The organism is Acidovorax sp. FW305-C-20-28 (assembly GCF_058783375.1).
The window spans coordinates 110,861-167,663 of sequence record NZ_JBYSYM010000010.1 but is presented as its reverse complement, the minus strand read 5'-3'; the positions used below and the strand labels follow the sequence as shown (position 1 = coordinate 167,663).

General features: G+C 66.8%; 50 protein-coding genes and 1 tRNA gene (2 of these 51 cut by a window edge). 22 read left to right on the top strand and 29 right to left on the bottom strand.

The features are described 5' to 3' along the window. Window positions 1-1,490, top strand: the 3' portion of a protein-coding gene (locus AC3WOH_RS13990; RefSeq protein ID WP_492229913.1) for a response regulator. Its footprint begins 337 nt before the window's first position; 1,490 of the gene's 1,827 nt are visible here — the last part of the coding sequence; its start codon lies beyond the left edge, outside the window; its stop codon occupies window positions 1,488-1,490. An 11-nt stretch (window positions 1,491-1,501) separates the two neighbouring features. Here AC3WOH_RS13990 and AC3WOH_RS13985 read toward each other — a convergent pair whose 3' ends face one another. The 7 genes from AC3WOH_RS13985 to AC3WOH_RS13955 are packed head-to-tail and all read right to left on the bottom strand — an operon-like array spanning window position 1,502 to window position 9,056. Further along, window positions 1,502-2,347, bottom strand: coding sequence for an aldolase/citrate lyase family protein (locus tag AC3WOH_RS13985; protein WP_492229912.1), 846 nt, complete (start codon window positions 2,345-2,347; stop codon window positions 1,502-1,504). 10 nt (window positions 2,348-2,357) lie between these two features. Beyond that, the gene (gene hpaH, locus AC3WOH_RS13980; protein ID WP_492229911.1) at window positions 2,358-3,173 is read right to left on the bottom strand and encodes a 2-oxo-hept-4-ene-1,7-dioate hydratase; all 816 of its coding nucleotides are present in this window, start codon (window positions 3,171-3,173) and stop codon (window positions 2,358-2,360) included. Window positions 3,174-3,183: 10 nt separating this feature from the next. Then, window positions 3,184-4,182: a Bug family tripartite tricarboxylate transporter substrate binding protein gene (locus AC3WOH_RS13975; RefSeq protein ID WP_492229910.1), complete on the bottom strand. Its 999-nt coding sequence runs from the start codon at window positions 4,180-4,182 to the stop codon at window positions 3,184-3,186. Window positions 4,183-4,208: 26 nt separating this feature from the next. Further along, on the bottom strand, window positions 4,209-5,153 hold the full coding sequence (locus AC3WOH_RS13970; RefSeq protein ID WP_492229909.1) for a fumarylacetoacetate hydrolase family protein: 945 nt from the start codon (window positions 5,151-5,153) through the stop codon (window positions 4,209-4,211). After that, window positions 5,150-6,049 (bottom strand): DODA-type extradiol aromatic ring-opening family dioxygenase, encoded by a 900-nt coding sequence (locus tag AC3WOH_RS13965; RefSeq protein ID WP_492229908.1) that lies wholly within the window; start codon window positions 6,047-6,049, stop codon window positions 5,150-5,152. The genes AC3WOH_RS13970 and AC3WOH_RS13965 overlap by 4 nt, the downstream gene beginning before the upstream one ends. A gap of 25 nt (window positions 6,050-6,074) precedes the next feature. Then, complete coding sequence (locus AC3WOH_RS13960; protein ID WP_492229907.1) at window positions 6,075-7,550, bottom strand: aldehyde dehydrogenase family protein; 1,476 nt, start codon at window positions 7,548-7,550, stop codon at window positions 6,075-6,077. Between the two features lie 27 nt (window positions 7,551-7,577). Further along, the gene (locus AC3WOH_RS13955) at window positions 7,578-9,056 is read right to left on the bottom strand and encodes an FAD-binding oxidoreductase (RefSeq protein ID WP_492229906.1); all 1,479 of its coding nucleotides are present in this window, start codon (window positions 9,054-9,056) and stop codon (window positions 7,578-7,580) included. A 138-nt stretch (window positions 9,057-9,194) separates the two neighbouring features. Between AC3WOH_RS13955 and AC3WOH_RS13950 the strand changes: the two genes are divergently transcribed. Continuing rightward, complete coding sequence (locus AC3WOH_RS13950; RefSeq protein WP_492229905.1) at window positions 9,195-10,100, top strand: LysR family transcriptional regulator; 906 nt, start codon at window positions 9,195-9,197, stop codon at window positions 10,098-10,100. Here the strand turns inward: AC3WOH_RS13950 and nudB are convergent. From nudB to serA, 15 genes are all read right to left on the bottom strand, one after another. Then, window positions 10,075-10,560 carry a dihydroneopterin triphosphate diphosphatase gene (gene nudB / locus AC3WOH_RS13945; RefSeq protein WP_492229904.1) on the bottom strand — a complete coding sequence of 162 codons (486 nt, stop codon included), beginning with the start codon at window positions 10,558-10,560 and terminating at the stop codon, window positions 10,075-10,077. The genes AC3WOH_RS13950 and nudB overlap by 26 nt on opposite strands. Further along, entirely contained in the window at window positions 10,557-13,232 is a 2,676-nt protein-coding gene (locus AC3WOH_RS13940; protein ID WP_492229903.1) for a chemotaxis protein CheW, read from the bottom strand. The genes nudB and AC3WOH_RS13940 overlap by 4 nt, the downstream gene beginning before the upstream one ends. 139 nt (window positions 13,233-13,371) lie before the next feature. Continuing rightward, entirely contained in the window at window positions 13,372-14,181 is an 810-nt protein-coding gene (locus tag AC3WOH_RS13935; RefSeq protein ID WP_492229902.1) for a curli production assembly/transport component CsgG, read from the bottom strand. Window positions 14,182-14,307: 126 nt separating this feature from the next. Beyond that, window positions 14,308-16,131, bottom strand: coding sequence for an aspartate--tRNA ligase (aspS, locus tag AC3WOH_RS13930; protein WP_492229901.1), 1,824 nt, complete (start codon window positions 16,129-16,131; stop codon window positions 14,308-14,310). A 46-nt stretch (window positions 16,132-16,177) separates the two neighbouring features. Continuing rightward, window positions 16,178-16,798: a DUF502 domain-containing protein gene (locus AC3WOH_RS13925; protein WP_184860021.1), complete on the bottom strand. Its 621-nt coding sequence runs from the start codon at window positions 16,796-16,798 to the stop codon at window positions 16,178-16,180. Window positions 16,799-16,806: 8 nt separating this feature from the next. Then, complete coding sequence (locus AC3WOH_RS13920; protein ID WP_492229900.1) at window positions 16,807-17,151, bottom strand: FmdB family zinc ribbon protein; 345 nt, start codon at window positions 17,149-17,151, stop codon at window positions 16,807-16,809. A 108-nt stretch (window positions 17,152-17,259) separates the two neighbouring features. Continuing rightward, window positions 17,260-18,705 (bottom strand): high affinity choline transporter 1, encoded by a 1,446-nt coding sequence (locus AC3WOH_RS13915; RefSeq protein WP_492229899.1) that lies wholly within the window; start codon window positions 18,703-18,705, stop codon window positions 17,260-17,262. A gap of 45 nt (window positions 18,706-18,750) precedes the next feature. Continuing rightward, window positions 18,751-20,334 (bottom strand): ubiquinone biosynthesis regulatory protein kinase UbiB, encoded by a 1,584-nt coding sequence (ubiB, locus tag AC3WOH_RS13910; protein ID WP_492229898.1) that lies wholly within the window; start codon window positions 20,332-20,334, stop codon window positions 18,751-18,753. Continuing rightward, window positions 20,331-20,936: a ubiquinone biosynthesis accessory factor UbiJ gene (locus tag AC3WOH_RS13905; RefSeq protein WP_492229897.1), complete on the bottom strand. Its 606-nt coding sequence runs from the start codon at window positions 20,934-20,936 to the stop codon at window positions 20,331-20,333. The genes ubiB and AC3WOH_RS13905 overlap by 4 nt, the downstream gene beginning before the upstream one ends. 78 nt (window positions 20,937-21,014) lie before the next feature. Further along, window positions 21,015-22,067: a Tim44 domain-containing protein gene (locus AC3WOH_RS13900; protein WP_492229896.1), complete on the bottom strand. Its 1,053-nt coding sequence runs from the start codon at window positions 22,065-22,067 to the stop codon at window positions 21,015-21,017. Window positions 22,068-22,103: 36 nt separating this feature from the next. After that, complete coding sequence (gene ubiE / locus AC3WOH_RS13895) at window positions 22,104-22,835, bottom strand: bifunctional demethylmenaquinone methyltransferase/2-methoxy-6-polyprenyl-1,4-benzoquinol methylase UbiE (RefSeq protein WP_492229895.1); 732 nt, start codon at window positions 22,833-22,835, stop codon at window positions 22,104-22,106. 214 nt (window positions 22,836-23,049) lie between these two features. Continuing rightward, the gene (locus tag AC3WOH_RS13890; RefSeq protein ID WP_492229894.1) at window positions 23,050-23,472 is read right to left on the bottom strand and encodes a gamma-butyrobetaine hydroxylase family protein; all 423 of its coding nucleotides are present in this window, start codon (window positions 23,470-23,472) and stop codon (window positions 23,050-23,052) included. A 71-nt stretch (window positions 23,473-23,543) separates the two neighbouring features. Further along, entirely contained in the window at window positions 23,544-23,984 is a 441-nt protein-coding gene (locus AC3WOH_RS13885) for an HIT family protein (RefSeq protein ID WP_492229893.1), read from the bottom strand. Next, window positions 23,981-27,895, bottom strand: a complete 3,915-nt coding sequence (locus AC3WOH_RS13880) for a DUF3683 domain-containing protein (RefSeq protein ID WP_492229892.1) — start codon at window positions 27,893-27,895, stop codon at window positions 23,981-23,983. The genes AC3WOH_RS13885 and AC3WOH_RS13880 overlap by 4 nt, the downstream gene beginning before the upstream one ends. Before the next feature lie 109 nt (window positions 27,896-28,004). Next, window positions 28,005-29,234, bottom strand: coding sequence for a phosphoglycerate dehydrogenase (gene serA, locus AC3WOH_RS13875; protein WP_492229891.1), 1,230 nt, complete (start codon window positions 29,232-29,234; stop codon window positions 28,005-28,007). Between the two features lie 298 nt (window positions 29,235-29,532). Between serA and ugpB the strand changes: the two genes are divergently transcribed. The 6 genes from ugpB (at window position 29,533) to AC3WOH_RS13845 (ending at window position 37,152) form a co-directional block, all read left to right on the top strand. Beyond that, window positions 29,533-30,843: a sn-glycerol-3-phosphate ABC transporter substrate-binding protein UgpB gene (gene ugpB / locus AC3WOH_RS13870; protein ID WP_492229890.1), complete on the top strand. Its 1,311-nt coding sequence runs from the start codon at window positions 29,533-29,535 to the stop codon at window positions 30,841-30,843. A gap of 123 nt (window positions 30,844-30,966) precedes the next feature. Then, window positions 30,967-31,848 carry a sn-glycerol-3-phosphate ABC transporter permease UgpA gene (gene ugpA, locus AC3WOH_RS13865; RefSeq protein WP_492229889.1) on the top strand — a complete coding sequence of 294 codons (882 nt, stop codon included), beginning with the start codon at window positions 30,967-30,969 and terminating at the stop codon, window positions 31,846-31,848. Between the two features lies 1 nt (window position 31,849). Continuing rightward, a complete protein-coding gene (gene ugpE, locus AC3WOH_RS13860) occupies window positions 31,850-32,701 on the top strand; it encodes a sn-glycerol-3-phosphate ABC transporter permease UgpE (RefSeq protein ID WP_184859862.1) in 852 nt (283 codons plus the stop codon). Between the two features lie 71 nt (window positions 32,702-32,772). Further along, window positions 32,773-33,783, top strand: a complete 1,011-nt coding sequence (locus tag AC3WOH_RS13855) for a sn-glycerol-3-phosphate import ATP-binding protein UgpC (RefSeq protein ID WP_492229888.1) — start codon at window positions 32,773-32,775, stop codon at window positions 33,781-33,783. Further along, complete coding sequence (ugpQ, locus tag AC3WOH_RS13850; protein ID WP_492229887.1) at window positions 33,780-34,532, top strand: glycerophosphodiester phosphodiesterase; 753 nt, start codon at window positions 33,780-33,782, stop codon at window positions 34,530-34,532. The genes AC3WOH_RS13855 and ugpQ overlap by 4 nt, the downstream gene beginning before the upstream one ends. Window positions 34,533-34,644: 112 nt before the next feature. Beyond that, window positions 34,645-37,152 (top strand): DUF3772 domain-containing protein, encoded by a 2,508-nt coding sequence (locus AC3WOH_RS13845; protein ID WP_492229943.1) that lies wholly within the window; start codon window positions 34,645-34,647, stop codon window positions 37,150-37,152. Window positions 37,153-37,154: 2 nt separating this feature from the next. On the opposite strand, the gene AC3WOH_RS13840 is transcribed toward AC3WOH_RS13845, so the two are convergent. After that, window positions 37,155-37,433, bottom strand: a complete 279-nt coding sequence (locus tag AC3WOH_RS13840) for a hypothetical protein (RefSeq protein WP_492229886.1) — start codon at window positions 37,431-37,433, stop codon at window positions 37,155-37,157. Window positions 37,434-37,504: 71 nt separating this feature from the next. Between AC3WOH_RS13840 and hemA the strand changes: the two genes are divergently transcribed. From hemA to paeA, 6 genes are all read left to right on the top strand, one after another. Further along, window positions 37,505-38,806, top strand: coding sequence for a glutamyl-tRNA reductase (gene hemA / locus AC3WOH_RS13835; RefSeq protein WP_492229885.1), 1,302 nt, complete (start codon window positions 37,505-37,507; stop codon window positions 38,804-38,806). Between the two features lie 86 nt (window positions 38,807-38,892). Beyond that, window positions 38,893-39,981: a peptide chain release factor 1 gene (gene prfA / locus AC3WOH_RS13830; RefSeq protein ID WP_492229884.1), complete on the top strand. Its 1,089-nt coding sequence runs from the start codon at window positions 38,893-38,895 to the stop codon at window positions 39,979-39,981. Between the two features lie 17 nt (window positions 39,982-39,998). Continuing rightward, entirely contained in the window at window positions 39,999-40,853 is an 855-nt protein-coding gene (gene prmC, locus AC3WOH_RS13825) for a peptide chain release factor N(5)-glutamine methyltransferase (protein WP_492229883.1), read from the top strand. Window positions 40,854-40,905: 52 nt separating this feature from the next. Next, window positions 40,906-41,229 carry a Grx4 family monothiol glutaredoxin gene (gene grxD / locus AC3WOH_RS13820; RefSeq protein ID WP_184859848.1) on the top strand — a complete coding sequence of 108 codons (324 nt, stop codon included), beginning with the start codon at window positions 40,906-40,908 and terminating at the stop codon, window positions 41,227-41,229. 154 nt (window positions 41,230-41,383) lie between these two features. Continuing rightward, window positions 41,384-42,391 (top strand): AAA family ATPase, encoded by a 1,008-nt coding sequence (locus AC3WOH_RS13815; protein ID WP_492229882.1) that lies wholly within the window; start codon window positions 41,384-41,386, stop codon window positions 42,389-42,391. Between the two features lie 69 nt (window positions 42,392-42,460). Beyond that, entirely contained in the window at window positions 42,461-43,792 is a 1,332-nt protein-coding gene (gene paeA / locus AC3WOH_RS13810; RefSeq protein ID WP_492229881.1) for a polyamine export protein PaeA, read from the top strand. Here paeA and AC3WOH_RS13805 read toward each other — a convergent pair. Together AC3WOH_RS13805 and AC3WOH_RS13800 are read right to left on the bottom strand one after the other, a co-directional pair. Then, the gene (locus AC3WOH_RS13805; RefSeq protein WP_492229880.1) at window positions 43,789-44,469 is read right to left on the bottom strand and encodes a lytic transglycosylase domain-containing protein; all 681 of its coding nucleotides are present in this window, start codon (window positions 44,467-44,469) and stop codon (window positions 43,789-43,791) included. The two genes, paeA and AC3WOH_RS13805, sit on opposite strands and share 4 nt — an antisense overlap. Next, entirely contained in the window at window positions 44,466-46,208 is a 1,743-nt protein-coding gene (locus AC3WOH_RS13800) for a proline--tRNA ligase (RefSeq protein WP_492229879.1), read from the bottom strand. The genes AC3WOH_RS13805 and AC3WOH_RS13800 overlap by 4 nt, the downstream gene beginning before the upstream one ends. Window positions 46,209-46,298: 90 nt before the next feature. On the opposite strand from AC3WOH_RS13800, the gene AC3WOH_RS13795 reads away from it, so the two are divergent. Next, window positions 46,299-47,003, top strand: coding sequence for an RNA pyrophosphohydrolase (locus AC3WOH_RS13795; RefSeq protein WP_492229878.1), 705 nt, complete (start codon window positions 46,299-46,301; stop codon window positions 47,001-47,003). An 80-nt stretch (window positions 47,004-47,083) separates the two neighbouring features. Here the strand turns inward: AC3WOH_RS13795 and proB are convergent, their stop codons facing one another. From proB to rplU, 4 genes are all read right to left on the bottom strand, one after another. Then, window positions 47,084-48,226: a glutamate 5-kinase gene (proB, locus tag AC3WOH_RS13790; RefSeq protein WP_492229877.1), complete on the bottom strand. Its 1,143-nt coding sequence runs from the start codon at window positions 48,224-48,226 to the stop codon at window positions 47,084-47,086. Between the two features lie 102 nt (window positions 48,227-48,328). Beyond that, the gene (gene cgtA / locus AC3WOH_RS13785; RefSeq protein ID WP_492229876.1) at window positions 48,329-49,399 is read right to left on the bottom strand and encodes an Obg family GTPase CgtA; all 1,071 of its coding nucleotides are present in this window, start codon (window positions 49,397-49,399) and stop codon (window positions 48,329-48,331) included. A gap of 181 nt (window positions 49,400-49,580) precedes the next feature. Next, window positions 49,581-49,838 (bottom strand): 50S ribosomal protein L27, encoded by a 258-nt coding sequence (gene rpmA, locus AC3WOH_RS13780; protein WP_184859832.1) that lies wholly within the window; start codon window positions 49,836-49,838, stop codon window positions 49,581-49,583. A 15-nt stretch (window positions 49,839-49,853) separates the two neighbouring features. Continuing rightward, complete coding sequence (gene rplU / locus AC3WOH_RS13775; RefSeq protein ID WP_024814187.1) at window positions 49,854-50,165, bottom strand: 50S ribosomal protein L21; 312 nt, start codon at window positions 50,163-50,165, stop codon at window positions 49,854-49,856. Between the two features lie 226 nt (window positions 50,166-50,391). Here rplU and AC3WOH_RS13770 point away from each other — a divergent pair, with 226 nt between their 5' ends. The 7 genes from AC3WOH_RS13770 to zapD all read left to right on the top strand — a co-directional run. Continuing rightward, the gene (locus AC3WOH_RS13770) at window positions 50,392-51,321 is read left to right on the top strand and encodes a polyprenyl synthetase family protein (RefSeq protein WP_492229942.1); all 930 of its coding nucleotides are present in this window, start codon (window positions 50,392-50,394) and stop codon (window positions 51,319-51,321) included. Window positions 51,322-51,370: 49 nt separating this feature from the next. Beyond that, window positions 51,371-51,447, top strand: a tRNA-Pro gene (locus tag AC3WOH_RS13765). Window positions 51,448-51,586: 139 nt separating this feature from the next. Next, window positions 51,587-53,326, top strand: coding sequence for a type IV-A pilus assembly ATPase PilB (gene pilB / locus AC3WOH_RS13760; RefSeq protein ID WP_492229875.1), 1,740 nt, complete (start codon window positions 51,587-51,589; stop codon window positions 53,324-53,326). Between the two features lie 28 nt (window positions 53,327-53,354). Next, complete coding sequence (locus AC3WOH_RS13755; protein ID WP_492229874.1) at window positions 53,355-54,575, top strand: type II secretion system F family protein; 1,221 nt, start codon at window positions 53,355-53,357, stop codon at window positions 54,573-54,575. Further along, window positions 54,575-55,486 carry a prepilin peptidase gene (locus AC3WOH_RS13750; RefSeq protein ID WP_492229873.1) on the top strand — a complete coding sequence of 304 codons (912 nt, stop codon included), beginning with the start codon at window positions 54,575-54,577 and terminating at the stop codon, window positions 55,484-55,486. Before AC3WOH_RS13755 ends, AC3WOH_RS13750 begins: the two co-directional genes overlap by 1 nt. Before the next feature lie 2 nt (window positions 55,487-55,488). Then, window positions 55,489-56,088, top strand: a complete 600-nt coding sequence (gene coaE, locus AC3WOH_RS13745) for a dephospho-CoA kinase (protein ID WP_492229872.1) — start codon at window positions 55,489-55,491, stop codon at window positions 56,086-56,088. 98 nt (window positions 56,089-56,186) lie between these two features. After that, window positions 56,187-56,803, top strand: partial view of a cell division protein ZapD gene (gene zapD / locus AC3WOH_RS13740; RefSeq protein ID WP_492229871.1) — the 5' portion only. It continues 139 nt past the right edge of the window; 617 of the gene's 756 nt are visible here — the first part of the coding sequence; its start codon is at window positions 56,187-56,189; the stop codon falls past the right edge of the window.

Genomic DNA, 56,803 nt, shown 5'->3' with positions numbered 1-56,803 from the left:
ATGGCTACCTGCTCAAGCCCTTCACCCCCAGCGCCCTGTTCGAGCGCCTGAGCCTGGCGCGCCTGCGCAAGATCCACCTCAAGCCCATCTTCGATGCCATCGAGCAGGAAGACTTCGAGCTCGCCTCCCGCCTGTGCGTGGAACGCTTCGAGGCCCGCAAGCCCTACTGGCTGTACGCCGCGCGCATCGGCACCGAGCTGCTGCTGCGCCTGGGTCGGCACGATGAGGCACGCACCCTGTTCGAGGCCGTGATCGCGGCCCGCGCCCTGCCCTGGGCCAAGCTCGGCGTGGCGCGTGCGCAGATCGAGTCGGGCCAGGCCACGCGCGCCATCACCACCTTGCAGGGCCTGATCGGCGAAGACGCCTCGTTCGCCGACGCCTACGACGTGCTGGGCCGGGCCCAGGTGGAGCTGGGCAATTTCGCCGATGCCATCGAGACCTACCGCACGGCCAGCGCGCTCACCCCCGATTCGGTGGTGCGCCTGCAGAAGCTGGGCATGATGTCGTTCTACATGGGCGACCGCAAGACGGCGTCCAGCGTGCTGGCACGCGCGGCCCTGCTGGGGGTCGACTCCAAGCTGTTCGACTTCCAGGCCCTGGTGCTGCTGGCCTTCTCCTATTTCGCAGACAACGACCGCAAGGGCATCGAGCGCTGCGTGGCCGATTTCGGGCGCATCCTGGAGCGCCATGCCGACAGCCAGCGCGTGCAACGCCTGGCCGACGTGGTGCGCACCCTGCAGCTGATCCAGCAGCGCCAATTCTCGGCAGCAGTGGCCGCCGTGCGCAACATGGCACGCGAGATCGACGAGGCAGGCTTCGATTTCGAGGCAGCCAGCAACCTGGCCAGCCTGCTCTCCGTGCTCGGCGCCACCTCCATCGATCTGTCCGATGGCGACAACTGGATTCGCGCCCTCGGCATGCGCTATGCCAACACGCGCGGCCTGACGGAGCTGATGGCCAACGCCTGCAACATGCACCCGCCCTATGCGGACATCGTGCGCGGCTGCCTGCCGGAAATCAACAGCACGGCCGAGAAAGCCATGGCACAAAGCCTGGCCGGCGATGCCGAAGGCGCCGTGCGCGCCCTGCTGCACCAGGCCGGCACGACCCTGAACGCCAAGCTCGCCGACATGGCCCAGCAGGTGCTGCAGCGCCACCGCGAGCGCATCCCCGATGCCCAGGCCCTGCAGGAAAGCGTGGAAGCCGTGCGTGCGCGCTGCGGCAACGCCCCCACCCGCGCGGTGCTGGGGCAGGACGGCGACCGCCGCCCAGGCGGGGTGGTGATACGCACGCGCGCGCCGGCCGTGGCAGCGGCGGCGGCCGCAGCGGCCGCCACCACCGCGGCGCTGAACACCCTTGCAGCGAGCAACAAGCTCTCGGCGGACGACATCCTGGACATGCCCGACGAGCCCTCGATCGACGAGATCCTGGGCGTGCCCGCACCCGAAGCCCCGGACCCGGCGGAAAAGCTCAGGCTGCGGCCGCTGTAAGGTCCTGCGCCTCAGCCGTAGACCGACACGCTGCCGACCGGCGCGGGCACAGGATGCAACACACGCCCATAGCGCGCCGCCAGATCGCGCGTGGCCGCCACCAGCACGCTGGTGTCCACGCCCACGGCCACAAACACCGCGCCCAGCTCCAGGTAGCGGCGCGCCAACTGCTCATCGGCCATGAGGATGCCGGGCGCCTTGCCTGCCGCCAGCACGCGGCGGATGCCGTCCTCGATGGCAGCCTGCACCGCGGGGTGGCCCGGGTTGCCCACATGGCCCATGCTGGCCGACAGGTCGGCGGGGCCGAAGAACACGCCGTCCACGCCCGGCGTGTTCGCAATCGCGTCCAGGTTCTCGATGGCCAGCGTGCTCTCGGCCTGCACCAGCAGGCAGACCTGGGCATTGGCCTCCTTGAGGTAGCCCGGGTAGCGCATCCATTGCGAGGCGCGCGCCAGGCCGGCTCCCATGCCGCGGATGCCGCCCTGCCCGTCGTCCTGCGGGTAGCGCATGGCGCGCACCAGTTGCGCCGCCTGCTCGGGGGTGTCCACCATGGGCACCAGCAGCGTCTGTGCGCCGATGTCCAGGTACTGCTTGATCAGCGCCGTATCGCCCACGGGCACGCGCGCCACCGGGTGCGGCCCCGCGCCCAGCATGGCGCGTGCGCTGGCCACGCCCTGCAGTTGCTCCAGCACGCGCGGCACATCGTTGGGCGCATGCTCGCCATCGAGCAGCAACCAGTCGAAGCCGGCCCCCGCCACGAGTTCCGCCGCATAGCCGCTGGCCAGGCCGAACCACAGGCCGATCTGCGGTGTGCGCGCCGCCAGGGCCTGCTTGAAGGTGTTCACCGGTGTCTGCACAGCCAGCCTTTCAGACAAAGCGGAACGCGATGTTGCCCAGCGGCCCGTAGTCCGCATGGAAGGTGTCCCCCGCCGCAGCCGCCACGGGACGCGTGAACGAGCCCCCCAGCACCACCTCGCCCGCCGCCAGCCCCTCGCCATAGGGCGCCAGCTTGTTGGCCAGCCAGGCCACGCCCGTGGCCGGGTGGTTGAGCACAGCGGCCGCGAGGCCCGACTCCTCGATCACCCCGTTCTTGTAGAGCAGCGCACCGCACCAGCGCAGGTCCACCGCATCGGGCCGCACGGGGCGCCCACCGGTGACGATGCCCGCATTGGCCGCGTTGTCCGAGATGGTGTCGAAGACCTTGCGCATCCCGCCCGTGTGGCGGTCGTGCTGCTCGATGCGCGCGTCGATGATCTCGATGGCCGGCACCACGTACTCGGTGGCGGCCAGCACGTCGAAGATGCTCACCGGCGGGCGCCCCGGCTCGCCGCGCAGCGGCTTGTTGAGCACGAAGGCCAGCTCCACCTCCACGCGCGGCAGGATGAAGCGCTGCATGGGGATGTCGCCGCCCTCGGCAAAGAACATGTCGTCCAGCAACGTACCGAAGTCGGGCTCGGTGATCTGGCTGGCCACCTGCATGGCGCGCGAGGTCAGGCCGATCTTGTGGCCGCGCACGCTGCGACCTTCGGCGATCTTCATCGCCACCCAGGCGCGCGAGATGGCATAGCCGTCCTGCACCGTCATGCCGGGGTGGCGCTTGGAGAAATGCTCCACCTGCACGCGGGTCTTCTCGGCCTGGTGCAGTTCCTGAGCAAGCTGCTGGATCAGTGCGTCGTCAAGCATCGGTGCGTCCTCAGGATTCCGCGGTGAAGCCGATCGCCTTCACGATGGGCCCCCACTTGTCGCCATCGGCCTTGAGCAGTGCCGCCAGCTCGGCCGGCGTGGACGAACGCGCCTCCAGCCCCATGGCGGCCAGCCCGGCGACCACGTCCTTGTCGGCCAGCGCCGTGCGGATGGCCGCATTGGCCTTGGTCACCAGATCGGCCGGTGCCTTGCCCGGCAGGAAGAAGCCGAACCATTCGTTGTAGGCCATGTCCTTGTAGCCCTGCTCGATCAGGGTGCTCACATTGGGCATGAACTTGTTGCGTGTGGCGCCCGAGGTGGCCAGCACGCGGATCTTGCCGCCTGAGAGGTGGGGCAAGAACTCGCCCACGGGCGCCGAGACGGCCGCGATCTGCCCGCCCAGCAGGTCCAAAATGGCCGGCTGCGAGCCACGGAAGCCCACGTGGCGCATGTCCACCTTGCCGGCGCGGCTGATCAGCTCGCCCACGAAGTGCGGCACCGAGCCCGGTGCGGGCGAGCCGAAGTTGGCACCCGTGGGGTTGGCCTTGCACCAATCGAGGAACTCGGGCACGGTCTTCACCGAGGCCGGCACCTGCGGGCCCACGGCAAAGCCCATGTCGAACACCACGCCCAGCGAGACCGGGGTCACGTCGGCCACGGGGTCGTAGGGCAGCTTCTTGTAGGTGTGGGGGTAGATGCCCAGCATGGACATGGGCGTGGCCAGCAGCGTGGCGCCGTCGGCCGGGGCGGCCTTGAGCGTGGTGATGGCGATCTGCCCGCCCGCGCCGGTCTTGTTCTCCACCACCGCCGACTTGGCATAGCCGCCCGTGATCTGGGTCGCCACGCGGCGCGCCAGGGTGTCCACCGTGCCGCCGGCGGCAAAGCCGGCCAGGATCTTCACGGTGTCGATGGCCTGGGCCTGGGCCATGAAAGGCAGCGTGCCTGCGGCGCCGGCCAGGGCCCATTGCAGGATGTCGCGGCGGGAAGGGGTGGGCGAGGATTTCGTCATGCGTTGTCTCCGGGTCTCGTTGTGGGTTATGGCTTCGCAGCCTGCCGGTAGTTGGCCTTGAGGTGCTCGGGCACGCGCTCGTCGAAGCCGCAGGCCACGCGCCGCACCTCGGGGCTGTCGGTGGGCTGGTGGCCCACGCCCAGGGCCGAGGCGCGCGGTGCGGCTATGGCGACCACCGTGCCCGCCAGGCGGCCCAGGCCGGTGATCTCGCATTCCACCCGATCGCCCGGGTCCACCGAGCGCGAGTGGCAAGGCGTGCCCATCAGGATCACGTCGCCCGGCACCAGGGTGATGTGGCGCGCGATGTCGGCCACCACGTAGTGCGGGCCCCAGATGGTCTCGTCGCCAATGTGTGCTTCCTGCACCACCAGGCCGTTGCGGTAGGTGCGCAGCGTCTGTTCGAACAGGTTGACGCCGCGCACGATGCCCGGGCCGATGGGCAGCAATGTGTCCGCCCCCTTCACCCGCAGCATGCTGCCCTGGTCGGTGTCGCGGTAGTTCTGCAGACCCATGTCGAGCGCGGGGCAAAAGCCTTCGATGTAGTCCCAGGCCTCGTCGGGCAGCACGTTGCGGCAGGTCTTGCCGATGACCACGGCGTACTCGCCCTCGTAGTTCAGGTACAGGCTGTCGGCAGGCTTGTGGATCTCGCAGCCATGGCCGTTGACCGAGGTTGGCGGCTTGGTGAAGTAGGTCGGGGTTTCGGTCGGCTTGGGCTGGTTGCGCGTCTCGAAGCTGCGCGAGCTGTACGAGATGTGCACCGCGATGACTTTGCTGGGCGAGACCGGCGGCAGGTGCTGCACCGTGGCCGGGTCGATCACGCGGCCATCGTCCAGGCGCAGCTGGCCCTGCTGCGCCCCCTCTTCCACGATGGTCCCCCAGCAGGCGCTGCCGCCCGCCAGCACGCGGCGGCGCTCCACGCGCGGGCCGCGCATCACGGCGGGCAGTTCGGTGATCGGGAATTCGAAATTCATGCTGCCACCTTTGCCGTTGCTTCGCTCGCTTCACCATCGAACCACATGTGCACATTGCCCGTGCCGCGGGCGTTCTCGTACGCCGACAGGGCCACGCCCTTCGCTCGGCAATCCGCGCCGCCCATGGCGCCCAGCATCTGCAGGTAGTGCGCGCCGAAGGCCTCCCAGGGCATCTTGCGGTATTCGTCCTGCCAGCGCTCCAGCACCATGTCGTGCCGGCCCTGCTCCATGAGCGCGATGGCGCCCTTGTCGCTCACGATGTTCTCGGGGCGTGAGACATTGCTCTCGTGGAAGATGCGCGGGTGCTTGGGCTTCCAGTCGATGGGGTTGAACTTGTGGCTCAGTGCACCCGAGGCCAGCAGCAGCACGCGCAGGTCGCTGCGGCGCACGGCCTCGGCAATCGCCTCGCCCGATTTCAGGAAGTGGCGCCAGTCGCAGTTCTGGCACGAGCTCACGGTGACCACGGGCGTGTCGCTGCGCTCCAGGCGCAGGTGCTTGACCAGGTTGATGGTGGCGTACTGCTTGCCCAGATCGGGGTGGTTGATGACCCGGTTGTAGCCCTTCTGCTCGCGCGACACGGCCTCGATCAGGAGTGCCAGGTCCGGGTGGCCCCGGTAGTCGTAGGGCACGCCATGCAGGTACCAGGGCATCTCGTCGGAGATGAACATGCCCTGGTAGCGCGGCGCGCCGTCCACCAGGTGGTAGCCCGTGGTGAACCAGTGCGAGTCGAAGATGATGGCCACGTCGGGCCGGGCTTTCTCGATGCGCTCGCGCAGGCGCGCATAGCCGGGGATGAGGTCCGAGTCGGCCCCCGCGCCCTGCAGCACGCGGAACTCCTCGCACTGCATCAGGCCCGGGTGGTGCGAGACGATGGCGGCGCCAACGATGCTTCCCATGGTGTAGGTCTCCTGTAGATATGGTTTAGCGGTGGCTGAAACTCGCGCGGAAGGGCTTCTTGGGCACCACGACATCCTTGATGTCGCAGAAGAACTCGAAACTCCAGTCCCCGCCCTCGCGGCCCACGCCGCTGCGCTTGATGCCGCCGAAGGGTGCGGCCAGGTCGCGGATGCCGAAGCTGTTGACCCAGATGAAGCCTGTGCGTACCTGCTGCGCCACGGCGCTGGCGTGCTCCGTGGCGCCGTAGCACACGCCGCCCAGGCCGTAGTCCGTTCCATTGGCCAGGGCGATGGCCTCCTCATCGCTGTCGAAGGCCTGCAGCGTGAGCACGGGGCCGAAGACCTCGTTCTGCACGATCTCGCTGTCCTGGCGCACATCGGTCAGCAGCGTGGGCTTGTAGTACTGCGCGCCGAAGGGGTGGTGCGCCCCGCCCCAGAGCAGCGTGGCGCCGTCGGCCACGGCGCGCTGCACGAAACCGTGCACGCGCTCCGCCTGGCGCGGGTGGATGATGGGGCCGACCTCGGTGGCCTCCTCGCGCGGGTCGCCCACGGTGAGCTTCTCTACGTAGCCACGCAGCGCCGCCACGAAGGCATCGTGCACCTTGCGGTGCACGAGGAAGCGCGTGCCTGCCAGGCACACCTGGCCCGCATTGCGGTACATGAGTGCGCCGGTGGCGGCGGCATTGTCGATGTCGGCGTCGTCCAGCACGATGAAGGCCGACTTGCCCCCGAGTTCCAGGCTGCAGGGCACGAGGTTGGCGCCAGCCGACTGCGCGATCCATTTGGCCGTGGGCACCGAGCCGGTGAACGAGATGCGCGCCAGGCGCGGGTCGCTGACCAGGCGCGCACCGGTGCTGGCTCCTGCACCCTGCACGATGTTGAACACGCCGGGCGGCAGGCCGGCCGCGTGCGCGCAATCGGCCAGCAGGCTGCTGGTGAGCGGCGCCCATTCCGGCGGCTTGACGATGACGCAGTTGCCCGCGGCCAGGGCCGGGCCGAGCTTCCAGGTGGCCAGCATCAGCGGTGCGTTCCAGGGCGTGATGATGGCGACCACTCCGGCCGGGTCATGGCGCACGATGTGGGTCGCCTGCTCGGTCTCGATGGGGCGGTCCTGCAGGCTCAGTGCATGCTCGGCAAACCAGGTGATGTTGAGCATGGCGCGCGGCACCACGCCGTGCTTCATGCGCGAGAGCAGCACGCCCGCATCGTTGGATTCAAGCGTGCAGAAGGCCTCGGCGCGCTTTCCGATCTCGGCGGCAAAGCGGTCCAGATAGGGCTTGCGCTCGGCCGCCGTGAGCGCGCTCCACGCGGGGAAGGCGCGCACTGCGGCCGTGACGGCCGCATCCACATGTGCGGGCGAGCCCTCACTGATGCGGCCCAACAGGGCCTGGTCGATGGGCGAGTGCAGGTCGAAGCGCATCTCGGACGCGACGCGCTGGCCGTCGATGTAGTGGTGGGGCGATACGGCAATGCCGGCGACGTTCAGGGTGTCGGTGCTCACGGGGCGTTTCTCCAGGGGAATGGCAGATCAGGGGCGGTGGGCCACAAGGGTCTCGGGCAGCAGCTTGGCCGGGTTCATCAGGCCGGCCGGGTCGAGCGCGGCCTTGATGCGCTGCATCAGCCGCAGCTCCAGCGGCGCCTTGTAGCGGGCGGATTCGTCGCGCCGCAGCACGCCCAGGCCGTGCTCGGCGCTGATCGATCCGCCGGCGGCGTGCACGGCGTCGTGCACCAGGCGATTGAGCGGCCCCTCCAGCGCGAGGAAGGCGGCCCGGCCCTCAGCATCGGGTGAGGACAGGGCCGGTGAGGCGTTGTAGTGCAGGTTGCCGTCGCCCAGGTGGCCGAAGACCACCAGGCGCACGCCGGGGAAGGCCGCTGCCACGGCCGCATCGGTGCGGGCGATGAAATCGGGGATGCGCGAGATCGGCAGCGCGATGTCGTGCTTGATGGTGGGCCCGTCGGCGCCCTGGGCCTCGGAGATGTTCTCGCGCAGTGCCCACAGGGCCTCGAATTGCGCCAGCGTGGCGGACAGCGCGGCATCGGCCACCCAGCCCGCCTCCATCGCGGCTTCCAGCACAGCTTCGATGGCCTGCTGCGCCTGATCGGCCCCGCCCTCCTCGGCACCAGTCACCGACACCTCCAGCAGCACGTACCAGGGCGACGCCTGGTCCAGCGGACGGCGCGCGCCCGGCACATGGTGCAGCACCAGCGACAGGCAGGTATCCGACAGCAGTTCGAAGGCCGTGAGCGAAGCGCCCAGGCGCTGCTGGGCCAGCGCCAGCAGCTGCAGGGCCTCGCCCGGCGAAGGCACGGCCACCAGCGCCGCCACCTGGGCAGCCGGCAGCGGAAACAGCTTGAGCACCGCAGCGGTGATCACGCCCAGCGTGCCCTCGGAGCCGATGTACAGGTCGCGCAGGTCGTAGCCGGTGTTGTCCTTGCGCAGGGCGCGCAGGCCGTCCCAGACTTCGCCCTCGGGCGTCACCACCTCCAGGCCCAGGCACAGCTCGCGCGCATTGCCGTAGCGCAGCACCTGCACGCCACCGGCATTGGTGGCCAGGTTGCCGCCGATGGTGCACGAGCCCTCGGCCGCCAGGCTCAGCGGAAACAGGCGCCCCGCCGCGCGGGCCGCATCCTGCACCTGCTGCAGCGTGGCACCGGCCTCCACCACCAGGGTGTTGTTGAGTGCATCGACCTGGCGCACCCGGTGCATGCGCGTGAGCGACAGCAGCAGTGGCAGCGGCAGGCGGTGGCCCACCGCCTCGGGCACCGAACCGCCCGAGAGCCCCGTGTTGCCACCCTGCGGCACCACGGGTACGCGGTGCGCATGGCACCAGGCGAGCAGTTGCGCGACCTCGGCCGTGTCCGCCGGCTGGGCGACGGCCAGGGCCGGGCCGGTCCACTTGCCGCGCCAGTCCGTGAGGAAGGGGGCCATGTCCGCGGGCTCGCTCCACAGGCGGCCGGCATAGGCGCTGCGCAGGGAGGCCAGGGCGGCGGCGGAAGAGTCTTGCATCGTCGATCAGGGAGCGGGTTTGTCTCGCAGGCACCGCTTCGGGGTGGTGCCTTTCATCGCCGCAAAGTATCGGCAGCCACCCTCTTCCCCACAATCAATGCTTTCTTATGGATTGTGAAGGTGGTCTAATGAATGACCATGTCCCTGCCCCATTTCACGCTGCGCCAGCTCGAAGCCTTTGTCACCGTGGCCGAGATGCGCAGCTTCACCGCCACCGCGGACCGGCTGGCGCTGACACCCTCGGCCGTGAGCCAGCTCGTGGGCGAGCTGGAGGACGTGCTCAATTTCAAGCTCTTCGAGCGCAGCACGCGCCGCGTAGCCATCACCAGCGCGGGGCGGGAGTTCCTGGCTTCGGCCGAATCGGTGCTCAAGCACCTGCGCATGGCGCAGTCGGCCGCCAGCGATGTGCGCAACCGCGCGGCGGGGGTGGTGCGCATTGCCGCGCCCCTGGTCGTGGCCAGCGTGATCCTGCCGCGTGCCATCAAGGCCTACCTGCAGGACCGGCCCAAGGTGCGCATCCACATCCGCGATGTGCCGGTGGAAAAGCTGGTGGACGCGGTCGCCAGCGGCGATGCCGACCTGGCCCTGGGCCCCGACCGGGCCTGCGGCGAGGACGTGGCGCGCACCCAGCTGTTCCAGAGCCCCTGGGTGCTGTGGTGCGCCCCCACCCACCCGCTGGCGCGCCAGCGCAGCGTGACCTGGGAGCAGTTGCACGCCCACCCGCTCGTGGCCGCGGGCCGCGACCACGAGCGCAGCGTGGCGCAAATGCACACCGGCCTCCCCAGCGAACAGCGCGTGACGCCCGTGGAGATCGTGGACAACATCTCCACCGCGCTGGGCCTGGCCGCCGCCGACGTGGCCGCCACGCTGGCGCCCGACTACGTGGGTGCGCTGGCCAAGCCGCTGGGCCTGGTGCGCCGACGCATCCTCGCGCCCGAGGCCATGCGCTACGTGTGCCTGTACAGCCCCACGCAGCGCGCCACCTCACCGGCGGCCGAAGGCTTTGCGGAGCACCTGGTCAAGGTGCTGCCCCACCGCCGCTGAAGCGGGGGAGCAGGAGACAGGCCTCGGCATTCGATGCCGAAAAGCACCGGTCTGCCGCCTCGCGCCAGGGCAACCACTGGTACGCCACATGTTCGCGCGGGCTCAGCACCACGGGTGTGCCTGTGGGCACGCACAGGCCAAAGACACGCTCGCGGTTGAACACCACGCCCGGGGCGTAGCGATGGCGCCACTGGGGCCAGATGTCGTAGACGTTCTCCAGGTACCAGTCGGCCAGCACGCAGCCCGGTGCCTGCACGTCGATGCCGGTCTCCTCCCCCACTTCACGCGCGGCCGTGGCCTCCCAGGCTTCGTCCTCACGGTCCTTGCTGCCGGTGACGGACTGCCAGTGCTCCCCCCCGTCGGCGCGGCGGATGAGCAGCACCTCGCACGCGGGCGTGTGGACCACGACCAGCACGGACTGCGGTATCTTGAAGGGGCGCGCCGTGGCCTGGCTGCTCATGCGGCGGCCAACAGCGCATCGACGTCCTGCGCGGGTCCATCGGCCAACGCCCCCAGAGCGCACTGCAGCAGCCACTGCGGGGAGATGCGGCATAGCAGGCCACGCCCGGGCTGGTCGCCCACGGTGGCGACCGGAACCACGGCATCGATCAGCGCGGTACCTGCCGACCCGGCCGCCATGCCCACCGGACGCAGTTCCCGCCGGTCGAGGTCGAGCATGGCGCCCAGTGCATCGACGCGCAGGATGAAGTCCCGCCCGCTGCTGTTGCCCTGGCTGCCATTTTCCAGCGGCACGCGCACCAGCACCATCTGGCGCTGGGGGTCGGCGGCGCGCGACACGGGCGCACCGCCCGGCGCGGTCGCCACCACGCTGCGCAGATCCACCACGGAGTAGACGCGCTCACCGATCTGCGCCATGCCCAGAAAGGGCGGGCGCGATCCCCCACCGTGCAATACCGTCACATCGGGCCCGGCGGTGACCACCTGGGCCGCTTCCACACCCAGCCAGTGCGTACCGACCAGGAAGGTGGCCATCTGCAGGCGGTGCTCGGCCCCCACGCGGGCGGCGCCCAGGTGCGCATCGGACTGCGGCGCGGCAGGCACCGGCGCGCGACGCTCGCACAGGTGGCGCAGCACCAGGCAGCCAAGGCCGTGGTCATAGCCATCGCTGCTGCGGAACTCGCGGTAGCCCTGGCCGCGCGACTGGCCCACGCCATACAGCTGGCCGCCCAGCGCCACCGAGCGCCCGCCCTGCCGGCTGGTGGCAATGGCCTGTGGCGGCTGCAGGCTGGCAGCGTCACCGCAGGTGCGCACGATGCGGTCCTGGCCATCGACGAAGGCCAGCACGTCGCGCGTGCCCGTGCCCACGGCGCAGTCGTCGAGGATGGACTGGAGCTGGCTGGCAGCATCCCAGACGATGGCGATGCCGCCCAGTACCGGTCCGGTGGCACGGCCCATGCCATCGCCCACATCGGCCCGCACCGCGGCGGCGTACACGAAGGTCGGCCCCTGGTCGTAGAAGCGGCTGGCCTGGTAGGGGCTCACGGTGTAGGCCTGGCTGCCCCGCAAGCGCAGGCAGCGCTGCACCCAGTCCTCGTCGAGCCGGGTCCCCACATGGTGTGCCAGCGCGGGCCGGGACACCGCCATCACCCGGCCATCGACGCCAAACAGCACCAGGCAGGCGTAGACGGTGTACAGGCCGTTGATCTCCTCCAGCACCGCGGTGGCCTGGCTGCAGCCCGCCGTGCCCGCAGCGAGGGTACGGGCAAACTGCGGGGTGAGCGCCCACCACCGGCAGTCATTGGCCCGCTCATAGAGGTTGCGGTCCAGGATCTGCATGGCCAGCGCAGCCCGGCCCTGCGCATCGCGCAGCAGCGAGCGCAGCACCACGCCATACAGATCCTGCAGCGCACCGGAGAAGGCCTGCGCGGTCTTGCGCGCCGTGGCGCCGATCTCGGACAGCAGGGTCTTGGCAAACAGCAGTTCGCGCGGGGCGGCCGCATCCCGGCCGTCGGCACCCGCCTCGCCGATCTGGTTGAGCTCCAGCAGTCCGTTCCAGACCGAGCGCTCCAGCGCCGCCAGGATGGCAGCCGAGCGCTGCGGGATCTCGCGCAGGTCCTGCGACAGCAGCTCCGCCTGGCCCGACAGCTCGCCGGCCAGGGGGCTGCGCTCGTCGTGCGCGGTCTCGTCGAAAGCCAAGTCCAGCGGCAGCAGGGCCACCCCGCGCCAGCCCGGGCCCTGGTAGCCCTGGAAACCCTGGGTGCCGCGCACGGCCATCAGGTAGCGGCGGCTGGCATGGCGCACGCAGTGGATCCCCGCGCTGCCGGCTTGGGGCAACACCCAGCCGGGGGGCAGCTGCAGCGCGTCGCCCGAGACCAGCACCCGCCCGTGGGCATCGACCAAGGCCAGCACCGCATCGCTGCCCTGCAGGCCCCCGCCCTGGGCGTCGCCCTGCTGCACCGAGTCGAAGATGGCCGGCATCTCGTCGGCCAGCTTGAACTCCAGGCACAGCACCCCGACGATGCGCCCACCGGCATGCACGCGCCGCGCGTAGAGCAGCGTCTCGGCCTCGGTGCCGCAAAAGCCATGCACGGCATGGTGCTCGGCATAGGCGGCATCGCTTTGCAGTACCGAGCGCAGGAAGGCGCCGTCGGCGTCGAGCCGGTCGAGCCCGCCCACGGGGGCCACGGGGCGCAGGCCGGCACACAGCTGCAGGTCGGTATCGAAGAGAAAGATGTTGCGGTACACCGAGTACTTGCTGGCGTACTCGGCCAGGCGCGCCTCGACCAGGGGACGCAAGGCCGGGTCCGGGTCCGCGAGGTACTCGGCCACGCCCACATCGGTGGCGAAGAAGCCGATATCGGCGGTGCGCTCGAACAGGTTGCGCACCAGCACGTCGATGCAGACCTGGGCACGCGCCGCCAGATCGGCGCTGCGGTTCTTCAGTGCCTCGTTCACCAGGCCCTGCATCAGGTCGCCCGAGAGGGCCGCAAAGTCCTTGCGCGCCTGGGCCAGGTCCCCCCCCGACGAGGCCTTGGAGGACAGCAGGGACAGCGAGGACAGCAGCGACAGCTGGTCCCACGCGCTTTCGACCAGGCGCAGCTCCTGGCGCTGGTGCTGCGCTGCGGGCATGTAGCGCAGCCATTGCTCCGCAGAGTTGGGAAGGGAAGACACGGGCGATCGTCCTTTGCGCGGGGGTCCCGGCGAGGACCGAGCACGCATTGTGCGGCTTGGCGGGCGATCGACCAACAGGCATATTGCACGCCCTGCCCGCGCGGGGTGCATGTCTCCGCCCGGCGGCGCGAAGGCCCGCTCAGGGTTTGGCGCGGGTCGCCACGGGGGGTGGCAGTTCCTTGGCCTGCAGCATCTGCACCTGGGTCACGAGCTTGTTGTGCGCGTCGAGGAAGGCGGCGGCGATCACCTTGCCCTCGTTGGTATTGCTCCAGCCGGCACCGCCTGCGCCGCCCATGCGGCCCCAGAGCAGGCCGGCCGCGCCCAGGTCGGTGCTGCGCGCGGCGCCCGTGGCGGCAGCCACCTGCTCGGTGGTCTCGTTGTCGGTGAGCAGCAAGGCGGTCTGCGCCTCCTTGAACTTCACCTGCTCTGCCAGCCCCACCAGGCCTGCGATGTCGCGCAGCACCGGGATCATGGCGATGATGCCGGCGATGCTGCGGCCCGCATCCTGCTCACTGAAGGTCAGGCTGGGTGTGAGCGTGTACTGCGCCTCGTAGCCCTTGCCCTTGGCCACGGTGGAGTTCTTGCGCAGGATGCCGGCGTCCTTGAGCTCCTGCTCCTGCACCGTGCCGCGCAGACCGGCCGCACGGTCGACGATGCGAAAGCAGCCGCTCTGCTGGGCCAGCAGGCGGATCAGCGGCACGGGCGAGGCCGGCAGCTGGTAGCTGCTGGACACGGTGTAGCCGTTCGGGTTCTCGGCCAGGGCCAGCGTGGCCACGGGCTGGCTGCACTGGGTCAGCTCCTTGGCGGCATCCTTGGCCCCGGCCGGGCCGGCAGAGCCCGTGACCACCGAGCCGCCCTGGCCCAGCTCGGTCTTCTTTTCACCGCAGCCTGCCAGCAGCAGGGCGGCCGCCACAGCCAGGGCAAGGGGGGCCTTCACGGAAGAACGCATGGCAAACCTCGGATCGATTCGAAAGGAAAACACGAAGAACATCCCCAAGAAAAAAGCGGCACCGGCCCAAGGCCGCTGCCGCTTTCATCAGGAGTGCCCGGTCATGGGGATGACAGGCTTGCCCGCTCAGGCCCCGGCCGTCGTCTTCACGGCATCCGGGTTGCGCAGGCGGATGTGCAGCTCGCGCAGCTGCTTTTCGTCCACGGGCGACGGGGCCTGGGTCAACAGGCACTGGGCACGCTGGGTCTTGGGGAAGGCGATCACGTCGCGGATCGACTCGGCGCCGGTCATCAGCGTCACGATGCGGTCCAGGCCGAAGGCCAGGCCCCCGTGCGGAGGCGCGCCGTACTGCAGCGCGTCCAGCAGGAAGCCGAACTTTTCCTTGGCTTCCTCGGGCGAGATCTTCAGGGCGTCGAAGACCTTCTGCTGCACATCGGCGCGGTGGATACGGACCGAACCGCCACCCATTTCCCAGCCGTTGAGCACCATGTCGTAGCCCTTGGAGATGCACTTCTCGGGCGCGGTGACCATCCAATCCTCGTGGCCGTCCTTGGGGCTGGTGAAGGGGTGGTGCACCGAATTCCAGCGCTGGTTGTCCTCGTCGTACTCGAACATCGGGAAGTCCACCACCCACAGCGGGGCCCAACGGTCCTCGAACAAGCCGTTCTTCTTGCCGAATTCGCTGTGGCCCACCTTGATGCGCAGCGCGCCGATGGCGTCGTTGACGATCTTTTCCTTGTCGGCACCGAAGAAGATCAGGTCGCCGTCCTGGGCGCCCGTGCGCTGGAGCGTCGAGTTGAGCGCCGCATCATGGATGTTCTTGATGATCGGGCTTTGCAGTCCTTCACGGCCCTTGGATAGGTCGTTGACCTTGACCCAGGCCAGGCCCTTGGCGCCGTAGATCTTGACGAACTCGGTGTAGGCGTCGATCTCGCCGCGCGACAGGCCGGCGCCTTCCTTGGCACCGCCGGGCACGCGCAGGGCGACCACACGGCCGTTCTTCATGTTGGCAGCGCCCGAGAAGACCTTGAACTCCACGTCCTTCATCACGTCGGTCAACTCGGTGAACTCGAGCTTCACACGCAGGTCGGGCTTGTCCGAGCCGTAGCGGAAGGCCGCGTCCTGGTAGTTCATGACCGGGAACTCGCCCAGGTCCACGCCCAGGGTGTTCTGGAACACCGTCTTGATCATGCCCTGGAACATGTCGCGGATGTCCTGCTCTTCCATGAACGATGTTTCGATATCGATCTGGGTGAATTCAGGCTGGCGATCGGCACGCAGGTCTTCGTCGCGGAAGCACTTGGTGATCTGGTAGTAGCGGTCGAAGCCGGCCACCATCAGGAGCTGCTTGAACAGCTGGGGCGACTGGGGCAGCGCAAAGAAATGGCCGTCGTGCACGCGGCTGGGCACCAGGTAGTCGCGCGCGCCTTCGGGCGTGCTCTTGGTGAGCATGGGGGTCTCGATGTCCACGAAGCCGTTGGCGTCGAGGAACTTGCGCACCTCCATGGCCACCTTGTAGCGCAGCATCAGGTTGTTCTGCATGTAGGGGCGGCGCAGGTCCAGCACGCGGTGCGTGAGGCGCGTGGTTTCGCTCAGGTTCTCTTCGTCGATCTGGAAGGGCGGCGTGACCGAGGGGTTCAGCACATTGAGCTCGTGGCACAGCACTTCGATCTGGCCGCTCTTGAGCTTGTCGTTGGTGGTGCCGCCGGGACGCGCACGCACCACGCCCTTGACCTGCACGCAGTATTCGTTGCGCACTTCTTCAGCGGTCTTGAACATCTCGGCGCGGTCGGGGTCGCAGACCACCTGCACATAGCCTTCGCGGTCGCGCAGGTCGATGAAGATCACACCACCGTGGTCGCGGCGGCGGTTCACCCAGCCCGAGAGGGTGACGGTTTGGCCCAGGAGGGCTTCGGTCACAAGACCGCAGTAGTGGGAACGCATGGCCATGGCAGAACTTCCGGCGCCCCTCGGGCGCATTGACAAAAAGGGTTACTTACTTGGGCGGCAGCTGGGTGGGGTCGACCGGAGCGACCACGCCCATGGAAACAATGTACTTGAGCGCGGAGTCCACGCTCATGTCGAGCTCGACGCAGTCGCTCTTGCGCAGCATCACGAAATAGCCGCCCGTCGGGTTGGGGGTGGTGGGCACGTACACGCTCACGAATTCATCGCGCAGGTAGGCCGCAACCTCGCCGCCGGGCGCGCCGGTGACGAAGGCCACCGTCCAGACGCCTTCACGCGGCCACTGCACCAGCACGGCCTTGCGAAAGGCGTTGCCGTTTTCGGAGAACAGGGTGTCGGAGACCTGCTTGACGCTGGAATAGATCGAGCGCACCACCGGGATGCGGTGCACCAGGGCATCGCCCCATTGCACCAGCTTGCGGCCGGCGAAATTGCTGGCAATGGCGCCCACCACGAGCAGGATGGCCAGCGTGAGCACCACGCCGAAGCCAGGCACGTGCACGCCCAGCACGCGGTCGGGCTGCCAGGCCTCGGGCAGGATCTGCAGGGTCTGGTCCAGCGTGCTGACGATCCAGTGCAGCACCCACGCGGTGATGACACCGGGCACGATGACCAGCAGACCGGTGAACAACCATTTGCGCAAGGAGGGCATCGGCGTGCTCAATCTTTGGAAGTGGAGCTGGCCCCGGCGCTCGCTGCGCTGGTGCCGGAAGAGCTGTCTTTCGCGGGGGCTGGCGTGCTGCTGGCGGCCGGCGCGGCTGCGGGGGCATCAGCGCCCTTGGACTCGGTGGCAGGTGCGGACGTGCCGCCGCCGCCACTGTTGCCGCCCCGGAAATCCGTCACGTACCAGCCCGAGCCCTTGAGCTGGAAGCCCGCGGCCGTGACCTGCTTTGCGAACGCCTCGGAGCCACACGCCGGGCACACCGTGAGCGGCGCGTCGGAGATTTTTTGCAGCACGTCCTTGGCATGGCCACAGGAGCTGCATTTGTAGGCGTAGATAGGCATGTCGAGCGCGTCGTTGAAGGCAAAAGTGCAAAACCCTCAATTATAGGCGCGCAGCCCCCCAGGGGGCCACGGTGGGTGGTTTCACCGCACGCCCCAGGTTGCGACCCGTTACTCGACGCCCACCATGCGGTGGTGGCCGGCATGGCTGTCGCGCAGCATCTGGGGCAAAAGCGAGCCCGCCACCATGCCCACGACGGCGGCCAAAAGGCCGGCGAGCTGCGCCGGGAACACTCCGCCCCAGGAGGTATTGAGCAACAGCAGCCAGGTGCCCAGGCCGAGCACGATGGCGAAGACGGCGCCCTGCGTGGTGGCACGCTTCCAGTACAGACCCGCCACCAGCGGCACGAAGGCGCCCACCAGCGGTACCTGGTAGGCACCCGAGACCAGTTCATAGATGGAGGTGCCCTGCATGCGGATCGCATAGGCCAGCACGCAGCCGCTGAACACCAGGGTGGTGATGCGCATGGTGCGCAGGTGCTCCTTGTCCGTCATCGTGGGGCGGAACTGGCGCCAGATGTTCTCGGTGAAGGTGACGCTGGGCGCCAGCAGGGTGGCCGATGCCGTGGACTTGAGCGCCGAGAGCAGTGCGCCGAAGAACAGCACCTGCATGATGAAGGGCATCTTGGCCATCACCAGCGTGGGCAGCACTTTCTGCGGGTCTTCCTTGAGCAGGGTGGCGGTTTCGCCGGGCATGATGATCAGGGCACTGGCCACGAGGAACATGGGCACGAAGGCGAACAGGATGTAGCAGATGCCGCCGATCACCGGGCCGCGCGTGGCCGCCTGGATGCTGTTGGCCGACATGACACGCTGGAACACGTCCTGCTGCGGGATGGAGCCGAACATCATGGTCAGGCCCGCGGCGATGAAGAACACCACGTCGTGGAACTTGGGCTCGGGCAGGAAGCGGAACAGCTCGCGGTTGGAGGCAAACTCGATGACCTTGTCGGCGCCACCGGCCATGTTGCCGGCGAACACAGCGATCACGGCCAGGCCCACGACCAGGATGATCATCTGGATGAAGTCGGTGACAGCCACCGACCACATGCCGCCGAACAGCGTGTAGGCCAGGATGGACACCACGCCGATGGCCATGCCCACGGGGATGCTGATGGCATCGCCCGAGAGCAGATTGAACACCAGGCCCAGCGCCGTGACCTGCGCCGACACCCACCCCAGGTAGCTGAGCATGATGATCAGCGAACAGACGATCTCCACCAGGCGGCCATAGCGCTCTCGGTAGTAGTCGCTGATGGTGAGCAGCGTCATGCGGTACAGCTTGGCCGCGAAGAACAGGCCCACCAGGATCAGGCAGAAGCCCGCGCCGAAGGGGTCTTCCACCACGTTGCCCAAGCCGCCCTCAATGAACTTGGCCGGGATGCCCAGCACCGTCTCGGAGCCGAACCAGGTGGCGAAGGTGGTGGTGATGATCATGTACAGCGGCAGATGCCGCCCGGCGATGGCGAAGTCCGCCGCGTTCTTCACGCGCCGGGCCGCCAGCAGGCCGATGGCAATGGTGATCAACAGATAGACAATGACCAGGGTCAACAGCACGGCATGCTCCTCGATGTCGCGAAGGGGTGGAAAGGTGAACGAAGCCTAGAAGATCCGGAAACGCGCAAACACTTGCAACTGCTGTACCAGCAGCAAGGCCACCCAGCCCAGCACAAAGCCGGCCCCGGTGTAGATGACGGCGTTGAGCAGGCGGTTGGTGCGCTTTTGCTCGGCCAGCAGTTCCAGCAGTTCGCGCCGGTGGTCCTGGGGCCGGTTGCGCAGGTAGTCGTGCAGCAGGCGCGGCAGCTCGGGCAGCATCTTGGCGAAATGCGGGCTCTCGGCCTGGATTTCGCGCAGCAGGCGCTGCGGCCCCATCTGCTCGAGCATCCATTTCTCCAGAAAAGGCTTGGCCGTGCTCCACAGGTCCAGCTCGGGGTCGAGCTGGCGGCCCAGTCCTTCGATGTTGAGCAGCGTCTTCTGCAGCAGCACCAGCTGCGGCTGGATTTCCACGTGGAAGCGGCGCGAGGTCTGGAACAGGCGCATCAGCACCATGCCCAGCGAGATCTCCTTGAGCGGGCGATCGAAGTAGGGTTCGCAGACGGTGCGGATCGCCGATTCGAGGTCGTTGACCCGCGTGTCGGGCGGTACCCAGCCGCTTTCGATGTGCAGCTCGGCCACGCGCTTGTAGTCGCGCCGAAAGAAGGCCGTGAAGTTCTGCGCCAGGTACTCCTTGTCGAACTCGGTGAGCGTGCCCACGATGCCGAAATCGAGCGAGATGTAGCGCCCGAAGTGCGCAGGGTCCAGGCTGACCTGGATGTTGCCCGGGTGCATGTCGGCGTGGAAGAAACCGTCGCGGAACACCTGGGTGAAGAAGATGGTGACGCCGTCGCGTGCCAGCTTGGGGATGTCCACCCCGGCATCGCGCAGCCGCTCGATCTGGTTGATGGGCACGCCGTTCATGCGCTGCATCACCATCACCTCGGCGTGGCAGAAGTCCCAGAAGATCTCGGGGATCAGCACCAGGTCCAGACCGGCCATGTTGCGGCGCAGCTGGGCGGCATTGGCCGCCTCGCGCACCAGGTCGAGCTCGTCGTGCAGGTAGTTGTCGAATTCGGCGACCACCTCGCGGGGCTTGAGGCGTTTGCCGTCGGCCGAGAGATTCTCGACCCAGCCGGCCATCATGCGCATCAGTGCCAGGTCCTTCTCGATCACCGGCAGCATGCCCGGGCGCAGCACCTTCACGGCGACCTCGCGCTCGATGCCCTGGCGGTCGCGCAGGGTCGCGAAGTGCACCTGGGCAATCGAGGCGCTCGCCACGGGCGTGCGGTCGAAGTGCGTGAACACCTGGTCCACCGGGCGGCGAAAGGCGCGCTCGATGGTGGCGATGGCGATGTCGGGATGGAACGGCGGCACCCGGTCCTGCAGCAGGGCGAGCTCGTCGGCGATGTCGGCTGGCAACAGGTCGCGCCGGGTGGACAGCACCTGGCCGAACTTCACGAAGATGGGCCCCAGGCGCTCCAGGGCCTCACGCAGGCGCTGGCCGCGCGGCGCGTCCAGGTTGCGCCCGACGGAGACGATGCGCGAGACCAGGCGCAGCCACGGCTTCTGGAAGCTGTCGAGCACCAGCCCGTCCAGCCCGTAGCGGAACACCACCCAGAGGATGGATGCACCCCGGACGAATTGCTTCATGGACCGGTCCGGTCTGCGCTGGTGCTGCTGGGGTTGCCCGGCGCAGGGGCCGGTGCCGAGGTGCTGCCGCCGGCGGCCGGCGGAACGCGCGAGCCCACGAACTGGCGCAGCGCCTGCGCGGCCTTGCGGGCCACTTCGCTGATGGTGTGCGCCGGCGCATCCCCCACCACGCGCGAAAGGTCCTCCTCCAGGTCCCAGCGCACGTTGTCCACCAGCCAGTTGATTTCGGCCGCCAACTGCACATCGCCCTCGATGCGGATGGCGGGCTTGTCGCCGCGCAAGGCGGCCTGCGCCAGCGCCAGGGGCGAGGTGTCGGTCACTTCGAGCAGCAGGTCGGGCACGGCGCCTTCAGGCGCCAGGTTCAGCAGCCCGGCCGGCGTGATCACCAGCGCCATGGAGAACATGCGCCACTGCACACGCGCCACGCGCCCGCGCTGGCGCACCAGGCGGTCCATGGCTTCCCGCTCCTGCATGAGCACATGGTTCAGGAACAGCACCAGCCGCTGCTGCACCTCGTGCACGAGCCATTGCGGCGGCTGCGGGCCGGCAGCCAGGCGCTCAAAGAGGCCATCCAGGAACGAAAAAGGGGACTGTGTTGCCATAGTCCCCGATTATTCCCTGAACTTGGCCCAAAACAGGGGTTTTGGGCCGATCCGAGGTGATTTACAAAGCCGCTGCGCTCATTGCAGCGCCTGCACACCGGCCACGAGCCAGCCGCTGGCACCGCTCTTGGCCTTGGTCATGTTCCACACTTCGCGGAAGGGGCTCGGGCCGGCCGAGAGCTCTTCGCGGATCATGCCCGAGAACTCCACGCTGGCCATGTAGCCGTCGTCCAGCTCTTCGATGCCCAGCAGTTGCGCCTCGATCATCACCACGTCGGTGTGGTTGGGTTCGGCGCCGCGGTGCGTCTCGCGCTCGGCCAGCTGCGAGCGAATTTCCTCGAGCATGCCGTCGGTCATCATGGAGCGCAGGGTGGAGATGTCCGAGCGGTCCCACGCAGCCTGCAGGGTCACGAAATTGCGCTTGGCAGCTGCCAAGAAGCCGGGCGTATCGAAGCCTTCGGGCACACCCCAGTTCTGCGAACCGGACAAGGCGGCGCCGGCGGCGGCACCGGTCAGGCCGGAACCGATCACCACGCCCGAACCGGCAGCACCGGCCGCAGCAGGCTGCGCACGCGCCGCATCGAAAGCCATGCTGTTGCGCTCCCAGGGCCGGGCCGATGCATCATTGCCGACATTGTTGGGGCTGTACTGCGGAGGCACCTGGGCCGCCGCCGGGGTGGCTGCGCCCGCGCCCTGGAAGGCGAACGGAGCGCCCCCCGCGGACACGCCGCCCTGGTTGCCGCCGCCATTGCGCATGCGCATGACCATCTTGAAGATGGCAAACGCCGCCACGGCGAGCAGCAGGATCATGAGGATGTTGCCGAAACCTGCGCCCAGGCCCAGCGAGCTGGCCAGCCAGGCCAGGCCCAGGCCCGCGGCCAGGCCGCCGAGCATGGCGCCCCAGGGCTTCTTCGGGGCGGCGGCAGCGGCCGGTGACGTCGCCGGCGTGGCGGGCTTGTTGGCCGCGCTGTTGGCGTTCTGGGCAGGGCCGGCGGGCGCTGCGGATTCACGCTGCGTCACGTTGCTGGACTGCTTGCCCACGGAGTTGCCGCCACCCAGGCGGCGGGCGTCGGCATCTGCGTGCGCGAACGCCAGCATTGCCACCAGAACCACAGACCACAGTTTCATCATGTCATCTCCATCTTGTATACGGCCGAACTTTGCCGTTCAGCACTTGATTCCAACATGCAAGGCCACTATGCCGCCAGTCATGTTGTGATAGTCCACATGCCCAAAGCCAGTTTGCTGCATGAGGCTTTTGAGCTCTTCCTGCCCCGGGTGCATGCGGATGGACTCGGCCAGGTAGCGGTAGCTCGCGTCATCGCCGGCCACCAGCTTGCCCAGCTGCGGCAGCACCTTGAAGGAGTACCAGTCGTAGGCCTTGGTCAACGGCTTGGCGACCTTGGAGAACTCGAGCACCAAGAGCTTGCCGCCGGGCTTGAGCACGCGGCACATCTCGCGCAGCGCAACATCCTTGTGCGTCATGTTGCGCAAACCAAACGCCACGCTCACCACGTCGAAGTGCGCGTCGGGAAACGGCAGCTTCTCTGCGTCGCAGACCAGGGTGGGCAGCACCACGCCCGCGTCGATCAAGCGGTCGCGGCCGGTGCGCAGCATGGCTTCGTTGATGTCGGTGTGCACCACGCGGCCCGTGGACCCCACCTTCTTCGAGAAAGCCAGCGCCAGGTCGCCCGTGCCGCCCGCGATGTCCAGCACCTGGCTGCCTTCGCGCAGGTTGGCCACCATCACGGTGTAGGCCTTCCATGCGCGGTGCAGGCCCGCCGACATGAGGTCGTTCATGACGTCGTACTTGGACGCCACCGAATCGAACACGCCGCGCACATGGCGCGCCTTGTCCTGCTCGTCGACCGACTGGAAACCGAAGTGGGTGCTGCTCATGGGATTCATGCTAGGCGCGTGCGCGCCAGAGGTACAGCGACAACCCCGCACTGAAACGGGGCATCTGCCGCAGGGGTGGAGAAGGTCCGGGCATCAAAAGACAGGCGAAACCTGTCCATGCATACCCTGTTTGCTATTGTAAAGAGAGCATCAGAGGTCAGTGCGCCGGGCGCCACGATGGTGCGCGCGGGCCACAGTGCGGGCGCTGTGAGGCTCAGTGGCTGCCGCAGGCGTGGCCACCGCCCCCGCCCTTCGGGGCCATGGGCGCATCGCGGTCCACCCCGGCGGCGGCGAGCCGGCCCTCGTACTGCGCCCACAGCGCGGACTGCTGCTGGCCCAGCTCGTACAGATAGTCCCAGGTGAAGATGCCCGTGTCGTGCCCGTCCGAGAAGGTGGGCTTGACCGCATAGTTGCCGATCGGCTCCAGGCCTTCGAGGGTCACGTCGCGCTTGCCGGTCTGCAGCACTTCCTGGCCCGGGCCATGGCCCTGCACCTCGGCCGAGGGAGAGTACACGCGCATCAGCTCGAACGGGATGCGGAAGGCCGCACCGTCCGAGAACACCACTTCGAGCACCCGCGACTTGCCGTGCACCGTGAGCGCCTGCGGCGTGGGCGAACCCGCTTTCAAACCTGCCATGGATATCACCTCGAAAAACGGCCTGGCGACGATTGCCAAGCCGGCCCACATTGTCCCACCCGGGGTCTGCCTCAGTGGCCAAGCCCCTGCAGCGCGGCCACCATCGCCGCCTCGGCGGCCGGCAGGCGCACGCGCAACGCAGCCTCTTCGCCAGCCGGGCTGGGCCGCTGGGCAGCGGCCCACACGGGCGCGGGGAAATGGCTGTCCCAGGAAAAGCGCGCGATCACGTGCCAGTGCAGGTGCGGCACCATGTTGCCCAGCGCCGCCAGGTTGACCTTGGTGGGCGCGAGGTGCTCGCGCAGCGCCCGCTCCACGGCGGTGACCGCCTCCATGCAGTGCACGCGCTCGGCCACCGAGAGGTCGGAGAACTCGGCCGCATGGGTATTCCACACCACACGGTAGAAGGCCGGAAAGCCCACCTCGTCGGCCCGGATCACACGCAGGCGCTCGCCGCGCCAGACCAGTGTGCCGCCATCGGCGGCGCACAGGGGGCAGGCGATGCGTTCGCTCATACCAACACCCGCTCGATGCCGCCCGCGTTGGCGCGCTCCACGTACTCGGGCATCCAGTTCTCGCCCAGGATCTCGCGCGCCATCTCGACCACGATGTAGTCGGCTTCGAGCAGACCGTTGTTCAGGTCGTCCTGGTAGCGGTTCAGGCCTTGCAAGCAACTGGGGCAGCTCGTGAGGATCTTCACGTTGTCCTGCGCACCCACGGCGCCGCTGGCGCGCAGCGCGGCCTCGCCCTTCTTGATCTCTTCTTCCTTGCGGAAGCGGATCTGGGTGGAGACGTCCGGGCGCGTCACGCCCAGCGTGCCCGACTCGCCGCAGCAGCGCTCGCTCTTGAGCACCTGCTCGCCCACCAGGGCCTTCACGGTCTTCAAGCCATCCTGCTGCTTCATGGGGCTGTGGCAGGGCTCGTGGTACAGGTAGGCACCCTTGCCCTGCAGGGCGATGCCCTTTTCCAGCAGGTACTCGTGGATGTCGATGATGCGGCTGCCCGGGAAGATCTTGTCGAACTCGTAGCCCTGCAGCTGGTCGTAGCAGGTGCCGCAGCTCACCACCACGGTCTTGATGTCGAGGTAGTTGAGCGTGTTGGCCACGCGGTGGAAGAGCACCCGGTTGTCGGTGATCATCTTCTCGGCCTTGTCGAACTGGCCGCTGCCGCGCTGCGGGTAGCCGCAGCACAGGTAGCCCGGTGGCAGCACGGTCTGCACGCCCGCATGCCAGAGCATGGCCTGCGTGGCCAGGCCCACCTGGCTGAACAGGCGCTCGGAGCCGCAGCCGGGGAAGTAGAACACCGCCTCGGCCTCGGCCGTGGTGGCCTTGGGGTTGCGGATGATGGGGACGTAGTCCTTGTCCTCGATGTCCAGCAGCGCGCGCGCGGTGCGCTTGGGCAGGCCGCCGGGCAGCTTCTTGTTGATGAAGTGGATCACCTGCTCCTTGACCGGGGCGGTGCCCACCGTGGCCGGCGGCTTGGCGGTCTGCTTGCGGCCGACCTTGCGCAGCAGGTCCACGGCCATGCGCTGGGCCTTGAAGCCCACGTCCACCATGGCGCTGCGCATGAACTTGATGGTCTCGGGGTTGGTGGCGTTGAGCATGGTCATCGCCAGCGCATTGCCGGGGCGGAAGGTCTTCTTGCCCATCTTGCGCAGCAGGTTGCGCATGTTCATGGTGACGTCGCCGAAGTCGATCTTCACCGGGCAGGGGCTGGCGCACTTGTGGCACACCGTGCAGTGGTCGGCCACGTCCTCGAACTCCTGCCAGTGCTTGATGCTCACACCACGGCGGGTCTGCTCTTCATAGAGGAAGGCCTCCACCAGCAGCGAGGTGGCCAGGATCTTGTTGCGCGGGCTGTACAGCAGGTTGGCGCGCGGCACGTGCGTGGCGCACACGGGCTTGCACTTGCCACAGCGCAGGCAGTCCTTGACCGAATCGGCAATCGCGCCGATGTCGCTCTGCTGCATGATCAGCGACTCGTGCCCCATGAGGCCGAAGCTCGGCGTGTAGGCATTGGTCAGGTCGGCATGCAGCAGCGCCGGGTCGCGCGCCTGGCCGCCGGGCGTGGCATCCATGGCCAGCACCGGCGCCGCATCGCGCAAGAGCTTGCCCTTGTTGAAGCGGCCTTCGGGGTCCACGCGCTGCTTGTACTCGGCAAACGGGCGCAGCTCCTCGTCGGTGAGGAATTCGAGCTTGGTGATGCCGATGCCGTGCTCGCCCGAGATCACACCGTCCAGGCTGCGCGCCAGCACCATGATGCGTTCCACCGCCTCGTGCGCGGTCTGCAGCATCTCGTAGTCGTCGCTGTTGACGGGGATGTTGGTGTGCACATTGCCGTCGCCGGCGTGCATGTGCAGGGCCACCCAAACGCGGCCCTTGAGCACGCGCTTGTGGATGGCCGTGGCCTCGTCAAGGATGGGCTTGAAGGCCGCGCCGGCAAAGATGCCTTGCAGGGGCGCACGCAGCTGGGTCTTCCAGCTGGCGCGCAGGGTGTGGTCCTGCAGTTGCGGGAACAGGCTGTCCACGTTCTGCAGCCAGGTGGCCCACAGCGTGCGCACCTCGGCCACCAGGGCGATGGCCTGGGCCACGCGGTCCTCGAGCAGCTCGGCCGAGGGGATTTCATTGGCGTCGTCGTGCTTGCCCAGGGGCAGGTTGCCGCGCTCGAAGAAGTCGGTGAGCGCATCGCACAGCTTGAGCTTGTTGCGCAACGACAGCTCGATGTTGATGCGCTCGATGCCGTCGGTGTACTCGGCCATGCGCGGCAGCGGGATCACCACGTCTTCGTTGATCTTGAAGGCGTTGGTGTGGCGGCTGATGGCGGCCGTGCGCTTGCGGTCCAGCCAGAACTTCTTGCGCGCCTCGGGGCTGATGGCGATGAAGCCCTCGCCGTTGCGCGAGTTGGCGATGCGCACCACCTCGCTGGTCACGCGCGCCACTTCGTCGGCGTCGTCGCCCGCGATGTCGCCGATCAGCACCATCTTGGGCAGGCCGCCGTTGCCCTTCTTGCTCTTGGTGGCGTAGCCCACGGCCTTGAGGTAGCGGTCGTCCAGGTGTTCCAGGCCGGCCAGCAGCACGCCCGAGCGCTTTTGCTCGGCGAACATGTAGTCCTTGATCTCGACGATGCTCGGGACGGCATCCTTGGCATTGCCGAAGAATTCCATGCACACGGTGCGCGTGTGTTCGGGCATGCGGTGCACGACCCAGCGGGCGCTGGTGATCAGGCCGTCGCAGCCCTCCTTCTGGATGCCGGGCAGGCCGGAGAGGAACTTGTCGGTCACGTCCTTGCCCAGGCCTTCCTTGCGGAAGGTCTTGCCCGGGATGGACAGGCGCTCGGTGCGCACCGGGGTCTTGCCGTCGGCCTCGAAGTACTGCAGCTCGAAGGTGGCGGTCTCCACGTCGTGGATCTTGCCCATGTTGTGGTCCAGGCGCGTGACTTCGAGCCACTGCGCCTGCGGCGTCACCATGCGCCAGCTGGCCAGGTTGTCGAGCGCCGTGCCCCACAGCACGGCCTTCTTGCCGCCCGCGTTCATGGCAATGTTGCCGCCGATGCACGAGGCCTCGGCGCTGGTCGGGTCCACGGCAAAGACGAAGCCTGCGCGCTCTGCGGCGTCGGCCACGCGCTGGGTGACCACGCCGGCCTCGGTCCACACCGTGCCCACGTCGCGGTCCATGCCCGGCAGGCGGCGCATCTCCACCTCGGTCATGGCTTCGAGCTTTTCGGTGTTGATGACCACGCTCTTCCAGGTCAGCGGGATCGCGCCGCCGGTGTAGCCGGTGCCGCCCCCGCGAGGGATGATGGTCAGCCCGAGCTCGATGCAGCCCTTGACCAGGGCGGCCATCTCGGCTTCGGTGTCGGGCACCAGCACGACGAAGGGGTACTCCACACGCCAGTCGGTCGCGTCCGTCACGTGGGACACGCGCGAGAGGCCGTCGAACTTGATGTTGTCCTTGGCCGTCAGGCGCCCCAGCGTGCGCTGGATGCGCCGGCGCAGCTCGCCGGCCTGCACGAAGGTGGCGTTGAAGGCGGCCACGGCCTGGCCGGCGGCCTGCACCAGCTCGCCCACCAGGCGGTCGCGTTCGGCATCGTCGCCCGGGGTGCGGCGCTTGTCGATCTCGGCCAGGCGGTGCTGCAGGGCTTCCACCAGCTGCTTGCGCCGGCCGGGGTTGTCCAGCAGGTCGTCCTGCAGGTAGGGGTTGCGCTGCACCACCCAGATGTCGCCCAGCACCTCGTAGAGCATGCGCGCGGAGCGCCCGGTGCGCCGTTCCTTGCGCAGCTGGTCCAGCACCTCCCAGGAGGCGGAGCCCAGCAGGCGGATCACGATCTCCCGGTCGGAGAACGAGGTGTAGTTATAGGGGATCTCGCGCAGACGCACAGGCTCGGCGGCCTGCGTCTGCAAGGCAGCCAACGCTATCGGAACATTCATGGGGGTCTACCTGGGGTGGGCGCCGCGCGCCCATGAGCCTCGGGGGCGTGATTTTACGCCAGAGGCCCGATCGGCGCTGGGCGGGGCCCTCTCCCGCCCCGCTTTCCGCTCAGAACAGCACGCGGCTGCGCAGCGTGCCAGTGACGCCGGCCAGCTTGTCCAGCGCCAGGTCGGACGAGGCCGCGTCGATGTCGATCACCACGTAGCCGATCTTCTCGTTGGTCTGCAGGTACTGCGACGAGATGTTGATCTGGTTGTCCGAGAAGATGCGGTTGATCTCCGACAGCACGCCCGGCACGTTGCGGTGGATGTGCAGCAGACGGTGCTTGCCGGGATGGGCCGGCAGCGCCACCTCGGGGAAGTTGACCGACGAGGTGCTGGTGCCGTTGTCGCTGTACTTGACGAGCTTTTCGGCCACTTCCAGGCCGATGTTGGCCTGGGCCTCCATGGTGGAGCCGCCCACGTGCGGGGTGAGGATCACGTTGTCCAGGCCACGCAGCGGGGACAGGAACTCGTCCTTGTTGGTGCGCGGCTCCACCGGGAACACGTCGATGGCAGCGCCCAGCAGCTTGCGCGCCTTGAGCGCCTCGGCCAGGGGCTCGATCTCGACCACCGTGCCACGCGCGGCATTGATCAGGATGCCGCCCGGCTTCATGGCGGCGATCTCGGCGGCACCGATCATCCACTGGGTGGAGGGCAGCTCGGGCACGTGCAGGCTCACGATGTCGCTTTGCGCCAGCAGGTCGTGCAACTGGTGCACCTGGCGTGCATTGCCCAGTGGCAGCTTGTTGACCACATCGAAGAACGCCACCTGCATGCCCAGGGCCTCGGCCAGCACCGACAGCTGCGTGCCGATGGAGCCGTAGCCGACGATGCCCAGGGTCTTGCCGCGGATCTCGTAGGCGTTGTCGGCCGACTTGAGCCAGCCGCCCCGGTGCGCCACGGCATTTTTCTCGGGAATGCCGCGCAACAGCAGGATGGCCTCGGCCAGCACCAGCTCGGCCACCGAGCGGGTGTTGGAATACGGGGCGTTGAACACGGCAATGCCGCGCTCGCGTGCGGCATCCAGGTCCACCTGGTTGGTGCCGATGCAAAAGCACCCGACGGCCACGAGCTTGTGGGCCCTGGCGAAGACCTCCTCGGTCAGCTGGGTGCGCGAGCGGATGCCCAGGAAGTGCACATCGGCGATCTTGGCCTTCAACTCTTCGTCGGGCAGGGCGCCGGAGACGGTCTCGATCTGGGTGTAGCCCGCGGAGCGCAGTACTTCCACCGCAGAGGGGTGGATGCCTTCGAGCAGCAGGAATTTGATCTTGTTCTTGTCCAGAGAGTTGTTGGCCATGGCAGTTGGTGGTTGCTGAGGAATGGGAACGAACGGGTCTTGCACGCTTCGCACCGAAGGTGTGCAGCGCAAGCACCACTATGCACCAAGGATGGTGCAATGCACAAAACCTTGCAGGGCTCCGTGAATGGCAAAATCCTGTCACATAAGCGTCACAATCGGACACACCGCGTCCAGCGCAAGGGGATTTCCCCAGTTGTGACCACTACAGTGCTGTGCGACAACGACACATCACTGTCACAAGGGCTGCCTAGCATGCGCCCTTTGTGCATTTCGCCATCTCCGGAAGGAACCATTCATGCAACTCAAGCAACTGGCACTGTCTGCTGCCATCGCCCTGTCCGTCTGCGCACCTGCGCAGGCCCAACAAGTAGAAATCCAATGGTGGCACTCCATGAGCGCCGCCCTGGGCGACTGGGTGAACGATCTGGCCAAGCAGTACAACGCCAGCCAGACCAAGTACAAGGTCGTGCCCACCTACAAGGGCACCTATGACGAGTCGATGACCGGCGCCATCGCGGCCTTCCGCGCAGGCAATGCGCCCCACATCATCCAGGTGTTCGAAGTGGGTACCGCCACCATGATGGCCAGCAAGGGCGCCATCGTGCCCGCCGCCAAGGTGCTCAACGACGGCGGCTTCAAGTTCGACCCCACCCAGTACGTGTCGGCCGTGGCCGGCTACTACACGGCACCCAACGGCCAGATGCTGAGCTACCCGCTCAACAGCTCGACCACCATCTTCTATTACAACAAGGACGCCTTCAAGAAGGCCGGCCTGGACGCCGACAAGCCGCCCAAGACCTGGCCCGAAGTGTTCGCCGCCGCCTCCAAGCTCAAGGCCAGCGGCCACAGCTGCCCGTTCACCACCAGCTGGATCAGCTGGACGCAGCTGGAGAGCTTCTCGCTGTGGCACAACACGCTGTTCGCCTCCAAGAACAACGGCTTCGATGGCAATGACGCCCAGCTGCAGATCAACACGCCGCTGCACGTGCGCCACTTCGAGAACCTGGCCAAGGCCTCCAAGGACGGCAGCTTCGTCTACAAGGGCCGCGGCAACGCGCCTGACGCCTCCTTCCCCTCGGGCGAGTGCGCGATGATCACCGGCTCGTCGGGCCTGTACGCCCGCGTGGCCAAGGAAGCCAAGTTCGCCTACGGCATCTCGGCCCTGCCCTACTACGACGACGTGAAGGGCGCGCCCCAGAACACGGCCATCGGCGGTGCCAGCCTGTGGGTGATGTCCGGCAAGAAGGCCGAGGAATACAAGGGCGTGGCCGATTTCCTGAACTTCCTGAACGACACCAAGGTGCAGGCCGCCAGCCACCAGCGCACGGGCTACCTGCCCGTGACCACGGCGGCCTACAAGCTGACCGAAGCCTCCGGCTTCTATGAGAAGAACCCCGGCACAGACGTGGCCGTGACGCAGATGATCCGCAAGGCGACCGACAAGTCGCGCGGCATCCGCCTGGGCAACTTCGTGCAGATCCGCACCATCATCGACGAGGAAACCGAGCAGATCTGGTCGGGCAAGAAGTCGCCCAAGGAAGCCCTGGACACCGCCGCCACCCGCGGCAACGAGCAACTGGCACGCTTCGCGCGCGCCAACAAGTAAGCAGGCTTCCCTGCCTGCGGGCAGCCACCCCGGCACACCGGCCGGGACGCTGCCGAAAGCCCGCCTCCCTCGCAAACCGACCTGGTTTGCTGGTTGGCGGGTTGTCTTTTTGAGAGTCTGGACATGGAAAAACGCGTTCTCTTTCGCTCCGCGTGGCTGCCGTGGGTGCTCATTGCCCCCCAGTTGGTCATCATCAGCGTCTTCTTCTTCTGGCCCGCCGGCCAGGCCCTGGTGCAATCCTTCCAGATGCAGGACAGCTTCGGCCTGTCCAAGGAATGGGTGGGCCTGGACAACTTCAAGAGCCTGTTCGAAGACCCGGGCTACCTGGCGTCGTTCAAGACCACGGCCTTCTTCTCGATCCTGGTGGCCGCGGTGGGCATCTGCCTGTCGCTGATGCTGGCGATCTTTGCCGACCGCATCATCAAGGGCGCCATCGTCTACAAGACGGCGCTGCTGCTGCCCTACGCCGTGGCCCCCGCCGTGGCCGGCGTGCTGTGGATGTTCATGTTCTCGCCGTCGCTGGGCGTCGTGGCCTACATGCTGCGCCAGTCGGGCTTCAACTGGAACCACATGCTCAACTCCGACCACGCCATGTCGCTGATCGTGATCGCAGCCGTGTGGAAGCAGATCTCCTACAACTTCCTGTTCTTCCTCGCGGGCCTGCAGTCCATCCCCAAGTCGCTGATCGAAGCCGCATCCATCGATGGCGCCGGGCCCTGGCGCCGGTTCTGGAGCATCCAGTTCCCGCTGCTCTCGCCCACCACCTTCTTCCTGCTGGTGATCAACGTGGTCTACGCCTTCTTCGACACCTTCGCCATCGTGGACTCGACCACGCAGGGCGGTCCGGGGCGCGACACCGCCATCCTGGTCTACAAGGTCTACCACGATGGCTTCAAGGCCATGGACATGGGCGGCTCGGCTGCGCAGTCGGTGGTGCTGATGGCCATCGTGGTCGTCCTGACCGTCATCCAATTCCGCTACGTCGAAAAGAAAGTCCAGTACTGATATGGTTGAACGCAGCCCTTATCTCACCGCGTTCTCGCACCTCATCATGGTGCTGGGCGTGATCATCGTCGGCTTCCCGCTGTACCTGGCCTTCGTGGCCTCCACCCACACGGCACAGGACATCGTGCAGGTGCCCATGCCCATGGTGCCCGGCAGCAACTTCTGGCAGACCTACCACGACGCGCTGTTTGGCGGCGGCACGGGCGCGGGTTCCACTGCGCCGGTGGCGCGCATGATGTGGGTGAGCTTTGTCACCGCCATCGTCATCACGGTGGGCAAGATCGCCATCTCCCTGCTCTCGGCCTTCGCCATCGTGTACTTCCGCTTCCCCTTCAAGGGCATCTGCTTCTGGCTGATCTTCATCACGCTGATGCTGCCGGTGGAAGTGCGCATCGGCCCGACCTACCAAGTGGTGTCGGACCTGGGCATGCTCAACAGCTACGCCGGTCTCACGGTGCCGCTGATCGCATCGGCCACGGCCACCTTCCTGTTCCGCCAGTTCTTCCTCACGGTGCCTGACGAATTGGTCGAAGCCGCGCGCGTGGACGGCGCCGGCCCCATGCGTTTCTTCAAGGACATCCTGGTGCCGCTGTCGCGCACCTCGATTGCCGCGCTGTTCGTGATCCAGTTCATCTACGGCTGGAACCAGTACCTGTGGCCGCTGCTGGTGACCACTTCGGAAGACATGTACCCCGTGGTCATCGGCATCAAGCGCATGCTGGCCGGTGGCGATGCCGGCAACGAGTGGAACATCGTGATGGCCACCGCCCTCTTGGCGATGCTGCCCCCGGCCTTCGTGGTGGTGGTCATGCAGCGCTGGTTCGTCAAAGGCCTGGTGGATACCGAGAAATAAAGATCCAGGCCAGACCACCAGCCCCTACCGCCTTATTCAACTGCGTCGGCAGCTACTAATTCAATAGCAAAATGGCATCTCTTTCCTTTCGCAACATCATCAAGCGCTACGGCGTCGGCCCCAAGGCCAACCAGGTCATCCATGGCGTGAACGCCGAGGTCAAGGATGGCGAGTTCATCGTCATCGTCGGCCCCTCGGGCTGCGGCAAGTCCACCCTGCTGCGCATGGTGGCCGGCCTGGAGGAAATCTCGGGCGGCGAGCTGCGCATCGGCAGCCGCGTGGTCAACGACCTGGAACCTGCCCAGCGCGACATCGCGATGGTGTTCCAGAACTACGCGCTCTACCCGCACATGACGAACTTCGAGAACATGGCCTATGGCCTGAAGATCGCCAAGGTGCCCAAGGAAGAGATCAAGGCGCGCGTGGACAAGGCCGCCAAGATCCTGGAGCTCGGCCACCTGCTCGAACGCAAGCCGCGCGAGCTCTCGGGCGGCCAGCGCCAGCGCGTGGCCATGGGCCGCGCCATCGTGCGCCAGCCCCAGGTCTTCCTGTTCGACGAGCCGCTGTCCAACCTGGATGCCAAGCTGCGCGCCCAGACCCGCCTGGAGATCCAGAAACTGCACCGCGAGCTCGGCATCACCAGCCTGTTCGTGACCCACGACCAGGTCGAGGCCATGACCCTGGCCGAGCGCATGATCGTGATGAATGCCGGCAACATGGAACAGTTCGGCACGCCCGAAGAGGTCTACCACACGCCAGCCACGACCTTCGTGGCCAGCTTCATCGGCTCACCGCCGATGAACCTGCTCAAGAACGCCCCGGGCGGCAAGGAAGGCACCATCCTGGGCATCCGTCCCGAGCACCTGGATGTGGGCAGCGACGGCTGGGCCGTGACGGTGGAGACCGTGGAACTGCTGGGTGCCGAGCGCCTGATCTACGGCCGCCTGAACGGCGAGCAGCTCATCGTGCGCGTGGAAGAAGGCACGCATTCGCCCGCTCCCGACACCGTGATCCACGTGGCGCCGCGCCCCGACCGCCTGCACAGCTTCGACGCCGCCACGGGCAAGCGCATTTCCGCATGACCGGCCTGCAGACCACGGCCTGGCCCTACCCCCGCTGGATCGCCCACCGGGGCGCGGGCAAGCTCGCGCCCGAGAACACGCTGGCGGCCTTTCGCCTGGGCGCCCAGCATGGCTACCGCATGTTCGAGTGCGATGCCAAGCTCAGCCGCGACGGCGTGCCCTTTCTGATGCACGACGCCACGCTGCAGCGCACGACCAATGGCCATGGCACCGGCGGCGACCTCGACTGGAGCGCTTTGTCGCAGCTCGATGCAGGCGGCTGGCATTCGCGCGCCCATGCTGGCGAGCCCCTGCCCACGCTGGAGGCCCTGGCACGCTACTGCATCGCCAACGGGTATTTGCTGAACATCGAGATCAAGCCCACACCCGGACAGGACGAGGTGACTGGCCGCGTGGTGGCCGAGGCTGCCGCCCGGTTGTGGCAGGGGCAGGCCGTGCCGCCGCTGCTCTCCTCCTTCCAGCCCGCAGCGCTGGCCAGCGCCCGCAATGCCGCGCCCCAGCTGCCGCGCGCCCTGCTGGTGGACGTGCACCGCCAGGGCTTCGTGGACGAGGCCGTGGGCCTGGGCTGCGTGGCGATTGTCTGCAACCATGCGCTGTGGGATGCCGCCCTGGTGGCCACCGTGCAGGGCCAGGGCCTGCGCGCCCTGAGCTACACCGTGAACGACCCCTGGGCCGCCCAGCGCCTGATCGACCTGGGCACGGACGGCATCATCACCGACCGGGTCGACCTGTTCAGCCCGGCGGGCTGATCCTGCGTTCCCGCCCGCTCCGGGCTGGAACACTCTCTCACAGGCCGCGCCGCAGGGGCCGCACAATGCGCGCATGACTTTGCAACGCAACTGTGCCGGCCCCGAGGCCGGCATGGCCTTTCTTTCGGCGCTCCTGCTCTCCCGCCGCCCCTGGTCCGGCCTGCTGCAGGCCGCCTTGCTGGTGCTGCTGCTGGCGCCCCTGCCCCTGCTTTCCGCCCTGGCGCAGACCCGCAGCGCCGCGCCGCCGGCCCTCACGGCCAGCAGCGCCTCCGGCGAAAAGCCCGAACTGCCCGGCGTGGATGCGCTGCGCGAGCGCTTCGACGCCATCCCCACCAAGCTCGGCGAGGACGACGACTACCGCCAGTGGCTCAGCGACGTGGCCGCCATCGGAACGGCCGCGACCCAGGTGGCGGCACGCCGTGCCGAAGCGCTGGCCGACATCGACACCCGGCTGGCGGGCCTGGGCCCGGCCCCTGCCAAGGGGGCGCCGGCCGAAGCCTCCGACGTGGCGCAGCAGCGCGCGGCCCTGAGCAAGGAGCGCAGCGCCATCGACTCGGAGCTCAAGCTGGCCCGCCTGATCGCGGTGGACGCCGAGCAGCGCAGCACCGAGATCATCCGCCAGCGCCGCGAACAGTTCCAGACCGCCCTCACCACCCGCATCGACTCACCGCTCACGGGCAGCTTCTGGCGCAATGTGCGCAACGCCTTCCCAGGCGACTGGATGCGCCTGCAGTCGCTGGGCGCCGAACTTCAGGGAGCCGGCGAACGGGCCTGGGATCCCAGGCACCGCACAGGCTTTGCGGTCAGTCTGGTGGTGGCACTGCTGCTGGCGACCGCCGGCCCCTGGCTGGGCGAACGGCTGCTGCTGCGCCTGGCACCCGCGCGCCTGCCGCCCGGGCGCCTGCGGCGCTCGCTGCTGGCCTTTGCTGCGGTGCTGCTGCACACCCTGCTGTTGGCGCTGGCCGCACAGTTGGCATGGAGCGGTCTCACGGTGGAGGGTGGCCTGGGCCCGCGCCTGCAGGCGTTCGAGCGCGCCACCCTGCAACTGGTGGTGTTCGCCGCCTTCATGATCGCGCTGGGCCATGCGCTGCTCTCGCGCAAGCGCAGCTCCTGGCGCCTGGCAGTCCTGTCGGACGAGCTGGCCACGCGCCTGGCCCCCTACCCCTGGTGGCTGGCGCTCACGGCCCTGCTGGGCGGGCTGGTCATCGAGGTCAACCGCGTGGTGGGCGCCAGCCTGGCGGCCGAGGTGTCGGCCCACACCTTGTCGGCCCTGCTCATGGCCCTGGTCATCCTGTGTGCACTGCGCCATCTGCGCGCGCCCTCTGAGGCTGTAACTGCGCCTCCCGTGGAAGCACCCGCCAGCGAAGCCACCGTACCCGCACCCCGCCCGATCTGGGTCGGACTGCTGGTGGCGGCGGCCGCCACCACCGCCTTTGCCATCCTGGTGCTGCTGGTGCTGGGCTTCGTGGCACTGGCCCACATGCTGGCCGGCCAGATGGTCTGGACGGGGGTGGTGTTTGCCACCACCTACCTGCTGTTCCAGCTGGTGGACGACGTCGCACAGGCCGTGCTGTCCTCGCGCGGCGGCTTCGGCCAGCGCCTGCACACGGGCCTGGGCATCGATGGCAAGCTGCTGGACCAGAGCGCCGTGGTGGCCTCGGGTGCGCTGCGCCTGGTGCTGCTGTTCTACATGGTGATCGCCCTGCTGGCGCCGCTGGGCACGGCGCCCGACGAGGTGTTCCGCCGCGGCAGCAGCGTGAACCAGACCCTGCAGGTGGGCAGCGTCACGCTGGCGCCGCAGGCACTGCTCACGGCGCTGGCGATTGCCTGCGCCGGCTTCGTGATGATCCGCATCCTGAAGCGCTGGCTCAGCGAGCAGTTCTTTCCGAACACCTCGCTGGAGCCGGGCATGCGCAGCTCCATCGTCACCTTGCTGGGCTACGTGGGCGGCGTGGCGGTGATCGCCATCGCGCTGGCGGGCCTGGGGATCAGCGTGGAGCGCATCGCCTGGGTGGCCAGCGCGCTGTCGGTGGGCATCGGCTTCGGGCTGCAGGCCATCGTGCAGAACTTCATCTCGGGCCTGATCCTCCTGGCCGAGCGGCCGGTGCGCGTGGGCGACTGGGTGGTGCTGGGCGAAACCGAGGGTGACGTGCGCCGCGTGAACGTGCGCGCCACCGAGATCCAGCTCGGGGACCGCTCCACCGTGATCGTGCCCAACTCCGAGTTCATCACCAAGACCGTGCGCAACATGACGCTGACCGGAGCCCCCGGCCGCGTGCTGCTGCGCCTGCCGGCGCCGCTGGACACCGACGCCCAGCGCATGCGCACGCTGATCCTGGAGGCCTTCACCGCGCACGAGGGCATCATGGCCGACCCCGAGCCCGTCGTGCAGTTGGAAGGCATTCTCAACGGCACGCTGACCTTCCTGGCCATCGGTTACGTGAGCAACCCGCGCAATGCGGGTGGGGTGCGCAGCGATCTGCTGTTTGCCATCCTGGACAAGCTGCGCGATGCGGGGCTGGCGCTGTCACCACCGGCCACCACGGCCGTGGCGCACAGTGCGCGCGCCCAAGGGGGCGATACGCCTTTGGCGCCGGTCGCACCGGTTGCCCCGGGCTGAGTTCAGGCCTTCCAGCTTTTGCCCAGCCACCACTCGCAGGTGGCGCAGGCCACCACCAGGGCGGCATAGGTGGCCATCTTGCCGTCCCGGCCCAGCAGCACCAGACCGGCCAGCAACACGGCACAGCCCACGCCCAATTGGATGGCGAACTGCGCCCAAGCGGCATGGCTTGCGCCCGATTTCCAGCGCAGGATGCGGCTGCCCAGTGCCATCAGCGCGGCCATGGCCACGGCCGGGGCGAAGAAATTGAGCAAGTGGTTGAGTGTGTCCAGCGGACCCATAGGAATTGACCCAGATCAAGGCTATCCCAGGCAGTTGTACCGGGATGTTCCAACAATTTTATAATTGGGGCATGGCAGTCTGGGCCCTCGGCATCAACCACACCACCGCGCCCCTCGATCTGCGCGGCCGGTTCGCGTTCGCGCTCGACCAGATAGCCCCCACGTTGCAGGGGCTACGCCAGTCGCTGGGCCAGCAAAGCCGCCACCCCAGCGTGGAGACGGCCATCATCTCCACCTGCAACCGCACCGAGATCTACTGCGCGGGCGAGCAGGCCGCCATCGACCACACGCTGGGCTGGCTGGCCCAGAGTGGCGGCGTGAGCCCCGCCCTGCTGCGCTCGCATTCCTACACCCTCGAAGACAGCCTGGTGGCGCGCCATGCCTTCCGCGTGGCCAGCGGCCTGGATTCCATGGTGCTGGGCGAAGCCCAGATCCTGGGCCAGATGAAGGACGCCGTGCGCGCAGCGGAAACCGCGGGTGCCCTGGGCACCACCCTGAACCAGCTGTTCCAGCGCAGCTTTGCCGTGGCCAAGGAGGTGCGCACCTCCACCGAGATCGGCGCACACAGCATCAGCATGGCGGCCGCGGCCGTGCGCCTGGCCAGCCAGCTGTTCGAAGACCTGTCCAAGATCCGTGTGCTCTTCGTGGGGGCGGGCGAGATGATCGAGCTGGCTGCCACGCACTTTGCGGCCCGCAACCCCAAGTCCATCGCGATTGCCAACCGCACGCTGGAGCGCGGCGAAAAGCTCGCCACGCGCTTTGGCGGCGAGGTGATGCGCCTGGCCGACCTGCCCGAGCGCCTGCACGAGTTCGACGCCGTGATCAGCTGCACGGCCAGCAGCCTGCCCATCATCGGCCTGGGCGCCGTGGAGCGCGCGCTCAAGAAGCGCCGCCACCGCCCCATGTTCATGGTGGACCTGGCGGTGCCACGCGACATCGAACCCGAGGTCAAGGCCCTGGGCGACGTCTACCTGTACACCGTGGACGACCTGGCCAGCGTGGTGCAGACCGCCCAGGCCAACCGCCAGGCCGCCGTGGCACAGGCCGAGGCCATCATCGATGCGGGCGTGCAGAGCTTCATGCACTGGATGGACCAGCGCCACCCCGAGGGCGGCGTGGTGCCCCTGATCCAGCAGCTCAACGCCCAGACCGACAGCTGGCGCGCGGCCGAGATCGCACGCGCCAAGAAGCTGCTGGCGCGCGGCGAGGACGTGGATGCGGTGCTGGAAGCCCTGTCGCGCGGCATCACGCAGAAGATGCTGCACGGCACCATGGCCGAGCTGCACGCCGGCGACGCCGAGATGCGCGCCCAGACGGCCCAGACCGTCTCGCGCCTGTTCCTGCGCTCGCAAAGCAAGAACAGCGGCCTGTAGCGGCGATCGCCGCCCCGCCAGGCCCGCTGCCCGCCCGAGGACAGCGCCCGCTGCGACAGCGCAGCCTTCTCCCTCTCTTTCACCGCATGAAGACCTTTCTCCGAAACCAGCTGGAGCGCTATGCCCAGCGCCTGGGTGAACTCGATTTCCTGCTCTCGCGCGAGGACATCATGGGCGACATGGCGCAGTACCGCCTGATCTCGCGCGAACACGCAGAAGTGACCCAGGTGGCGGGCCGCTATGCCCGCTACCAGCAGCGCGAGGCCGACCTGGCTGGCGCCCGCGAGATGCTGGCCGACCCCGACATGGCCGAGATGGCGCAGGAGGAGATCGCCAGCGCCGAGGCCGAGCTCCTGGCACTGGAGGACGAACTGCAGCGCCTGCTGCTGCCCAAGGACCCGGACGATGCGCGCAATGCCTTCCTGGAAATCCGCGCCGGCACGGGCGGTGATGAGTCCGCCCTGTTCGCGGGCGACCTCACGCGCATGTACTCGCGCTACGCGGCCAACGTCGGGTGGAAGGTCGAAGTCGTGAGCGAAAACGCGGCCGAGCTCGGGGGCTACAAGGAAATTGTGCTGCGCCTCGAGGGGGACAATGTGTACGGGGCCCTCAAGTTCGAGTCGGGTGGCCACCGCGTGCAGCGCGTGCCCGCCACCGAGACGCAGGGCCGCATCCACACCAGCGCCTGCACGGTGGCCGTGATGCCCGAGCCCGGCGAGACCGAGGCCATCAAGCTCAACCCGGCAGACCTGCGCATCGACACCTTCCGCGCCAGCGGCGCGGGCGGCCAGCACATCAACAAGACCGATTCGGCCGTGCGCGTGGTTCACTTGCCCACCGGCATCGTGGCCGAGTGCCAGGACGGCCGCAGCCAGCACAGCAACAAGGCCAAGGCCCTGCAGGTGCTGCAGGCGCGCATCCAGGAAAAGGAGCGCAGCGAACGCGCCGCCAAGGAGGCCGCACTGCGCAAGGGCCTGATCGGCAGCGGCGACCGCAGCGACCGCATCCGCACCTACAACTTTCCGCAGGGCCGGCTCACGGACCACCGCATCAACCTCACGCTGTACAAGCTGCTCCAGGTGATGGAAGGGGACCTGGCCGACGTGCTGCAGGCCATGGCCCATGCACGCGAGGCCGAACAGCTTGCGGAACTGGAGACCAGCGCGGCGGTCTGACCCTGCAACGCCCCGCCATGGACGACACCACCGCCAACCCACCCGCCACCGTGGCCGATGCCCTGGGCCAGGCACGCACGCTGGGCCTGGCGCGCATCGACGCGCAACTGCTGCTGCTGCACGTCGTTGGCCGGGCATCCGCCGATCGCGCGTGGCTGCTGGCGCACGACACGGATGCGCTGCCCACCGAAGCCGCAGAACGCTTTGAAGCCCTGTGCCTGCGCCGCGCCGCGGGCGAGCCGGTGGCCTATCTCACGGGGACCAAGGAGTTCTACGGACTGCCCCTGTCGGTGGACGCACGCGTGCTGGATCCGCGCCCCGACACCGAGACCCTGGTGGACTGGGCGTTGGCCCTCCTGGCCTTCCTGCCCGCCCCCCGGGTGGTGGACCTGGGCACGGGCAGCGGGGCCATTGCGCTGGCCCTGCAGCACCAGTGCCCCGCCGCCCAGGTGCTGGCCGTGGATGCCAGCGCCGATGCCCTGGCCGTGGCACGTGCCAATGCCGAGCGCCTGGCCCTGCCCGTGCGGTTCGCACAGGCCAACTGGCTGAGCGGCGTGGATGGGCGCTTCGATGCCATCGTCTCGAACCCGCCCTACATCCCCGCAGCCGACCCCCATCTGGCCGCACTCACCCACGAGCCGCTGTCGGCCTTGGCCAGCGGCGATGACGGACTGGACGATATACGCACCATCGTGGTGCAATCACCGGACCACCTGCGCCCGGGCGGCTGGCTGCTGCTGGAGCACGGGCACGACCAGGCCGATGCCGTGTGCGCGCTGCTGCGCGAGCGGGGTTTCGAGCAGGTGCAAAGCCGCATGGACCTGGCAGGCATCGCACGCTGCTCGGGCGGACAATGGCCGACAGTGAAATAATCGCGCTATTGCAGGCTGGCAAGGCCTGCCAGCCTTTTCAAGGAGTATTCCCATGAGCGACACCCAACAACGCATCGACGCCCTCGTGAAATCCAGCGACATCCTGCTGTTCATGAAGGGCAGCGCGAGCTTCCCCATGTGCGGTTTTTCGGGCCGCGCGATCCAGATCCTCAAGGCCAGCGGCGTGGACCCCAAGTCCGTGGTCACAGTGAATGTGCTCGAGGACGACGAGATCCGCCAGGGCATCAAGGAATACAGCCAGTGGCCCACCATCCCGCAGCTGTACGTCAAGGGCGAGTTCATCGGCGGCTCGGACATCATGATGGAGATGTACGAGTCGGGCGAACTCAAGCAGGTGCTGGGCACCGGCGAGTAAGCGATTCAACGCTCTGCACCAGGCCGCCTTCGGGCGGCTTTTGCTTTCTGGCAACACAGCAGGTTGTCAGGGCTTGTCCTGCATTTCACCGGGCATGTTGTGTGCTTGAATGGTCGTGTGATGTGACGCTTTTGCAACTCACCAGGAGCACGCGATGACCGGCCATAGCCTTGTTCCCCAAGCCCCTGCCCTGCGCCTGCCGGTGGCCCAGATGCGCAATGTGTTCCACCCCGGCGATGTGGAGCGCAAGCTCGCACGGCTGCAGGAGTCCGGCAACCAGCGCGAGTACGAGACCCTGCGCACCGTGTACGAACGCATGCTCGAACGCGGGCCGGAGCGTTTCCAGGTCAAGCCTTCGGGCGTGCCCGACATGGCCAGCCTGTACGCACAGTTGCCCAACTTCACCGACGTGCTCGACGACGTGAAACGCCACGTGGCCCTGGCGCAGGACAGCGCCGACGGGCTGGAGGTCACGCCCATGCTGCTGCTGGGGCCGCCAGGCATCGGCAAGACGCACTTTGCACGCCAATTGGCCGAGCTGCTGGGCACGGGCATGAACCTCTTGCCCATGAGTTCCATGACCGCGGGCTGGCTGCTCTCGGGCTCGTCTGCGCAGTGGAAGGGCGCGCGCCCTGGCAAGGTGTTCGAAGCGCTGGTCGAGGGCGAGTACGCCAACCCGGTGATCGTGGTGGACGAGATCGACAAGGCTGCGTCGGATGCCCAGTACGACCCGCTGGGCGCGCTCTACAGCCTGCTGGAGCACGACACGGCGCAAAGCTTCACCGATGAGTTCGCCGAGGTGGCCATCGACGCAAGCCAGGTCATCTGGATCACCACGGCCAACGACAGCCGGGGCATTCCCGACCCCATCCTGAACCGCATGAACGTGTTCGAGGTGGAGGCGCCCACGCTGGCCCAGGCACGCACCATCGCGCGCAACCTGTACCAGGGCATCCGCACCGGCCATGACTGGGGCCGCCTGCTCGATCCCGAGCCGCAGGGTGACGTGCTGGACCTGCTGGCCACCATGCCGCCGCGCGAGATGCGCCGCGCGCTGATGACCGGCTTTGGCAATGCGCGACTGGACCGGCGCTCCACGGTGGAGGTGGCCGACCTGCCCAAGGCAGCCTCCGGGCGCAACCGCATCGGTTTCGTGCAGTAGGGGCCGCCACGCCCGGAAACGGGCAGCTACACTTGGACAGGCCCGCCCCTGACGGCGGGCCTGCCACCCATGAGCCTGTCCCAAAGCCTGTTCGTCATCGGCCTGCTGATCGCAGCCAGCGCCTTCTTCTCCATGGCCGAGATCTCGCTGGCGGCTGCGCGTCGCCTGCGGCTGCGCCAGATGGCCGACGAAGGCGATGCACGCGCCGACCGCGTGATGCGCATGCAGGAGCAGCCGGGTGACTACTTCACGGTGGTGCAGGTGGGGCAGAACGCGGTGGCCATCCTGGGCGGCATCGTGGGCGAAGGGGCGCTGAGCCCGCACTTCACCACCCTGTTCGGCTGGTGGCTGACCGAGGACAACGCGCAGCGCGTGGGCTTTCTGGCCTCGTTCCTGGTGATCACCTCGCTGTTCATCCTGTTCGCCGACCTGTTTCCCAAGCGCCTGGGCATGGCCGAGCCCGAGCGGTTGGTGGTGCGTCTGGCCAAGCCCATGGCCTGGTGCATGGCCCTGTTGCGCCCCGTGGTGTGGTTCTACAGCCGGGGGGCGGACGCGCTGTTCCGCGTGCTGGGCCTGTCGTCCCTGCGCGACGACCGCATCACCTCGGACGACATCCTGGCCATGATGGAAGCCGGCGCGCGCGCCGGCGTGCTGGCCGCGCGCGAGCAGCAGGTCATCACCAACGTGTTCGAGCTGGACACGCGCACGGTGTCGAGCGCCATGTCACCACGCGACCGGATCGCCTATTTCCTGCGCGACGAGCCCGATTCGGTGATACGCCTGCGCATCGCAGCCGAGCCGTTCTCCACCTACCCCGTCTGCGAGGGCGACATCGACCACGTGGTGGGGTACGTGGACGCCAAGGACCTGTTCCAGCGCGTGCTCAACAACCAGCCCATCTCGCTGGCCGACGACAGCCTGGTGCGCAAGGTGCTGATCGTGCCGGACCGGCTGACCCTTTCCGAGGTGCTGGAGCAGTTCCGCCAGGTGCACGAGGACTTTGCGGTCATCGTCAACGAGTACAGCCTGGTGGTGGGCGTTGTCACCCTCAATGACGTGATGAGCACGGTGATGGGCGACCTGGTCTCGCCGCTGGACGAAGAGCAGATCGTGCGGCGCGACGAGAACTCGTGGCTGATCGATGGCGTGACCCCCATCAGCGATGTGCTGCGCGCACTCTCGCTGGACGAGTTGCCCCATGGCGAGGAGTACGAAACCCTGGCCGGCTTCCTGATGGTGATGCTGCGCCGCGTGCCGCGCCGCACCGACAGCGTGAGCTGGGGCGGCTACAAGTTCGAGGTGCTGGACGTGGACAGCTACCGCATCGACCAGGTGATGGTGTCGCGGCTGTCGCAGAATATCGCACCAGACAATGCCAACACGCCGGGAACGATTGTCTAGCCCGTGGCGGGCCGGTCCACGTAGTTCCAGGCGCGCTGGGCGCCGAAGACCGCATCGGGGTATGGCGAACGCCCCCGGCTGCCGTTGTAGCGGCCGAGCGCCATGAACAGGTCGCCCCGCTCGCGTTCGAGGTAGTGGCGCAGGATCACGCAGCCAAAGCGCAGATTGGTCTGCATGTGGAACAGCTTGCCGGCATCGCCGTCGCCGATCACACGCGTCCAGAACGGCATGACCTGCATGTAGCCGCGCGCACCCACGCTGGAGACGGCGAACTTGCGAAAGCCGCTTTCCACCTGGATGAGGCCGAGCACCAGGGAGACATCAAGGCCCGCGCGCTTGGATTCGTACCAGACGGTCTGCAGGAAGTCGCGGCGCACCTGCCATTCGGGCTTGCGCCGGCGCAGGCGGTCGCTCATCGCTGTCAGCCAGCGGGTGTAGTGCAGGCGGGTGTCGGTGGTAAAGAACTCGGGTTCGGGCGGGGCCTGGTTGGCGATGGCCGAGCTCAGCGCGGTGCGCACCGAGTCCATGAGCGGCTCTTCGAGCTGGCCGCCGGCATGGGCAAGCGCGGGCGCAGCCAGCCAGGCCGAGGGGCCCGCCAGCGACGCTGCTGCCACCAGGCAGGAACGCCTGGAAAGGCCCCCGCCCGCTTGCCCGGCACTCATCCCCTCGCCGCTCATACCGCCATGCGGCCCTTCACGTGGGCCCAGATATCGGTGATCGCCACCTTGGTGGCGGCAGTGTCGCGGCGATGCTGGTACTCCACGTGGCCTTCCTTGAGGCCACGGTCGCCGATCACCACGCGGTGGGGCACGCCGATCAGTTCCCAATCGGCAAACATCGCGCCGGGGCGTTCGCCGCGGTCGTCGAGCAGCACGTCCACGCCGGCAGCGAGGAACTCGGCATAGAGCTTCTCGGCCGCGGCCTTGACTTCTTCGCTGCGGTCCATGCCAATGGGGCAGATCACCACGGTGAAGGGAGCGATGGCGTCGGGCCAGATGATGCCGCGCTCGTCGTGGTTCTGCTCGATGGCAGCAGCTGGCAGGCGTGTGATGCCGATGCCGTAGCAGCCCATTTCCAGGGGCTGGGGCTTGCCGTTCTCGTCCAGGAAGGTGGCATTCATGGCGCGGCTGTACTTGGTACCGAGGTAGAACACATGGCCCACTTCGATACCGCGTTCGATCGCCAGTTCCCCCTTGCCGTCGGGCGAGGCATCGCCCGCGACCACATTGCGCAGGTCGGCAATGGCATCGGGCTCGGGCAGGTCGCGGCCCCAGTTGACGCCGGTGATGTGGAAATCCGCTTCGTTGGCACCGCAGATCCAGTCGGCCATGAGCGCCACTTCGCGGTCGACCACGATCTTGAGCGGCTTTTTCAGGCCGATGGGACCCAGGTAGCCCGGCTTGCAGCCGAAATGCTCGTCGATTTCACCGAGGGTGGCGAAGCGGAAGCCCGCCAGACCCGGTACCTTGCCGACCTTGATCTCGTTCATGTCATGGTCGCCACGCAGCAGCACGAGCCAGACCTGGGTCTTGACGGTCTCGCCCGCTTCGTTGGTCTCGTCGGTGGCCAGAACCAGCGACTTGACCGTGGTCTTCAAGGGCACAGACAACAGCTCGGCCACATCGGCACAGGTGCTCTTGCCGGGCGTGGCCGTCTTGGTCAGCGCCTGCGTGGCAGCGCCGCGCGGACCGGCAGGCGCCAGCGACTCGGCCTTTTCCATGTTGGCGGCGTAGTCGCTGCCGGGGCAGTAGACGATGGCGTCTTCGCCGGTGGCAGCAATCACCTGGAATTCTTCGCTCAGGTCACCGCCGATGGCGCCGCTGTCGGCGGCCACGGCACGGTAGGTCAGGCCGAAGCGGTCGAAGATGCGGCGGTAGGCCTGGGCCATGACCTGGTAGCTCGCCTTGGCGGCCGTCTGGTCGCGGTCGAAACTGTAGGCGTCCTTCATGGTGAACTCACGGCCACGCATCAGGCCGAAGCGCGGGCGGCGCTCGTCGCGGAACTTGGTCTGGATCTGGTAGAAGTTTTTTGGCAACTGTTTGTAGCTGCGCAGCTCCTGGCGAGCGATGTCAGTGATCACTTCTTCGCTGGTGGGCTGAATCACGAAGTCCCGGCCGTGGCGATCCTGGATGCGCAGCAGCTCGGGGCCCATTTTTTCGAAGCGGCCGGTTTCCTGCCACAACTCGGCCGGCTGGACCACGGGCATGGTGACCTCCACGGCACCCGCCCGGTTCATTTCCTCGCGCACGATGGCTTCCACCTTGCGCACCACGCGCAACCCCATGGGCATGTAGTTGTAGATGCCAGCGCCCAGCTTCTTGATCAGGCCGGCGCGCGTCATCAACTGGTGGCTGACCACCTCGGCATCGGCAGGCGCTTCCTTGAGGGTGGAAATGAAGAATTGGGAGGCTTTCATGCTGGGGCGGAGGGCGTTCAGGTGCAGCCCACTTGCTGCGCTCTAAGCGCCGTGCATAATGGACACAGTTTAAAAATTTGGGGTTTGATTATGCTTGACCGGGACGGCTTTCGGCCGAACGTCGGCATCATCCTGCTCAACCAGAAGAACCAGGTGTTCTGGGGCAAACGCATCCGCACCCACAGCTGGCAGTTTCCACAGGGTGGCATTGACCGGGGAGAAACCCCGGAACAGGCCATGTTCAGGGAGCTGCACGAAGAAGTGGGGTTGCACCCCAACCATGTGCGCTTGGTGGCCCGTACGCGGGACTGGTTGCGCTATGAGGTGCCTGACCGGTACATCCGCCGCGATGCGCGGGGACACTACAAGGGCCAGAAACAGATCTGGTATCTGTTGCAACTGCTGGGGCATGACTGGGATTTGAACCTGCGTGCCACCAACCATCCGGAGTTCGACGCCTGGCGTTGGAACGACTACTGGGTTCCACTGGACGTCGTGGTCGAGTTCAAGCGGGGCGTCTATGAAATGGCGCTGACGGAGCTGGCGCGTTTTCTGCCACGCAATGAGCAGCGCAACCGCTATCTGCGCAGCGGCATGCGCACGCGCGATGGGGAGCATGCGGGCAGCGCCATGTTCCGCACGGGTTCGTTGCTCGTCAACCCCGGCATGGAGCTGCCCCCGGGGGCGAGTTTCGACCCCGACCCGCAGGGCAGCCGGCCCATGGGGCTGGAGGGGTTGCCGCCTGCGGTGGCGCCGGACGCGGGAAGTGGCAACCCGCCACCGAACTCCAAATAGGAAGCACGCCAAGGGGCTCGCTGCAAGCGGGCCCTTTTGCCATGGTCCTGCGACCTTGTCACACCCCGCGGACACAGAGCTCAGGTGGCAGTGAGCACCATGTTGTCGCGGTGCACCATCTCGGCCTCGGCCGCGTAGCCGAGCAAACGCTCGAATTCCGACGAGGACTTACGGCACAGCAAGCGGGCTTCCGCACTCGCATAGTTGGCCAAGCCGCGTGCGATCTCTGCCCCGGCCAGGTCGCGGACCGCAATGACGTCACCGCGTGAAAAATCGCCCTCGACCGCCGTCATGCCGATGGGCAGCAGGCTCTTGCCTTCGTCGCGCACCTTGGCGGCAGCGCCTGCATCGACCAGCACGGCGCCGCGCAGCTGCAGGTGGTCGGCCATCCACTGCTTGCGCGCCTGCTTCTTCTGCGTTTGCGCGACCAGCAGGGTCCCCAGGGCCTCGCCCTTCACCAGCCGCACCAGCACGTCCTGCTCGCGCCCCCAGGCAATGACGGTGGAGGCCCCAGAGCCGGCCGCCCGCTTTGCCGCGAGAATCTTGGTGATCATGCCGCCCTTGCCGATACTGGAGCCGGCGCCGCCGGCCATGGCTTCCAGCGCAAGATCCCCCGCCTTGGCCTCGTGCACGAACTGCGCCGCCGGGTCGCGGCGCGGGTCGGCGGTGTACAGGCCCTTCTGGTCGGTGAGGATGACCAAGGCGTCGGCTTCCACGAGGTTGGCCACCAGGGCGCCCAGGGTGTCGTTGTCGCCGAACTTGATCTCGTCGTTGACCACCGTGTCGTTTTCGTTGATCACAGGCACCACACCCAGGCGCAGCAGGGTGAGCAGGGTGGAGCGCGCATTCAGGTAGCGCTCACGGTCGGCCAGGTCGGCGTGGGTGAGCAGCACCTGGGCGCTGCCCATGCCCTGCTCGCGCAGCTTGGTCTCGTACATCTGGGCCAGGCCCATCTGCCCCACGGCGGCGGCGGCCTGCAGTTCATGCACCTCGTGCGGGCGGGTGGTCCAGCCCAGGCGCTTCATGCCCTCGGCAATGGCGCCGCTGGAGACCATGACCACCTCGCGCGGGGCGCCACCGCCCTCGCCGCGCACCAGCGCGGCCAGCTGCCGGCTCCACTCTCCGATGGCCGCCTCATCGAGGCCCCGGCCTTCGTTGGTGACCAGGCTGGAGCCAACCTTGACGACGATTCGGCGGGCATCCCGCAGCACACTGGAAACCATTTTTGCTTCTATTGCCTCTGTCGCTGGGTTGCCTTGGTGGCCACCGCGTTGTGTTGTGAATGGCCGCCCCGGGAACACCCGGGGCTTGCGCACCCCGCCAAGTCAGGCCGGGGCATCCCCGGCAAAGCGCGGGTCGATCTCCTCGGGCACGTTTTCGAGGCGCTGCTCGGCCTGCACGTGGCGGAAGATGGCGTGGATCAGCGGCTCGCAGCCTTCGCGCGTCAGGGCGGAGATTTCGAACACCGGCCCCTTCCACTTGAAGCGCTTGACGAAGTCCTTGACGCGCTTGTCGCGCTCGTCCTCGGGCACCATGTCGAGCTTGTTGAGCACCAGCCAACGCGGCTTGTCGTGCAGCGACTGGTCGTATTTCTTGAGCTCACCCACAATGGCCTTGGCCTGGGCAACGGGATCGACCGCGTCGTCAAAGGGCGCCAGATCCACGATGTGCAAGAGCAGGCGCGTGCGCTGCAGATGGCGCAGGAACTGGTGGCCCAGGCCCGCACCTTCGGAGGCACCCTCGATCAAGCCCGGAATGTCGGCAATCACGAAGCTCTGCTCCGGCCCCACGCGCACCACGCCCAGATTGGGGTGCAGGGTGGTGAAGGGATAGTCTGCGATCTTGGGCCGTGCGTTGGACACGGCCGTGATGAAGGTCGACTTGCCCGCATTGGGCATGCCCAGCAGGCCGACATCGGCCAGCACCTTGAGTTCGAGCTTGAGGTTTTTCCTCTCGCCGGGCCAGCCGGGCGTCTTCTGGCGCGGGGCGCGGTTGATGGCACTCTTGAAGCGCAGGTTGCCGAAACCGCCATCGCCACCCTTGGCGATGGTCAGGACCTCGCCAGGATTGAGCAATTCATAGAGCACCTCGCCAGTCTCCGCATCCGTGATGATGGTACCCACGGGCATCTTGAGCGTGATGTCGGAACCTGCGGCACCGAACATGTCGGAACCCATGCCGTGCTCGCCCCGCTTGGCTTCGTGGCGGCGCGAATAGCGGTAGTCCACGAGGGTGTTGAGGCTCGGGTCCGCCACGGCGAACACATGCCCGCCCCGACCGCCGTCCCCCCCATTGGGGCCGCCGAACTCCTTGTACTTCTCGTGCCGGAACGACACGCAGCCATTGCCGCCATCGCCGGCGGCAATGTCAATATAGGCTTCATCGACGAACTTCATGGGTATCCAGTTTACAAAAGAGCGCTGCGCAAGAAAATCACCGGTGAAGGAGCAGCAGGGCTTTGCTCTTTTCGAGGGGTGTGCAAGACACCAGGGGGACGGGCATGCAGGCGATGCCAGGCGTCCAAACAACAAAGCCCCGACCAGGCGGGGCTTCGTTTGCTGCCGAGGGAAAGAACCCTCAGGCGGCCGTCACGTTGACTGTCTGCTTGGACAGGGCACCCTTGGTGCCGAACGACACGTGGCCGTCCACCAGTGCAAACAGGGTGTGGTCCTTGCCCACGCCCACATTGGTGCCGGGGTGGAAACGGGTACCGCGCTGGCGCACGATGATGGAGCCCGCACTGATCAGTTCACCACCGAACGCCTTGACACCCAGCATCTTTGGCTTGGAGTCACGTCCGTTTCGCGTAGAGCCGCCGCCTTTTTTCTGTGCCATGACATCAGCTCCCGATTAAGCAGCGATCACACCGATTTGCAGTTCGGTGAACTGCTGGCGATGACCTTGGCGTTTCTGATAGTGCTTGCGACGGCGCATCTTGAAGATGTGCACTTTGTCGTGCTTGCCGTGTGCCACGACAGTGGCTTTGACCGTTGCACCGGACACCAGGGGAGTGCCTACCTTCAGTTCAGCGCCGTTGCCGACAGCCAGAACCTGGTCGATCACAATTTCCTGGCCTACGTCCGCAGCAATCTGTTCTACTTTGATTTTTTCGCCGGAAGCAACGCGATACTGCTTGCCGCCGGTTTTTATGACCGCGTACATGTTGACCTCTTGATATGAGTTCTGCAGACGGATTTCCGCAGAGCCCTCGACTTTAGCACAGGCAGCAGATCGTGGCAAGCCAGCGACATCCACTGCGAACGCGGCGCACTGCCACGGCAGGAAGGCCATGGCCGTTCCTATAATCCGCTGCACTTCGAGCGCTCCTATCTTGACTGACCACTCCCAACCAGCCGCCACGCCCGCACTCACGCTCATCGCCGCCGACATGCACGAGGTGGATCGGGTGATTGCCGCACGCCTTACCTCCTCCGTCCCGCTGGTCGGGCAGATTTCGCAGTACATCATTGCTGCAGGCGGCAAGCGGCTGCGGCCGGCGCTGCTGCTGCTCATCTGTGGTGCCCTGGGCTACCGCGGCGCCCACCGCTTCGGCTTGGCCGCTGTGGTCGAGCTGATCCACACCGCCACACTGCTGCACGACGACGTGGTCGACGCATCCACCCTGCGCCGCGGCCGCGCAACGGCCAACGAGACCTTCGGCAACCCGGCCAGCGTGCTGGTGGGCGATTTCCTGCACACACGGTCCTTCCAGATGATGGTCGAGACCGGGAGCATGCGGGTCATGGAAATCCTCTCGGAAGCCACCAACGTGATTGCCGAGGGCGAAGTGCAGCAGCTCATGAACATGCACGACGCCTCGCTGGACGAGGAGGGCTACCTGAGGGTCATCCGCTCCAAGACCGCCAAGCTCTTCGAGGCCAGCGCACGCCTGGGCGCCATCCTCGCAGGCAGCCCCCCCGAACTCGAAGGCGCCTGCGCCACCTATGGCCAGGCCCTGGGCACGGCATTCCAGATCATTGATGACGTGCTCGACTACGACGGCGACGCCAGCGAGATGGGCAAGAACCTGGGAGATGACCTGCGCGAAGGAAAATCCACCCTGCCACTGATTGCAGCCATGCAGCGCGGCACGGCGGCCCAGGCCACGATCATCCGCGAGGCCATCGAGCAAGGCTCCACCGAGCAGCTGCCCGCCATCATTGCCATTGTCCGCGAAACCGGCGCACTGGAGGTCACCCGGGCCGCAGCGACCGCGGAAGCCCGCCGGGCCATAGCCGCCCTGCAGACTCTGCCAAGCAACGACTACACCGCCGGTTTGCTACACTTGGCATCTCAATTGCTGGACCGCCGCGCATAGGCCCTGCCCTCATGCGACCCGAAGGTCCTGGCGCCCCACGGGCGCCATACGGGGTGTAGCTTAGCCTGGTAGAGCGCTACGTTCGGGACGTAGAGGCCGGAGGTTCGAATCCTCTCACCCCGACCACCCTCCCGAGAAGGGGGTGCTCCTTGCAAATCCATTTTGAACTGTGGTTCAGGCGCCAATATGCAAGGCTGTACAGGTCTTTGCCAATAGGCGATGATAGGATGGCTTGCTGTTCAATTCCTAACACATTACCGGTTACATGGCTGCTGTAGATACTGCTCAGAAAGAAACACCTGCAATAGCCCTTCCGGGCTTGGGTCGGGCGTTGATGTCTGCGGGGAAGCTGACCCAGAAGGCAGCCGAGGATATTTACAAAAAGTCACAAACCAGCCGCACCAGCTTTATTGCGGAGTTAACCGGCTCAGGGGTTGTATCCGCGGGTGACTTGGCCCATACGGTGTCGGCCGTCTTTGGCGCCCCCCTGCTGGACCTGGAGGCGATTGACCCCTTGCGCCTGCCCAAGGACCTGCTGGACGCGAAGATCTGCCAAGCCTACCGGGTCGTGGTGCTGAGCAAGCGCAACAACCGATTGATCGTTGCCACGGCAGACCCCACCGACCAGGAAGCCGCCGAGAAAATCAAGTTCACGACCCAGATGGGTGTGGATTGGATTATTGCGGAATATGACAAACTGAACCGCTTGGTTGAAAGCACGACCAAATCGACCTCCGAGTCGATGGAGGCGATGACCAGCGGGGGGGATTTCGAATTCGATGATATTCCCATCGAAGAAGAACCCGACGCCACCGATGCAGGCGCTGCATCGGATGTCGAAGATGCCCCGGTCGTCAAATTCCTGCACAAGATGCTGCTCGATGCCTTCAATATGCGGGCATCCGACCTGCACTTCGAGCCTTACGAGCACCAATACCGCGTGCGCTTCCGTATCGACGGAGAGCTCCGGGAAATCACTTCGCCACCGATTGCGATCAAGGACAAGCTGGCTTCGCGCATCAAGGTGATTTCGCGCATGGACATTTCCGAAAAGCGGGTGCCGCAGGACGGAAAGATGAAATTGAAAATCGGTCCCGACCGGGTGATCGATTTTCGGGTGAGCACCCTGCCCACCCTGTTTGGCGAAAAGATCGTGATCCGTATCCTGGATCCGTCCAGCGCCAAGCTGGGTATCGACGCACTGGGCTACGAGCCAGAAGAAAAGGCGCGCCTGCTCGACGCCATCAGCCGCCCCTACGGCATGATTCTGGTGACAGGCCCCACCGGCTCGGGCAAGACGGTGTCGCTGTACACCTGCCTGAACCTGCTCAACAAGCCAGGGGTGAACATCGCCACGGCGGAAGACCCATCGGAAATCAACCTGCCCGGCGTGAACCAAGTCAACGTGAATGACAAGGCTGGGCTGACCTTTGCCGTTGCACTCAAGTCCTTCCTGCGCCAGGATCCCGACATCATCATGGTGGGGGAAATCCGCGACCTGGAAACGGCCGATATCTCGATCAAGGCAGCCCAGACGGGCCACTTGGTGCTGTCCACATTGCACACCAACGATGCACCAACGACGCTCACGCGCATGCGCAACATGGGCATCGCGCCGTTCAATATCGCCTCCAGCGTCATCCTGATCACGGCGCAGCGCCTGGCCCGGCGCCTGTGCCCCAACTGCAAGGCGCCCGCAGACATTCCGCACGAAGCCCTGGTGGATGCGGGCTACCCCGACGAGGAGCTTGATGGCTCATGGGTGCCTTATCGCCCCGTGGGGTGCTCCGCCTGCAACAACGGATACAAGGGCCGGGTCGGCATCTACCAAGTCATGCCCATTTCCGAAGAAATACAGCGGATCATCCTGCGCGATGGCAGTGCACTCGATATCGCAGAACAGGCCCGCAGCGAGGGCGTGCGATCCCTGCGCGAATCTGCCCTGCACAAGGCCAAGCTGGGGCTGACCTCTCTCGAAGAGGTGCTGGCCGTGACCAACGAATAAACATTACAGAACAGCGACGGGGAACACCATGGCGACTGCAGCAGCAACCAAGGACATCAAGGAATTCGTCTTCGAATGGGAAGGCAAGGACCGCGCCGGAAAGATCGTGCGTGGAGAAATCCGCGCCGGGGGCGAAAATCAGGTCCAGGCCACGCTACGCCGCCAGGGCGTGTTTCCGACCAAGATCAAGAAGCGGCGGATGAAGTCGGGCAAGAAGATCAAGTCCAAGGACATCGCCCTGTTCACACGCCAGTTGGCCACCATGATGAAGGCCGGCGTGCCGCTGCTGCAATCGTTCGACATTGTCGGCCGCGGCAATACCAATGCCAGCGTGACCAAGCTGCTCAACGATATCCGCACCGATGTGGAAACAGGGACGTCGCTGAATGCGGCGTTCCGCAAGCATCCGATGTACTTTGATACCCTTTACTGCAACCTAGTGGAGGCAGGTGAGGCGGCCGGTATTCTGGAAGCTCTGTTGGATCGCTTGGCCACTTACATGGAAAAGACGGAAGCCATCAAGTCGAAGATCAAGTCGGCTCTGATGTACCCGATTTCCGTGATCATTGTGGCGTTTGTCGTGGTTACCGTCATCATGATCTTTGTCGTGCCAGCCTTCAAGGAAGTCTTCAGTTCCTTTGGCGCCGACTTGCCGGCACCCACTCTTTTCGTGATGGCCATCAGTGAGATTTTCGTCAAATGGTGGTGGCTGATCTTCGGGGTGATTGGTGGCGGTTTCTATTTCTTTATGCAAGCTTGGAAGCGCAGCGAGAAGATGCAGCGCTTCATGGACCGCGCCCTGCTGAAGATGCCCATTTTTGGGGCTCTGATCGATAAATCCTGTGTCGCCCGCTGGACGCGGACCTTGGCCACCATGTTTGCAGCGGGTGTGCCTTTGGTCGAAGCGCTGGATTCCGTGGGAGGCGCATCCGGCAATTCTGTCTATCTGGTTGCCACCGAAAAGATCCAACAGGAGGTTTCCACGGGCACCAGCCTCACCGCCGCGATGGGCAACGCCAATGTCTTCCCGTCCATGGTGTTGCAGATGTGCGCCATCGGCGAAGAGTCGGGTTCGATCGACCACATGCTGGGCAAGGCCGCAGACTTCTACGAAGCCGAAGTCGATGAAATGGTGGCCGGTCTCTCCAGCCTGATGGAGCCCATCATCATCGTGTTCCTCGGGACGCTGATCGGTGGCATCGTGGTTGCAATGTACCTGCCCATCTTCAAGCTCGGCCAGGTCGTTTGATGGTCCTGGATCCGTGGTGGAGCGCCGCACTGGTCGGCGTCCTTGGGCTGCTGATCGGCAGTTTTCTGAATGTAGTGATCTACCGGCTGCCCAAGATGATGGAGCGGCAATGGAATGCGGAGGTGGCCGCTTACGCAGCAGAGCAGGCAACAGCGCAGCAGGGCACCGACAGTCCGGCTGCTGTGACCAGTGAAGCCCTCCCGCCTCCCCCCGCAGAGCCATTCAATCTCATGGTCCCCCGCTCGCGCTGCCAGGCGTGCGGACACATGGTGCAGTGGCATGAAAACATCCCTGTGCTGAGCTACCTTTTCCTGCGCGGCAAGTGCTCCTCCTGCAGAACGCACATCAGCCTGCGCTATCCCCTGGTGGAACTGGCCACGGCAGGTCTGTTTGCCTTCCTGGGCCACTGGGGAGGATTGTCAGTGCTCACCCTGGTCTGGTGCGGATTTGCCGCAGCGCTGGTGGCACTGGCGATGATCGACTGGGACACGACCCTGCTGCCCGACGACATCACCCTGCCCTTGCTGTGGGCAGGATTGATCGCATCGACCTTGGGCTGGACTGGCGTTCCCACCGCGGCCTCGGTGTTGGGGGCCGCGGCCGGCTACCTGTCCCTGTGGCTCGTGTACTGGGGCTTCAAATGGGCCACGGACAAAGAAGGCATGGGCTACGGCGACTTCAAGCTGTTCGCCGCACTCGGGGCCTGGTTTGGCTGGCAGGCCCTGGTGCCCATCATCCTCATGGCATCGGTGATCGGTGCCATCGTGGGCCTGGCCCTGAAGTTCAGGAACCAGCTGCGCGAGGGCGGCTATGTGCCTTTCGGCCCTTTCCTGGTAGGCGCGGGGCTGGCATCGATGGTGTTCACGCCCGAAGCCATTCTTCAGGCGGTGCTGGGGCGCCTCGGGCTGTAGCCATGCGCATCGGCCTGACCGGAGGTATCGGCAGCGGCAAGAGCACTTTCGGCCAATTGCTGGCGTCCCTGGGGGCGGCACTGATCGATGCCGACCAGATCGCGCGCAGCGTGACCGGTCCGGGCGGTGCGGCCATCGATGCGATCCGGCAAACCTTCGGGGCCGACTATGTCGATGCCTCGGGCGCACTCGATCGGGCACGCATGCGTGCCCTGGCCTTTTCCGACGGGAATGCGCGGGTGCGTCTGGAGTCCATTGTGCACCCGCTGGTGACGCAGTTCAGTGCCGAAGGTGCCCAGCAAGCCCTGCAGGACGGCAAGCGCCTGATCGTGCACGACATTCCCCTGCTCGTGGAGTCCGGGCGCTGGGCCCGGCAGCTCGATGCCGTGGTGGTGATCGACTGCCCGGCCGAAACCCAGATCGAGCGGGTGGTCCAGCGCAGCGGTCTCGCGCGCGAAGCCGTGCAGGCCATTCTTGCGCACCAGGCCAGCCGCCCGGCACGCCGTGCAGCGGCAGATGCCATCGTGCACAACGGCCCTCTCTGCACATTGACGCAATTACAGGCCCAGGCCGAGCAACTGGGACGGCTGTTCGGGCTATGATGCATGCGCACGCCTGTGGGCCCCTCCCGCTTTGACGGGCAGTGATCCACGGTGCACGGTGCCGCAAAATACCCTGAGAGCCCCGGGAACCCGCCAGCGTGATCCTTTACGAATACCCTTTCAACGAGCGCCTCAGAACGTACCTGCGTCTGGAGCAGCTGTTTCGCCGGCTCGGCGAACTGATCCCGCGCTCCCACGCCCTGGACCACCATTTCGCGCTGGTCACGATCTTCGAGATCATGGATGTGGCCGCCCGCGCCGACCTGAAAGCGGACGTTCTCAAGGACATCGAAAAGCACAAGCACCAACTGGAAGGCTACCGCGGCAATCCGTCCATCTCGGAAGCTGCGCTGGAAACGGTCATCACGCAGCTGGACCATTGCTTCACCGCACTGAACACCCAGAGCGGCAAGTCCGGCCATGCCCTCACCGAGAACGACTGGCTGATGAGCATCCGCAGCCGCGTGGGCATTCCGGGCGGCACCTGCGGCTTCGACCTGCCCGCCTACTATGCCTGGCAGCACCGCGACGTGGCCTACCGCCAGAACGCACTCCAGGAATGGGCCTCCACCCTGGCGCCCATGGCCGAATCCATCTATGTGCTGCTCAAGCTGCTGCGTGACTCGGGCGTGCCGCAGAAGGTGGCCGCCGAGCGTGGCCAGTTCCAGCAGAACCTGCCCCAGGGCCGCACCTTCCAGTTGCTGCGCCTGCGCAT

Coding starts and splice junctions, on each gene's coding strand:
- serA (WP_492229891.1), bottom strand. CDS start 29,234: ATGGCCAACAACTCTCTGGACAAGAACAAGATCAAATTCCTGCTGCTC.
- AC3WOH_RS13925 (WP_184860021.1), bottom strand. CDS start 16,798: ATGCCCTCCTTGCGCAAATGGTTGTTCACCGGTCTGCTGGTCATCGTG.
- grxD (WP_184859848.1), top strand. CDS start 40,906: ATGAGCGACACCCAACAACGCATCGACGCCCTCGTGAAATCCAGCGAC.
- hpaH (WP_492229911.1), bottom strand. CDS start 3,173: ATGCTTGACGACGCACTGATCCAGCAGCTTGCTCAGGAACTGCACCAG.
- hemA (WP_492229885.1), top strand. CDS start 37,505: ATGGCAGTCTGGGCCCTCGGCATCAACCACACCACCGCGCCCCTCGAT.
- rpmA (WP_184859832.1), bottom strand. CDS start 49,838: ATGGCACAGAAAAAAGGCGGCGGCTCTACGCGAAACGGACGTGACTCC.
- ubiE (WP_492229895.1), bottom strand. CDS start 22,835: ATGAGCAGCACCCACTTCGGTTTCCAGTCGGTCGACGAGCAGGACAAG.
- AC3WOH_RS13905 (WP_492229897.1), bottom strand. CDS start 20,936: ATGGCAACACAGTCCCCTTTTTCGTTCCTGGATGGCCTCTTTGAGCGC.
- AC3WOH_RS13755 (WP_492229874.1), top strand. CDS start 53,355: ATGGCGACTGCAGCAGCAACCAAGGACATCAAGGAATTCGTCTTCGAA.
- ugpE (WP_184859862.1), top strand. CDS start 31,850: ATGGTTGAACGCAGCCCTTATCTCACCGCGTTCTCGCACCTCATCATG.
- AC3WOH_RS13750 (WP_492229873.1), top strand. CDS start 54,575: ATGGTCCTGGATCCGTGGTGGAGCGCCGCACTGGTCGGCGTCCTTGGG.
- prmC (WP_492229883.1), top strand. CDS start 39,999: ATGGACGACACCACCGCCAACCCACCCGCCACCGTGGCCGATGCCCTG.
- ugpA (WP_492229889.1), top strand. CDS start 30,967: ATGGAAAAACGCGTTCTCTTTCGCTCCGCGTGGCTGCCGTGGGTGCTC.
- ugpB (WP_492229890.1), top strand. CDS start 29,533: ATGCAACTCAAGCAACTGGCACTGTCTGCTGCCATCGCCCTGTCCGTC.
- AC3WOH_RS13800 (WP_492229879.1), bottom strand. CDS start 46,208: ATGAAAGCCTCCCAATTCTTCATTTCCACCCTCAAGGAAGCGCCTGCC.
- AC3WOH_RS13815 (WP_492229882.1), top strand. CDS start 41,384: ATGACCGGCCATAGCCTTGTTCCCCAAGCCCCTGCCCTGCGCCTGCCG.
- nudB (WP_492229904.1), bottom strand. CDS start 10,560: ATGAGCAGCCAGGCCACGGCGCGCCCCTTCAAGATACCGCAGTCCGTG.
- paeA (WP_492229881.1), top strand. CDS start 42,461: ATGAGCCTGTCCCAAAGCCTGTTCGTCATCGGCCTGCTGATCGCAGCC.
- AC3WOH_RS13920 (WP_492229900.1), bottom strand. CDS start 17,151: ATGCCTATCTACGCCTACAAATGCAGCTCCTGTGGCCATGCCAAGGAC.
- cgtA (WP_492229876.1), bottom strand. CDS start 49,399: ATGAAGTTCGTCGATGAAGCCTATATTGACATTGCCGCCGGCGATGGC.
- pilB (WP_492229875.1), top strand. CDS start 51,587: ATGGCTGCTGTAGATACTGCTCAGAAAGAAACACCTGCAATAGCCCTT.
- AC3WOH_RS13845 (WP_492229943.1), top strand. CDS start 34,645: ATGGCCTTTCTTTCGGCGCTCCTGCTCTCCCGCCGCCCCTGGTCCGGC.
- AC3WOH_RS13955 (WP_492229906.1), bottom strand. CDS start 9,056: ATGCAAGACTCTTCCGCCGCCGCCCTGGCCTCCCTGCGCAGCGCCTAT.
- proB (WP_492229877.1), bottom strand. CDS start 48,226: ATGGTTTCCAGTGTGCTGCGGGATGCCCGCCGAATCGTCGTCAAGGTT.
- AC3WOH_RS13890 (WP_492229894.1), bottom strand. CDS start 23,472: ATGGCAGGTTTGAAAGCGGGTTCGCCCACGCCGCAGGCGCTCACGGTG.
- AC3WOH_RS13880 (WP_492229892.1), bottom strand. CDS start 27,895: ATGAATGTTCCGATAGCGTTGGCTGCCTTGCAGACGCAGGCCGCCGAG.
- AC3WOH_RS13770 (WP_492229942.1), top strand. CDS start 50,392: ATGCACGAGGTGGATCGGGTGATTGCCGCACGCCTTACCTCCTCCGTC.
- ugpQ (WP_492229887.1), top strand. CDS start 33,780: ATGACCGGCCTGCAGACCACGGCCTGGCCCTACCCCCGCTGGATCGCC.
- AC3WOH_RS13795 (WP_492229878.1), top strand. CDS start 46,299: ATGCTTGACCGGGACGGCTTTCGGCCGAACGTCGGCATCATCCTGCTC.
- prfA (WP_492229884.1), top strand. CDS start 38,893: ATGAAGACCTTTCTCCGAAACCAGCTGGAGCGCTATGCCCAGCGCCTG.
- AC3WOH_RS13950 (WP_492229905.1), top strand. CDS start 9,195: ATGTCCCTGCCCCATTTCACGCTGCGCCAGCTCGAAGCCTTTGTCACC.
- AC3WOH_RS13840 (WP_492229886.1), bottom strand. CDS start 37,433: ATGGGTCCGCTGGACACACTCAACCACTTGCTCAATTTCTTCGCCCCG.
- coaE (WP_492229872.1), top strand. CDS start 55,489: ATGCGCATCGGCCTGACCGGAGGTATCGGCAGCGGCAAGAGCACTTTC.
- AC3WOH_RS13885 (WP_492229893.1), bottom strand. CDS start 23,984: ATGAGCGAACGCATCGCCTGCCCCCTGTGCGCCGCCGATGGCGGCACA.
- rplU (WP_024814187.1), bottom strand. CDS start 50,165: ATGTACGCGGTCATAAAAACCGGCGGCAAGCAGTATCGCGTTGCTTCC.
- ubiB (WP_492229898.1), bottom strand. CDS start 20,334: ATGAAGCAATTCGTCCGGGGTGCATCCATCCTCTGGGTGGTGTTCCGC.
- AC3WOH_RS13805 (WP_492229880.1), bottom strand. CDS start 44,469: ATGAGCGGCGAGGGGATGAGTGCCGGGCAAGCGGGCGGGGGCCTTTCC.
- aspS (WP_492229901.1), bottom strand. CDS start 16,131: ATGGCCATGCGTTCCCACTACTGCGGTCTTGTGACCGAAGCCCTCCTG.
- AC3WOH_RS13855 (WP_492229888.1), top strand. CDS start 32,773: ATGGCATCTCTTTCCTTTCGCAACATCATCAAGCGCTACGGCGTCGGC.
- AC3WOH_RS13965 (WP_492229908.1), bottom strand. CDS start 6,049: ATGGGAAGCATCGTTGGCGCCGCCATCGTCTCGCACCACCCGGGCCTG.
- AC3WOH_RS13975 (WP_492229910.1), bottom strand. CDS start 4,182: ATGACGAAATCCTCGCCCACCCCTTCCCGCCGCGACATCCTGCAATGG.
- AC3WOH_RS13900 (WP_492229896.1), bottom strand. CDS start 22,067: ATGATGAAACTGTGGTCTGTGGTTCTGGTGGCAATGCTGGCGTTCGCG.
- AC3WOH_RS13935 (WP_492229902.1), bottom strand. CDS start 14,181: ATGCGTTCTTCCGTGAAGGCCCCCCTTGCCCTGGCTGTGGCGGCCGCC.
- AC3WOH_RS13970 (WP_492229909.1), bottom strand. CDS start 5,153: ATGAATTTCGAATTCCCGATCACCGAACTGCCCGCCGTGATGCGCGGC.